Source organism: Phormidium tenue FACHB-1052 (assembly GCF_014696675.1).
GTDB lineage: Bacteria > Cyanobacteriota > Cyanobacteriia > Phormidesmidales > Phormidesmidaceae > Nodosilinea > Nodosilinea tenuis_A.
This window is the reverse complement of record NZ_JACJQN010000031.1, coordinates 1-40,518: the sequence shown is the minus strand read 5'-3', so window position 1 is coordinate 40,518 and position 40,518 is coordinate 1. Positions and strand designations below refer to the sequence as shown.

The 40,518-nt window shown below is 51.4% G+C and carries 45 protein-coding genes and 1 pseudogene; 27 read left to right on the top strand and 19 right to left on the bottom strand.

Going from position 1 to position 40,518, the window contains the following annotated elements; all coding sequences use genetic code 11:
* The 5 genes from H6G07_RS25585 to H6G07_RS25565 all read left to right on the top strand — a co-directional run.
* The coding region (locus H6G07_RS25585; protein WP_199312451.1) for a trehalose-phosphatase at positions 1-389 on the top strand (389 nt) is incomplete at its 5' end.
* Between the two features lie 27 nt (positions 390-416).
* Positions 417-1,304, top strand: coding sequence for a hypothetical protein (locus tag H6G07_RS25580; RefSeq protein ID WP_139297218.1), 888 nt, complete (start codon positions 417-419; stop codon positions 1,302-1,304).
* Positions 1,305-1,444: 140 nt separating this feature from the next.
* On the top strand, positions 1,445-2,368 hold the full coding sequence (locus H6G07_RS25575; RefSeq protein WP_139297217.1) for a HEPN domain-containing protein: 924 nt from the start codon (positions 1,445-1,447) through the stop codon (positions 2,366-2,368).
* A gap of 754 nt (positions 2,369-3,122) precedes the next feature.
* On the top strand, positions 3,123-3,662 hold the full coding sequence (locus H6G07_RS25570; RefSeq protein ID WP_073611150.1) for a tyrosine-type recombinase/integrase: 540 nt from the start codon (positions 3,123-3,125) through the stop codon (positions 3,660-3,662).
* Between the two features lie 1,037 nt (positions 3,663-4,699).
* Positions 4,700-5,638 (top strand): LexA family protein, encoded by a 939-nt coding sequence (locus H6G07_RS25565; protein WP_073611149.1) that lies wholly within the window; start codon positions 4,700-4,702, stop codon positions 5,636-5,638.
* Between the two features lie 28 nt (positions 5,639-5,666).
* Here the strand turns inward: H6G07_RS25565 and H6G07_RS26140 are convergent, their stop codons facing one another.
* Positions 5,667-5,924 carry a 3'-5' exonuclease gene (locus H6G07_RS26140; protein ID WP_073611148.1) on the bottom strand — a complete coding sequence of 86 codons (258 nt, stop codon included), beginning with the start codon at positions 5,922-5,924 and terminating at the stop codon, positions 5,667-5,669.
* A gap of 292 nt (positions 5,925-6,216) precedes the next feature.
* On the opposite strand from H6G07_RS26140, the gene H6G07_RS25555 reads away from it, so the two are divergent.
* Positions 6,217-6,627, top strand: coding sequence for a hypothetical protein (locus tag H6G07_RS25555; protein ID WP_073611147.1), 411 nt, complete (start codon positions 6,217-6,219; stop codon positions 6,625-6,627).
* Positions 6,628-6,638: 11 nt separating this feature from the next.
* Here the strand turns inward: H6G07_RS25555 and H6G07_RS25550 are convergent, their stop codons facing one another.
* Together H6G07_RS25550 and H6G07_RS27230 are read right to left on the bottom strand one after the other, a co-directional pair.
* Positions 6,639-7,217 (bottom strand): hypothetical protein, encoded by a 579-nt coding sequence (locus H6G07_RS25550; protein ID WP_073611146.1) that lies wholly within the window; start codon positions 7,215-7,217, stop codon positions 6,639-6,641.
* Positions 7,214-7,609, bottom strand: coding sequence for a transposase (locus H6G07_RS27230; RefSeq protein ID WP_073611145.1), 396 nt, complete (start codon positions 7,607-7,609; stop codon positions 7,214-7,216). Before H6G07_RS27230 ends, H6G07_RS25550 begins: the two co-directional genes overlap by 4 nt.
* Before the next feature lie 67 nt (positions 7,610-7,676).
* Between H6G07_RS27230 and H6G07_RS25540 the strand changes: the two genes are divergently transcribed.
* Complete coding sequence (locus H6G07_RS25540; RefSeq protein WP_171973114.1) at positions 7,677-7,832, top strand: hypothetical protein; 156 nt, start codon at positions 7,677-7,679, stop codon at positions 7,830-7,832.
* A 574-nt stretch (positions 7,833-8,406) separates the two neighbouring features.
* Here the strand turns inward: H6G07_RS25540 and H6G07_RS25535 are convergent.
* The gene (locus H6G07_RS25535) at positions 8,407-8,745 is read right to left on the bottom strand and encodes a 3'-5' exonuclease (RefSeq protein ID WP_084173689.1); all 339 of its coding nucleotides are present in this window, start codon (positions 8,743-8,745) and stop codon (positions 8,407-8,409) included.
* Positions 8,746-9,033: 288 nt separating this feature from the next.
* Positions 9,034-9,750, bottom strand: a pseudogene (locus tag H6G07_RS25530) (formylglycine-generating enzyme family protein).
* Between the two features lie 769 nt (positions 9,751-10,519).
* On the opposite strand from H6G07_RS25530, the gene H6G07_RS25525 reads away from it, so the two are divergent.
* Together H6G07_RS25525 and H6G07_RS25520 are read left to right on the top strand one after the other, a co-directional pair.
* Positions 10,520-10,756: a helix-turn-helix domain-containing protein gene (locus H6G07_RS25525; protein WP_073611179.1), complete on the top strand. Its 237-nt coding sequence runs from the start codon at positions 10,520-10,522 to the stop codon at positions 10,754-10,756.
* A gap of 12 nt (positions 10,757-10,768) precedes the next feature.
* The gene (locus tag H6G07_RS25520) at positions 10,769-11,053 is read left to right on the top strand and encodes a hypothetical protein (RefSeq protein WP_073611178.1); all 285 of its coding nucleotides are present in this window, start codon (positions 10,769-10,771) and stop codon (positions 11,051-11,053) included.
* 1,223 nt (positions 11,054-12,276) lie between these two features.
* On the opposite strand, the gene H6G07_RS27225 is transcribed toward H6G07_RS25520, so the two are convergent.
* Both H6G07_RS27225 and H6G07_RS25510 read right to left on the bottom strand, forming a co-directional pair.
* The gene (locus H6G07_RS27225) at positions 12,277-12,681 is read right to left on the bottom strand and encodes a PadR family transcriptional regulator (RefSeq protein ID WP_084173703.1); all 405 of its coding nucleotides are present in this window, start codon (positions 12,679-12,681) and stop codon (positions 12,277-12,279) included.
* A 414-nt stretch (positions 12,682-13,095) separates the two neighbouring features.
* The gene (locus tag H6G07_RS25510) at positions 13,096-13,542 is read right to left on the bottom strand and encodes a tyrosine-type recombinase/integrase (protein WP_073611177.1); all 447 of its coding nucleotides are present in this window, start codon (positions 13,540-13,542) and stop codon (positions 13,096-13,098) included.
* A 175-nt stretch (positions 13,543-13,717) separates the two neighbouring features.
* On the opposite strand from H6G07_RS25510, the gene H6G07_RS27220 reads away from it, so the two are divergent.
* The gene (locus tag H6G07_RS27220; RefSeq protein ID WP_073611176.1) at positions 13,718-13,951 is read left to right on the top strand and encodes a DUF4160 domain-containing protein; all 234 of its coding nucleotides are present in this window, start codon (positions 13,718-13,720) and stop codon (positions 13,949-13,951) included.
* Positions 13,944-14,420, top strand: a complete 477-nt coding sequence (locus H6G07_RS25500; RefSeq protein WP_084173701.1) for a DUF2442 domain-containing protein — start codon at positions 13,944-13,946, stop codon at positions 14,418-14,420. Before H6G07_RS27220 ends, H6G07_RS25500 begins: the two co-directional genes overlap by 8 nt.
* Positions 14,421-14,468: 48 nt before the next feature.
* Here H6G07_RS25500 and H6G07_RS25495 read toward each other — a convergent pair whose 3' ends face one another.
* Together H6G07_RS25495 and H6G07_RS25490 are read right to left on the bottom strand one after the other, a co-directional pair.
* Positions 14,469-15,494, bottom strand: coding sequence for a pentapeptide repeat-containing protein (locus tag H6G07_RS25495; protein ID WP_073611175.1), 1,026 nt, complete (start codon positions 15,492-15,494; stop codon positions 14,469-14,471).
* A gap of 150 nt (positions 15,495-15,644) precedes the next feature.
* Positions 15,645-16,205, bottom strand: a complete 561-nt coding sequence (locus H6G07_RS25490) for a tyrosine-type recombinase/integrase (protein WP_073611174.1) — start codon at positions 16,203-16,205, stop codon at positions 15,645-15,647.
* Between the two features lie 335 nt (positions 16,206-16,540).
* Between H6G07_RS25490 and H6G07_RS25485 the strand changes: the two genes are divergently transcribed.
* The 3 genes from H6G07_RS25485 (at position 16,541) to H6G07_RS25475 (ending at position 19,259) form a co-directional block, all read left to right on the top strand.
* Positions 16,541-17,140 (top strand): ParA family protein, encoded by a 600-nt coding sequence (locus tag H6G07_RS25485; protein ID WP_073611173.1) that lies wholly within the window; start codon positions 16,541-16,543, stop codon positions 17,138-17,140.
* Positions 17,137-17,451 (top strand): plasmid partition protein ParG, encoded by a 315-nt coding sequence (locus tag H6G07_RS25480; RefSeq protein ID WP_084173699.1) that lies wholly within the window; start codon positions 17,137-17,139, stop codon positions 17,449-17,451. Before H6G07_RS25485 ends, H6G07_RS25480 begins: the two co-directional genes overlap by 4 nt.
* Positions 17,452-18,188: 737 nt before the next feature.
* Positions 18,189-19,259: a PDDEXK nuclease domain-containing protein gene (locus H6G07_RS25475; protein WP_073611172.1), complete on the top strand. Its 1,071-nt coding sequence runs from the start codon at positions 18,189-18,191 to the stop codon at positions 19,257-19,259.
* Positions 19,260-19,374: 115 nt separating this feature from the next.
* On the opposite strand, the gene H6G07_RS25470 is transcribed toward H6G07_RS25475, so the two are convergent.
* The 4 genes from H6G07_RS25470 to H6G07_RS25455 form a co-directional block, all read right to left on the bottom strand.
* Positions 19,375-21,021 (bottom strand): hypothetical protein, encoded by a 1,647-nt coding sequence (locus tag H6G07_RS25470; protein WP_073611171.1) that lies wholly within the window; start codon positions 21,019-21,021, stop codon positions 19,375-19,377.
* Positions 21,022-21,394: 373 nt separating this feature from the next.
* A complete protein-coding gene (locus H6G07_RS25465; protein WP_073611170.1) occupies positions 21,395-21,694 on the bottom strand; it encodes a hypothetical protein in 300 nt (99 codons plus the stop codon).
* On the bottom strand, positions 21,691-22,128 hold the full coding sequence (locus H6G07_RS25460; RefSeq protein WP_073611169.1) for a hypothetical protein: 438 nt from the start codon (positions 22,126-22,128) through the stop codon (positions 21,691-21,693). Before H6G07_RS25460 ends, H6G07_RS25465 begins: the two co-directional genes overlap by 4 nt.
* Positions 22,125-22,298, bottom strand: coding sequence for a ribbon-helix-helix protein, CopG family (locus tag H6G07_RS25455; protein ID WP_073611168.1), 174 nt, complete (start codon positions 22,296-22,298; stop codon positions 22,125-22,127). The genes H6G07_RS25460 and H6G07_RS25455 overlap by 4 nt, the downstream gene beginning before the upstream one ends.
* Positions 22,299-22,530: 232 nt before the next feature.
* Here H6G07_RS25455 and H6G07_RS25450 point away from each other — a divergent pair, with 232 nt between their 5' ends.
* The 6 genes from H6G07_RS25450 to H6G07_RS25425 all read left to right on the top strand — a co-directional run bounded on the left by H6G07_RS25450 (position 22,531) and on the right by H6G07_RS25425 (position 27,174).
* Positions 22,531-23,112: a hypothetical protein gene (locus H6G07_RS25450; RefSeq protein ID WP_073611167.1), complete on the top strand. Its 582-nt coding sequence runs from the start codon at positions 22,531-22,533 to the stop codon at positions 23,110-23,112.
* Positions 23,113-23,175: 63 nt separating this feature from the next.
* Positions 23,176-23,838, top strand: coding sequence for a hypothetical protein (locus tag H6G07_RS25445; RefSeq protein WP_073611166.1), 663 nt, complete (start codon positions 23,176-23,178; stop codon positions 23,836-23,838).
* On the top strand, positions 23,822-25,090 hold the full coding sequence (locus tag H6G07_RS25440; protein WP_073611165.1) for a hypothetical protein: 1,269 nt from the start codon (positions 23,822-23,824) through the stop codon (positions 25,088-25,090). The genes H6G07_RS25445 and H6G07_RS25440 overlap by 17 nt, the downstream gene beginning before the upstream one ends.
* The gene (locus H6G07_RS25435; RefSeq protein WP_073611164.1) at positions 25,090-25,638 is read left to right on the top strand and encodes a hypothetical protein; all 549 of its coding nucleotides are present in this window, start codon (positions 25,090-25,092) and stop codon (positions 25,636-25,638) included. The genes H6G07_RS25440 and H6G07_RS25435 overlap by 1 nt, the downstream gene beginning before the upstream one ends.
* 2 nt (positions 25,639-25,640) lie before the next feature.
* Positions 25,641-26,063, top strand: a complete 423-nt coding sequence (locus H6G07_RS25430; protein ID WP_073611163.1) for a hypothetical protein — start codon at positions 25,641-25,643, stop codon at positions 26,061-26,063.
* On the top strand, positions 26,047-27,174 hold the full coding sequence (locus H6G07_RS25425) for a peptidoglycan DD-metalloendopeptidase family protein (protein ID WP_139297220.1): 1,128 nt from the start codon (positions 26,047-26,049) through the stop codon (positions 27,172-27,174). The genes H6G07_RS25430 and H6G07_RS25425 overlap by 17 nt, the downstream gene beginning before the upstream one ends.
* Before the next feature lie 194 nt (positions 27,175-27,368).
* Here H6G07_RS25425 and H6G07_RS25420 read toward each other — a convergent pair whose 3' ends face one another.
* Both H6G07_RS25420 and H6G07_RS25415 read right to left on the bottom strand, forming a co-directional pair.
* Complete coding sequence (locus H6G07_RS25420) at positions 27,369-27,536, bottom strand: hypothetical protein (RefSeq protein WP_190740810.1); 168 nt, start codon at positions 27,534-27,536, stop codon at positions 27,369-27,371.
* A 206-nt stretch (positions 27,537-27,742) separates the two neighbouring features.
* Complete coding sequence (locus tag H6G07_RS25415; protein ID WP_073611161.1) at positions 27,743-27,967, bottom strand: hypothetical protein; 225 nt, start codon at positions 27,965-27,967, stop codon at positions 27,743-27,745.
* Between H6G07_RS25415 and H6G07_RS25410 the strand changes: the two genes are divergently transcribed.
* Positions 27,966-28,175 carry a helix-turn-helix domain-containing protein gene (locus H6G07_RS25410; RefSeq protein WP_171973115.1) on the top strand — a complete coding sequence of 70 codons (210 nt, stop codon included), beginning with the start codon at positions 27,966-27,968 and terminating at the stop codon, positions 28,173-28,175. The genes H6G07_RS25415 and H6G07_RS25410 overlap by 2 nt on opposite strands.
* 307 nt (positions 28,176-28,482) lie before the next feature.
* On the opposite strand, the gene H6G07_RS25405 is transcribed toward H6G07_RS25410, so the two are convergent.
* From H6G07_RS25405 to mobF, 4 genes are all read right to left on the bottom strand, one after another.
* The gene (locus H6G07_RS25405) at positions 28,483-29,244 is read right to left on the bottom strand and encodes a hypothetical protein (protein ID WP_073611159.1); all 762 of its coding nucleotides are present in this window, start codon (positions 29,242-29,244) and stop codon (positions 28,483-28,485) included.
* A 23-nt stretch (positions 29,245-29,267) separates the two neighbouring features.
* Positions 29,268-30,053: an alpha/beta hydrolase family protein gene (locus H6G07_RS25400; RefSeq protein WP_073611181.1), complete on the bottom strand. Its 786-nt coding sequence runs from the start codon at positions 30,051-30,053 to the stop codon at positions 29,268-29,270.
* 10 nt (positions 30,054-30,063) lie between these two features.
* Positions 30,064-30,801 carry a WbqC family protein gene (locus tag H6G07_RS25395; protein ID WP_073611158.1) on the bottom strand — a complete coding sequence of 246 codons (738 nt, stop codon included), beginning with the start codon at positions 30,799-30,801 and terminating at the stop codon, positions 30,064-30,066.
* Between the two features lie 642 nt (positions 30,802-31,443).
* Positions 31,444-34,905 (bottom strand): MobF family relaxase, encoded by a 3,462-nt coding sequence (mobF, locus tag H6G07_RS25390; protein WP_073611157.1) that lies wholly within the window; start codon positions 34,903-34,905, stop codon positions 31,444-31,446.
* A gap of 376 nt (positions 34,906-35,281) precedes the next feature.
* On the opposite strand from mobF, the gene H6G07_RS25385 reads away from it, so the two are divergent.
* The 6 genes from H6G07_RS25385 to H6G07_RS25360 form a co-directional block, all read left to right on the top strand.
* Positions 35,282-36,400, top strand: a complete 1,119-nt coding sequence (locus H6G07_RS25385) for a ParM/StbA family protein (protein ID WP_073611156.1) — start codon at positions 35,282-35,284, stop codon at positions 36,398-36,400.
* Entirely contained in the window at positions 36,397-36,813 is a 417-nt protein-coding gene (locus H6G07_RS25380; RefSeq protein WP_073611155.1) for a hypothetical protein, read from the top strand. The genes H6G07_RS25385 and H6G07_RS25380 overlap by 4 nt, the downstream gene beginning before the upstream one ends.
* Before the next feature lie 100 nt (positions 36,814-36,913).
* Positions 36,914-37,657, top strand: coding sequence for a response regulator transcription factor (locus H6G07_RS25375; RefSeq protein ID WP_073611154.1), 744 nt, complete (start codon positions 36,914-36,916; stop codon positions 37,655-37,657).
* Positions 37,644-38,663, top strand: a complete 1,020-nt coding sequence (locus H6G07_RS25370) for a sensor histidine kinase (protein ID WP_073611153.1) — start codon at positions 37,644-37,646, stop codon at positions 38,661-38,663. Before H6G07_RS25375 ends, H6G07_RS25370 begins: the two co-directional genes overlap by 14 nt.
* A gap of 109 nt (positions 38,664-38,772) precedes the next feature.
* The gene (locus H6G07_RS25365; protein WP_073611152.1) at positions 38,773-39,384 is read left to right on the top strand and encodes a Uma2 family endonuclease; all 612 of its coding nucleotides are present in this window, start codon (positions 38,773-38,775) and stop codon (positions 39,382-39,384) included.
* A gap of 618 nt (positions 39,385-40,002) precedes the next feature.
* Positions 40,003-40,518, top strand: a 516-nt coding sequence (locus H6G07_RS25360) for a trehalose-phosphatase (RefSeq protein WP_199312445.1), incomplete at its 3' end; no start/stop codon positions are given.

Genomic DNA, 40,518 nt, shown 5'->3' with positions numbered 1-40,518 from the left:
GCTTAGCTATTCATTGGCGAGGAAAAGATACTGAAACTATCAACTTTATACAAAGCCAAGTAAGACGAGTATGGGAGAACCTAGAAAGCATAGAGAATCTCGAACTCCATGATTTTGATGGAGGACTTGAGTTGCGTGTAACTGGTAAAGACAAAGGGACAGCAGTAGAATCAATCATCTCTAATTTAGATTCAAGGGAGACGCCTATGATTGCTTATCTTGGAGATGATAATACTGATGAAGATGCTTTTAAGTTCTTGAAAGATAAAGGATTAAGTGTTTTGGTTCGCGAGCATCTACGTCCAACGAATGCTGATTTATGGATAAAACCACCTGAGGAGCTGCTTCAATTTTTGGGAAAATGGAAGATGGCTTGTTTAGACAAATAACTCTAATTATCAAGGACTTGTTATTGTATGAGAGATTTTCTGCTCAATGTAGCAGCTGAATTAACAGCAACACTATTTTTTACCCTAATAATCGCTGCATTAAGCTATATTATCTATGTGTATCTTTATTTAAGAAACAGAAAATATGCTTTACGCTTTTTTGGTATTGATAATGTAAAGCCAACAATTTGTATATATGTTTCGACATTAAATATAAAGCCAGGAGGAACGACGGGAATTGAGCCTGTTAAGGAAGGCTACAGAGGGGCTGCAATTACGAAGCTAGAATATGACGGTGCACTAACAATTCAACGTGAGTTGAGAGCCAAACCATTAGCACTACTTCCAAGAAGTTTGCAAGAATGGCTAGGTCAAGAAAGTATTGAACTAAGAACACTTGATGTGCCAGTCAAACTAAGTCCCCCTAAGCTTAGCAATAGAGATTCAGTGTTCGATGATAACCTAATAGTACTAGGAACTGGTGTCTACAATAGTTTGGCACATTATTATCTAGGAGAATATTTCGAAAAGCATTCTGATTCCTATCCTTGGTATTTTTATCACGCAAAAGACAAACTGGAAAACCGTATCATAGGTATTCGTCGTAAAGATTTTGAGGATTCACCTGTAGTTCCAGGTCGTAGTAGCCGTGTAGAACCTGCTTTTATTCAGCGGATTTACGATATAGATTGTAAAACTACTGTATTTATTTGTTCAGGTCTTGGTTCTAGTGCTACGTATGGTAGTGCTCGTTATTTATCTGAACACTGGAGAGATTTGCAAAGGAAATTTGGGAACGAAGAGTTTGGAGTAATGCTCTTATTTTACAATCAAGAACCTGATGGAGAGTTTGTAGGGCAGCCTGAAGTTAGATATGAGGGCTTTCTTAGACGTATTCCGTCTAATTTTGTCTAAGGGGGTGTAATTTAATACGGTTTTAATTGCTGCATAAACAACCCTGGTGCAGCGGATTTGCCCAAACCTCTTGTGGTGGTGCAAAGATCTCAGCAACCGCTAACCAGGAACGTTAGATTTACATTTATCTATTGAATTCTATGAGTAGACGTAAGCCAAGACGTTACCCGTTGCCAAATAGTGAAGGATCAGTAACGGCAACAGAACTACGGCGCTCCAACCACAATATTCAACTGGAAGTAATGCGTACTTGGTTCTATTCAAACTATGAAGATCCGGTGGAAAGTACACCTTACGAATCTGCCGAAGGAGGTTACATCTACATATGGGGAGGACCATACGATCCTGAAGAAGAGATTCAAGATGAGTTTGGTGGACTTATTCCAGACGAGGTCATTGAGGAACTGGTTAGAGAACTACGTGATATTTCCTGGGAATGGACTCGACATCCTGAATACGATGATATCGATGACTATTTTTTCGAGTCGATTGCACAAACGACAGAGCATTATGAATCGTTTAATGAAGCAATCAATAACGTTGAGCATCTACTGACTCCAGACACTATTGATCTCAAAAAGAAGTACCTATTGAGATTACTATATGTCAATGTGATTACCATACTTGAAACTTACCTTTCAGACTTTTTCATTTCTGCTGTCGGTAATGATAAGTCTTTGCTCCGTAGATTCGTTGAGACGACCCCAGAGTTTAAATCTGAAAAGATTTCAGTGAGTGAGGTTTTCAAGGCAGTTGAAGAAATTGAAAAGAAAGCACGCTCTTATCTAACGGATGTTGTTTGGCATCACTTGAGTAAAGTGAAACCTATTTTTAAGGATACGTTAGATATAGAATTTCCAACTAACATGGGAATCCTCTTTAAAGCTGTTCTTGTTCGTCATGATTTGGTGCATCGGAATGGCAAGAAAAAGGATGGAGGCGAACACGACATCTCTGTAGAGACTATCACTGAGCTTATCAAGGAAGCAAAAGAGTTTGTTTCCCATATTGACAAGCAATGGACTGAGAGATTGAAATCTAACAATTGTGGTGCAGCGGATTGACCGAAGCAGCTTGGATGAGATGCCAAGGTTTTGGCAACCGCTGGTTGCAGCCGTTAGACCGCCTGCAACCAGCCTGTTTCTTGAAAATCGACTTTGAATAAGCAGAATGACACTGTTGGGAGGTAGCTGAGGTGACTATCGATCAAGCCGAGTGCTCAATGGCTTCAAACTGCTGAAGGCTTGTTGGTTGAGTAGTTGCCTGCTCGCGCCGCTAGCCAGCCAATACAAGTGAACTAAATGGGTCAAAATCGCAGCTTTGCTACTTTGGGGCCTACAAAAAAGCCCTTGGATCAGTACCGAGGGCTGAAGCGTGGTAGGAGTGTAATTTTTTGAGCGTAGCCCTATCAGGCATCGCTAGTCTATTTTTTGTGTCTTGGCCTGATGACGTCATCCCCCGCCATTAATCGCCCCAGCAGCCCCCTACACCATGACCCCGGCGTGCTCGGGCGGCAGCCTTAGCGTAACTTTCTGTACGATTACTCACTCAACTCCTTAACAGAGAGTGACCGACAGAGGCATCTCATCCTACGCGTGGAGACTAGTATTATCTAATCGACCCTTTGGATCCAAAATTCTAGCGGTTCTTTATTCTCAACAACAGGAGTCCATTCCCAACAAGCCCCACTGTTTTTGTCTCTTTCCGCCCTAAATCGCTGAAACCCTTACTGTTCCGATAAACTAAACTTGCTGAAATATCAAAAAGAGCAAGTCAGGGTTTGTAAGGGTAGTTTGAATCCAATTTTGAGGTGACTCCATGCCGAAGCAAAATCGCCACGACCAGGCGGACATTTGGTCGGCGGATCAGTTCGAGCAGGTGATGGGGGAGTTGAGCCCGACAATGCGATCGCTCTTTTCGATCTGCTACTACACCGGCTGCCGGGTGAGCGAGGCGCGGCAGCTGCGGGCGGAGGATGTGGTGGGGGAGACGCTGGTGCTGCGCAAGGCGACGACGAAGACGAAGCGCACGCGAGCGGTGCCGATTCATCCCAAGCTGAAGGCGGTGCTGGAGGAAGCTGGTTTGCCGAACCGGGGCTATTTGTTTCCAGGACGGAGTGGCGAACAACCGATTACGCGGCAGGCCTGTGATTTGGCGTTGCGGAAGGCGTGCGATCTCCTAGGATTGCGCGGCTACAGCACCCACAGCAATCGGCGCACCTGGGCAACTCGGTTGGATAAGGCGGGGGTGCGGCTGAAAGCGATCCAAGACCTGGGCGGGTGGTCGTCGATGGCGGCGCTTCAGCGATACCTCGATGTGTCGGAGGAGGAGAAGGTGGATGCGATCTCGCAGTTGTAGATTTCAGGATCACTGCAAATCAGAGCTTTAGACGAACCATGGGCAAGGTGCCGATTTAGATTAGGAAAAGACTGTAAGGCTCTAAGCACATTGGTATTTGTACAAAAATCATGTACACTAGTACTAGTCTCGAAAGGCATTTAGCCAAATCCTTGGGACTCTAGTGAGGTCTATGTTCTGTGCCTGCTGTGGTAGGCGAAGGCACAGGATGTGAAAAAAGAGAGGAGTGTATTAGTTACACTCCTCTCTTTTTTTAATGGAATTTAGGTCCTCTCTTATCTATTTAATCCCCCTCTTGCAGAGTACAAGCCAAAGCTTGTACACAAAGGCAACTTTCGTCCTCTCAATTAGGGGAGCTAGCTTATCAAGCATCCTCAACATCAACCATGCCACGAAGGTCTTAACAATATGGGCCAAGATATCGTCCATTCTGCTGTCCTCTTGTCTCTAGTGAGTAAATCCAGCCCGCTCGGAACAAGTGGTAGGGAGGGCTGAACAAAACTAGTACAGATGCACTGAATAAACGATAACATAAACGAGCACGAATGAGTACATGTGAACTATAGACAGCCATGCTGGCAAGCAACGATCTAATTGATAATTGTACGTTTTTCAATAATTGAAAAACGTACAATTATCAATTAGATCGTCTGATACGTAGAGATAGGCTGAGCTTGGCATTTTGTTTTTGACTAGTGAGGCCGTTTGCTTGAGGGGACTGCATGGTATGTGTGTATTAGAAAAAATCTCATTTTTTCCTGCTATGTTGCTCAACGCTGGGCTGAAAAAGAAAAATAAGAAAGGGATTGTTTAGCTCCTTTAATCAATTCATAGAGAATAAAAGATAAATTCTTACAATGAGCGAATGCTTTATATAGTGCCTTTCAGGTTTGGGTATGGATTTTAAAGCACTATATGTAGACAGCTTCGAATGGAAATAGATGTTTAGCTCTATTATGAGATTGCTTTGAAGCACATGCGTACTCTTGCTATTTAATTGACTAATTTTGTATGTTTGATTAATTAGCAAAAATCAAATGTATGGAAAAATGATAGATATTAATGATAAAAAATCGGCGAAAAAAGGTGGTTCTAGACCTAATTCAGGCAATAAAAAGACTGTAGGAGGAAAATATGGAGAGAACTCTTTGGCCAGAAGGATTCCCGAGAGCTTTTGGGTTAAAGTAGAACCCATCTTCGAGGCCTATAAAAGTCATATAAGAGAGCTAAAAAAATATAAAAAATATGAAGATATTCAAGGAATAAAATGCTGGGATTACATGCTTTCGGAAATGGATGTTTTAATAAAAAAAGAAAAATATGAAGAAGAAAAATATGAAGAAGAATTTGGGGAGGCTGCATACTTAGAGTTAGTCCCACAAAGCTTCGGGGATGAATTAAAAAGACTGACAGAAGAATATAAAAGATTGAGAAACAAGAAAACCAGTAAAGAGATTAATGCATTTGGGGATTGGGTAAAACTTAAGCTATCTAATATTTCTGTAGTAAGGCAGTACAAAAAATATTTTATCCCCGTAGCGGCAACCCCGAATAAGACAGCTCTTGAATATTCACATCTGCCTGAAAATAGCTTTGACAGGATTGAATTGGAGCAGGTATTTGGAATAGATCCCAATAACTACTATTTTCTAGATGTTTCCGGAGATTCTATGATTGATGCTGGAATTTCTGATGGTGATTCACTAGTGGTAAAAATGTATGAAGGAAATTCTTTGGATATCAAAAATGGTGAAATTATTGTAGCTTCGGTAAACAATAGCTTGGTTGTAAAAATATTTCACAGAATTAATGAGAGACTAGTCGCTTTGTTCTCTGCTAACTCAAGCGAAAATTACGAAACGATTTACATACCAGGGGGAGAACAGGAAGAGCTCATTATTCAAGGAAGGGTTGTTAAAGTAATTCATACCCAAGAGGTAATGAGTCCAGATGATTATTTTTTTGAACAAAAATAATCCTTTCGGTGTCTGTTTCGATCCACTATTATACTTTCTTCAAAGTAGTCTTTAGGCACTCAGCAAACACCAACCTGCGATCGCAGCTCAACACAAGCACCTCGATCGCTCTGGTCATGGCTACATAGAGCAATCTGGCCTCATCAGGCACCTCGGTATAGCGGTTCGGCAGGTAGCCCACCACCGGGAACTCTAGCCCCTTGCTGGCGTGCATCGTCATCAGCTTGATGCTTTGGGTCGAGGGGTCAAAGTTACGGGTGCTGCTGCGCTGGTTGAGCCAGTCCACGGGCAACCCGGCCTGCTGAAGCTGTTGGAATGCCTTCTCTCTTAGTAGGTCTATTTGCCCCTGAACTGTTAGCTAGGCAGATCTTTGTGAAAAGGCTCGCCTAGCTAACACTTTTGGCCCAACTGGGCCCAGTTACGGTTTCTTGCAACAAACGTCACCCTGTTGCGGATTTAGTTCATATGCACTACTCTAGCCATTGGCAGTATATGTGTACTGTAACAGTTTGCGGTAGGGCGGCCCTTCTCGGGAAGGAATAGCATGCCATCCAGGAATTCCTCTGGAGGATTAAGGCATGTCAAATGATTACGTGGAAGGGCTGCTCCGGTTGTTGGAGCAAGAAAGGAGAAAGATTGTGAGTAGCCAGAAAAACTATAAAAGCCTTGTGCAAGACTTTTACAGAAAGACAGAGCCTTTCGAGGAACATAGACCCGAAACTGAAGAAAGCTTTGCTGAAGAGTTAAGGCTCATTGCTGAAATGATTGCTCACTGTATTGTCATAGGTGACTCTGACGTACTTTACACATATGCAATTGAACCAATTAAAGCAGACCCGACAAGACTTTCGAGCTTTAATAATATTAGTTGGTATCTAGAAGCTTTTAAAGACAAGTACAGAAACTCGCAGTCTGATAGTGAGAAAGTGTACTTATGGTCTGTTATCAATGAGCTAAAAATAATTGCTGTAGGAAGTGCAGCAGCATAGTTTTCTCTATCCTAATTAGGCCCTTTGTAATAACGCTTTGCTGCTTTTCTAGACCATTCGTCTGCTTCCTCAAGAATATTCTCTGCGTCGTTAATGTTTTTGTAAAGCTGCTCAATAGCCTTTTCTAGAGCTATTAGATTGTCTCGATAATCCTTCTTCAGCGACATAACAACGCCTGCTGCTTGCCGCTTGCGTTGAGTAAAACTTCTATCCATTGCATTCAATTCAATGACTTTTTGAGATGCAGAAGAAACATTAGTATCGAATTTAGATTGCTGGACTTTCAAGTATTCAAGTCCTTGCTTAATAGTCTTCCTGGCGATCTTGAGCTTTCCTCTTGTATCCTCTACTTCATCTGTCCTCCTAAATTTCCGTATCAGATCTGAAAAGAGCTTAAGAATTCCGCTTTGAACCACCCATACCATTAGGCCGACTAGGAATAATGAGCCTAAAAGCAATCCGAACTTTCCTAGAGTTAGCTCGCCCTCGTTAAAAACAGCGACAAGCATGTCCATGATTTTATCGCCAATAAGAGGGACAACTATCAATATAGCTCCCCCAATTGTAGAAGCTTGTTTGACTCGATTCATTGATTAGGACTCCTGTTATTTTCTAAGTAAAAGATTGCAAGCTTTTGCAGTAAATCAAGATCTTCTTCAATAGCCTGGTTAATATGATTCTTTATTTTAGAAGCAGAAGTATTTGTAACAGATATTTCTCTGGCTAATCGACGAATAGATATGTTCTTGTCTATGGTCATTACGAGAAACACTGCTTTGAACCACTTGTCTAGCTTTATGTGAGAGCCGTGAAATACCGTATTGACTGTAACGCTGAAAGAAGTATAGCAGTAGTTGCAGTGATAGCGGTTTTCATGGCGTATTGGTGTTGACCGTTGAGCCTGGCAATAAGGGCAAGTCGGAATCCCATTCCATCTGATGTGCTCAAGGTATGCCAAACACGCTTCATGAGTAAATAACATGCGACTGCAACTCAGCCGCCTTTCTCAAATTTCAATAAGAAAATAACATTCACAATGCGATAAGGGTATGGGTCCTGGTGATTGGCCAGCAAATTGGCAAGTAGAGGCACCACAGCAGCAGGCCGCCAATGACACCTGGAGGGTTCTGGCGTGGGTAGTGGTGCTGGGCTTGCTGATCTACATTGGTATCCGGCAGCAGCGCCAGGGGGTTAAGCTGTTTTAGTGATATCTCATAGGCCCGTTATACCTCTGTCTGAGGTTCTCAAACCTGGCTTTGGCGTCCTCATCCAGCATGCCCACAGCTCTTGCCTGTCCTGCTGTGTGAGTTTCGTTAGCCGATTAAACCTAAGAGGGCATTGCAGCTCGACAGCTTTGATGAAGAGCCTTAATCGCTTTAATCTAGATGATCAACCGCGAAAAGGATAAAGCAATCAATATTAGGGATCTAACTCCTAGAATGTTTCTGAGAAGGTCAGAAAATAGCTCTTGTGTACTAATATGGCGGATACTTTATGTGAAATCCTCCATGCTGAGAAGGAAAACGATAATAATTATCTCACTGACTGTGTTTACGCAACTTGTTCAAAGTGTGGCGATGAAACGATAGCTGGGGAGATTCTGAGGCAAGCATTAAGCGATGTTTAGTGCTAATGCGTGAGGAATGCCCTGAAGAAGAAGAGAACTTTAGCGTTGCTGATTCGATGGGTAACGAGGTAGTTCAACTTCTTGAAAGCTTGTCCGAAATTCTGGCAAATTATCTACGGGTTCAGCAATGCCAGAACTTTTACGATGAAGAGTTAGGAAGTAGAAATTACTATTCCCACCTTCCCCAATGCTCCGTCTATGCGCTCAGCAAAAGCCGACCGGCGATCGCAGCTCAACACCAGCACCTCGATCGCCCTGGTCATGGCCACATAGAGCAACCGGGCCTCATCAGCCACATCGTTATAGCGGTTCGGCAGGTAGCCCACCCCAGGGATGAACACCACCGGGAACTCTAGCCCCTTGCTCGCGTGCATCGTCATCAGCTTGATGCTTTGGGTTGAGGGGTCAAAGTTACGGCTGCTGCTGCTTCGGTTGAGCCAGTCTACGGGCAACCCGACCTGCTGGAGCTGCTGGAATGCCTTCTCTCCCATCCAGTTGTCGCGGTAGATGGCCCTAAAGTAGCGAAGCTGCGATTTGGGGCAATTTAGCCCATTTGTATTGTTTGGATAGCTGCACCACAGGCAACCCTTCGACGAAAGAATGCGAGTTTCAGCCTCTTAAAACAACGAAAACAGGCCATGTACTACTCAGTTTTGAAGAAAATTAGTTCAGGACTAGTCCAAGTGGTGTACTACCTGAATTCCCTGCTGCTTGAGGGATTGATCGGTAAGTTGCCCCAAATCGCAGCTTCGCTAGTCTAAGGCCAATAAGGGCAAGGGCTAGCCAGTGGGCCGCTGAAGAGCCCTGGGGGCCGAACACACCACCCGAAAACCGACGTAGTGGAGACGGTTTTCGGGCTCGATGAAGTCGTAGTCGCGGAAAGCCGAGCGGCAAAGCCACGGAAAGAAGTCCCAAGAGCCGCCGCGCAGAACCCGGTGACCTGGAGATCCGCCTTCTATCCAGGCGCTGCCGTCAGGGGGGGCACCGTCGTAGCTGTCATGCCAATGATCTTGACACCATTCCTAGACATTGCCGTGCATGTCATACAGGCCCCAAGCGTTAGGCGGAAATTTCCCGACTGGCGTGGTCTGCTTATAGTGTTCGTTGTGATTCACCTGGGCTTTGGAGATGGTATCGCCAAAGGAATAGGGTGTCATCGTTCCAGCCCGGCAGGCGTACTCCCATTCAGCCTCACTGGGAAGGCGATATTCATACCCGGTGTGTTTCGATAGCCGAGCACAGAATTCAACCGCCTCATACCAGGTCACGCTCTCGACGGGGAGGTTATCGCCTTTGAAGCTAGAAGGTGTGGGCTTAAAGTCTCTCTCCACATCGTCAAGTAACGACACGACGAGCCATTGTGCTTGGGTGACCGGGCACTGGCTCATGTAGAACGCAGGCACGTGAACTTTATGCTGGGGGCCTTCATCGCTGCTTCGATCCTTCTCAGTCGGAGTAGAGCCCATCCAAAAGCGGCCCGCTGGAATATAAATCATGTCGAGGGTAACGCTACCCCCTAAGATCAATGACAGCCTATCCGCAGGTGATAAGGAATCAGACATTCGCTAAACTTTAGTTGCTACTACATTAGTACAGAGAGCGGCTCTAAGGCCTTAAACTGGCGAAGCTGCTATTTCGGCCCAATTACCGCTCAGCCCCTTGTATGACAAGGGATCTAGGTAGTACATCCCTGGACTCATAATGGACTGACTTTCATTGAAAACTGAGTAGTACATGGCCTGTTTTCGTTGTTTTAAGAGGCTGAAACTCGCATTCTTTCGTTGAAGGGTTGCCAGATGGGCAGCTACCCAGTCAATACAAGTGAACTAAATGGGCCGAAATAGCAGCTTCGCTACTTTGGGGCCTACTTGAGCAGATACAGTGAGCGATCGCACCTCTAGCCCTGCTAACCTAGTCTCAGCGGGGGACAAAAGGTTCAACAGCCCTGGTTTCGAGCCTGATTCGACCACTAATCTCTTGCATAGATCCCTCTATTACGAAAGAGAATGGGATCCCTTTATAGACGCAGATCCCTACCACTACCGTAATCACCACCGTTAGAAAATAAGGGAATTTCATCTTTAGCCTCCAAGGGCTTAATTTCGGAGGGAGAGTTCCCACGGCATAATTCCGCTCATGAAGAGCTCAAACCTCCAAATGCTTACATTTATCTATGGAGGCCAATTAGGCTACCCTATATCCTTACCACCTCCCCCCGCCCGATCGGCGTCGTTACACTAAAGCCGTAGACCATACTCCTACCCGATGGATTTTTACGACGCATTCAATAAAACCTTGAAACGCTTCGATCTCAAGGCAGGCGATTTGGCGCGTAAAACAGACTTATCTATACAACGGGTAAGTCAATTCAAAAACGGCTTTAACGTAAGGATAGACACCCTGCAAAAGCTGTTGGAGGTAATGCCTCAAGAAGCCAGGAGGTATATGCTCCTACTGGTAGCCGAAGGAGAGGTCGATTCTCCCCCCAGCACTGGAGGGTAGTTGGGCCTTGCTATGAGATATGAATTCCCACGTCGTAACGTTGTTATAACGCTGGCAGCAACAGACCCGGATGAGTCGGCGGCAATTGAGTACGAGGGTGAGGAAGACGCTGTGTTCTTTTACCAGACGATGACCTCCCGGGCCTACGGCATGTTTGGGCATCCTATCGAGGATGAGGCTACCCCTATGGATCTTCACTTTGTTATGGAGACGTTGTTCAAGGGGCAATACACCCTAGTCGAGGGTCAAGACGTACTCGACAGCTATGAGCCTCTAGATGAGGGGTTAAAGACGTAGGGCTACCGCTGTCCTTAATCCTGTGGCCTACCTGGCATCCCCAGCAGCGCTCAAATGAGCCCTCCCATGGGCAACCCTATCGCCAGCACAGCCACTGCTACGTTTTCCCAATCGCCGTAGCTCTCGCTGGCCGTTGTAAAAGCGTCGATCGCATCCATACCAGCACCCATGCAACCTGTAAAAGAGTACCTAAGACAAAACCCCACTCGGTGCAGCGCTACCGGGGGAGGGGGAATCTTTGTTCATACCGTCATGAGATAGCGATAGCACGGTTATATTGCTTGCATCTCTAAGGACTCATCTGCGGAAATTAGAGACGCTAAATTTAAGAACGATCCGCTATGATGGGTCACCATAACAGCAAAAAAGGGGTCAACAATAACATTAACCAGTACTTGGTAACCCCTATCAATTTTTCGGTTCATTCATATAGTAAGGAAAGACACATATGAGCGCAAGTTGTCCTCATTGCTCCCGACCATTGCAAAGCCTGAATGTTACAGGTATGCAAGCTAAAACGTCATCTGGTGAATCGTGGGACGCAGCAGCTTTTGCCTGCCCACATTGTCAGAAAATTCTTGGGGCCAGCTTTGATGGAGTGCGTCACACAACCTATCTCCTTGCAGAAATAAAAAAATTACTTGGCAAGTAAGTGAACTTAAGCTGTCAAGCTTAGAAAGCTACTCCACATACCGCGCCGTCATCAAGGCTGGGCTATAGACTAACAAACGCGCAATCTTGGCCAGGCTGTAGGCCTGCCTGCTGAGGTTGGTTGCAGAGTTGTGTCTAAAGCTGTGGGTGCTTGGTAATGTGGGTTACGAGGAATTGTCCCAGCACAATCGGTCAATACATTGTCCAGACTACGGCGCACTAGAGTGGCGATAACAGATAGCTGCATCGCCACCCAACGCGAGGGTAGATTGTAATAAACCTGGCGAATTGCCTTTAGTAGGGAAACTACTTATCCTCCTGGCAAGACAATTGACTTTACCCAACGCAGGCAAATATCGACTAGGTCTACAAAGTCCCAGAACAGAATCTCCCGCTTGCTATAACCATACTCAGCGAGCATCTTCTTGCGATCCTGGACTATTCGCCATCGAAGATGCTCGACTTCATCCATTCCCATGACTTGGCATAAGGGATAGGCAATTCGCTTGATTAAGAAAGAAGCAGCTAAAGCTTCACAGAAAATAGCCTCTTCTTCTTCCTCTGTCAGGGGCCTATGGTTGCCAGTCTTGGAGTCGGGCGATGAAATCGTTAGCGAAGTCAACAACTGAATTCCCGGCGTCAGTAAGACTGTAGTATTGGCGGTTCCCGCCTCCGGCAGGAGCATTACCTTCGACAGAGGTAATGTATCCTTTTCCACGCAATCGCTTGAGCATTGAGTAGAGAGTACCGACGGAGATTTTGATGTTTCCGCCACTGCATTCTTCGATAGCTCGTTGGATGTCGAGGCCGTAGACACCTGGGTGCTGTCCATTTCGGATTGCCCAGAGGATAAGCAACTCTGACTGAGGGGGAAGTTCGTAAAAGACGTCTGAACTGGCTCCATTAGTGTCTCCTTTTGGCTTGTAGGATGGGGCTGCTCGCGCAGGGTTAACCACTGGTATTAGGAGGTTTTCCATAGCAGTTCGTCACTCAGAAAGGATTGGTGTGTTGTTCGGTCTACTTTGCAAGAATCCCCAGACCCTACCGTTCGAAGGATCTGGGGAATGTTGAGCACTTGATTGCATGGGTCATAAATTGATTCCTTTTTACTAGGTAGTGGACAAGAAAGCGCTTTTAGAGCGCTTGTACCTATATTACTTGCAATACTAATAAATTGCAATACTGAAATCCTGTCCATAATCACCCCAAACGGATCAAGTAGTAGAAGCCTTGCCATGAAATGGTTTCAAGACTTCACCAGAGATGTGACCAGTCACCGAAGGCTGATCTCTTTTCTCGTTTGCTGGCCTACCAGAGATTGACGAAGATCGATAAAAGCCGAAGTTATTGACCTGTTTGAGGCGAGCTGCAAGAAGTGTTGGGCCTGTTTCTCAATATCCCAGTGCCGCGATCGCCCTCTTCTTCTGCTCAGGGCTCACCTCCAGATACCGCTGCAAGCTGGCCAAGCTCCGGTGACCGCTAATCTCTTGAATCACTCGCAGGGGCACCCCCACATTACTCAAGTTGGTCAGGGCCGTTCGCCTGAAGCTGTGGGTGCTAATCCCCCGTCCCTCCAACCCTGCATAGGCCAGCGCCTGGTCTAGCAGCCAGTCAGCCGACGACCTGGCCAGCTTGCCCTTGGTCGCCTTCGCCGGTAACACCAGCCCCGACCCTTTAATGTCACTGGGCCGCAGGGCGATCGCCTCACTTACTCGCAGCCCGCAGTAGAGCATGATGACGAACAAGGCCTTATCCCTGGGGAAGTCCATTGCCGCAAACAGCGGGGCACTCTCGTCATGGGCAAAGCGGCTGGCCCAGATGAAAAAGTCTCTCTCCATCAGCAAGCTTAGACACCGTCGGGGTAGGGGGGACTAATGAATATTCGGTGGGTGAATTGTCACACAGGTCTGTTTTTGACTAGGTTAGAGCTGTGTGGACCTTGTACATATAGATAGGGGTTAGTAGCTTGACAAACCCAAGCGCTTGGGTTAATCTGTAATCACTGGTGGACAGATGCCTACAATTTGGAGAGAGGACGGCTTTGAGATTAGGGTTAACCCTAACGATCATGAGCCTGCTCATGTGCACGTCTTTAAGTCAGGGGGAGAGCTGAAAGTCCAGATACAAGGGGATGTATCACCTCTCATAAATTGGGGCATGAAAGACAAAGATGCAGCCAAAGCTTGTATTCTTGTGAACAAGTGTAGAAAGCAGTTATTGAAAGCCTGGGAAGATATACATGGCTAGTGCAATTTCCATAAAACGTGAAGATATCGTTGCAAATTCAGTGGAGCATTCCGTGTGTACTCCAGAGCAACTTGCCCGAGCCCGAGCTAATGGTCAGGCTTTCTCAAATACTCATCCTCGTGCTGTGTTAGTCCATTTTGATCCGATAAAAGAAAAGGTTGTTATTGCCTTCAATGACAAAACTGAGTTTGCATTTCCGCCAGACTTAGCCCAGGGTTTAGAAAATGCTAGTCCTGAACAGTTATCTAAAGTAGAAATAACACCATCTGGCCTTGGTCTGCATTGGGAGTCTTTAGACGCCGATTTGAGTATTCCTGACTTAATGAATGGCATCTATGGAACAAAAAAATGGATGCAAGCTTTAGCACAGAAGGGAGGGCAGTCTAAATCTTCTAAAAAAGCCACCGCTGCAAGAGAAAACGGGAAAAAAGGAGGACGCCCCTCTAAAGCGATTGCTGCTCCTAAATAATTTCTCTTGTAATACTTGCAGAGGAGCTAAAGGCCTAGGTGAGTATAACTAGCAGTCTCTATCAGAATCTAAGCTTATATTTTCTGGCAAAACAGTCCTACACAGTTTTGTGTTGGTGAATTGTTCTACGGTCATGCCTTTAGCTCCAACAAAGCTAGTTTCCTGAAGATTAGCTTTGTCTAAGAACGCTCCTTCAAGATCTGCACCATCTAGGTGAGCATTTTGAAGATTTGTGTCTTCTAAACACGCTCCTTTTAGGATAGCTCCTCCTAATCGTGCTCCACAAAGAATAGCTCCTTTTAGATCTGCTCCTTTCAAGTTTGCTCCCCATAAGCGAGATTCACTGAGATTAGTGCCTCTTAGATGTGCACCCTCAAGACGTGTTCCATCTAAACGCACTCTTTTTAGGTAGGCCTTATCTAGGTGTATTCCGCTGAGATTTGATTCACTTAAATCCAGGGGGGGGACATTATAACTTGGCTGATCATCATGCTTATTGCAACGGCCAATGACGGAGAGTGCACTCTGGATATCTTGTTCTAGCTTGATATGTTCACTTCTAGCATCTGAAGGCATTTCTCGGGGTGAGAAACTATCAATAAATGATTGCCTTGACTCTTTTGATAGTCTTGTTTTATTACGTATAAAAGCTGTAAGCACCTCCATGACAACCGGCGCGTCTTCTTTTAGGTCTTTAGCAATACGTTCTAGTGAATAGATACCGCCTAGCCTGATTTCAATTTTTTCATTGGATAACATCTCCACGGATTTGCTAAACCGATCCGTTGCGTTTTTGTCTTCAGCGATTTGAAAGTTACGCCAAGTCAGATAAGCTGTCGCTATAAATCCTAACCCGCTAATTGTCTGAATTACCTTGAGTACATTCTCTCGATTAGCATTCAATAACTCAGCTCGTTCCTTCGGATCTGTTACTCCTGGAGGGACAGTCCATTGCGGTAGCCTCCATAGAACTAATGTTAGAAAGAGTGCTCCTGCAATACCAGAAAGCAAAAACAACCTCTTACTTTTGATGCTTAGCATTTTCGAAATATGTATCCTTAAGCTTTTATACATTTAACCTTACTGATCTTAAAGTAGCGAAACCTAAAAAAGCTAAGACTTTCGTGGCTCTTATTCAGTAGTTCCGGTACCTATACCCGCTACAGCTATGGCTCTAATCCACAGAGAGGATGGAGATACCCAAGCAAACAGAAATAGAGCCACCTACTCCACATACCGGGCCGTCATTGATGCCGAGCTGTGGTCTAGCAGTCTTGCGATCTTGGCCAGGCTGTAGCCCTGTCGGTGCAGGTTGGTGGCAAAGCTACGCCTGAAGCTATGGGTACTGACCCCATCCAGGTCGATCATCGCGCAAGCATCACGCAACACCAGGTCGGCGGCTTGTCGGGTAATGTGGCCACCGCCCTTTGCATTATGTCGGGCTGAGAATAGGTAACCACTCTGGGGCGCATCGTAGGCTGCTAGGAAAGGCCGTAGACCTTCAACCACCATCGCCCGCCGGGGCTTCTTAGTCTTGGTATTCTCGCGGCGGAAGCTGATCCGGTCGGTGCCGATGTCGGCAACATCCAAGGCCAAAACCTCAGAGATTCTGGATCCGGTGAAGTAGGCGATCGCAAAAATAGTCTGCCACTTGCCATCAGGCAGTACATCAAACAACCGGGCTAGATCTTCCTCGGTGAGGTGTCGAGCCTGACCACGCCGATCGACTTTGCGGGCCTCAGGTAATTCGACCGATTGCAGCGTAAATGAGTTGGCAGTGAACATGGCCCTAGCGCTCTCAGTACTCCCCCACCTTACATGCTCTTTTTCTAAAAGAGCATGTAGAGATCAACGTGTCTAGGGGCTTTCTGGGTATTGGGTCATGCGGTGGTTTCACGTCTCACCTGAGACACCGGAAAATCCTTGGTTTTGCGTTGATCAGTCTCAGGACTAGAACAATGAGACGGGAACACTGAGTCATTGTCAGTCTTACATGCATTAACGCAAGATGTTTAGCCGTTTAGATGTCTGAACATTTAAGCATCTAAACTTTCAAGCGTTTAAGCATCCAGACTCCTAAACATTTGGTATGCTCACGACATCATTTAGGAGTTGAGGCAGTGATCATAACCGTCGTCAGCTTTAAGGGTGGAGTGGGCAAGACCACCACCGCCATTCATCTGGGAGGATACCTGCAAAGTCTGGGGGCAACGCTGGTAGTCGATGGCGACAGCAACCGCTCTGCTCTCCAGTGGGCTGGTAGCGATCGCCTCCCCTTTACCGTGGCTGATGAGCAGCGATCACCCAAGCTGCTCATGTCTGGTAAGTTTGAGCATGTTGTTATAGACACAGCCGCTCGGCCATCGTCTGATGAGCTAGCCAGCCTTGCCCAGGGGTGCGACCTACTAATCATTCCATGCAGCCCCGATGCCCTGAGTATGGGGGCTATGCTCCAGATGGTAGATCCACTGCAAGGGCTTAAGGCAGAATATCGGGTATTGCTCACCATCATTCCCCCCAAGCCCAATGCAGCCGGAGCAGAAGCTAGGGCATCTTTGAACGACGCGGGGCTTCCTCTATTCACTGGCGGCATTCGCAGGCTGAACGCTTTTCAGAGGGCTGCACTTGATGGATGCCTAGTGAAGGACGTGAAAGGCGATAGCTACGCGGGTATCGCCTGGAGCTGCTACACCGCGATCGGGAAGGAGATATTACCGTGAGTGATCAGAACCGATTCGCCAACCTGCTTAAAGCAGCCCAGCAGCAGCCCGAAATAGAAACACCTGTCCCCTTTGAACCATTGCCAGATGTCCAAACATCTGAGCATCCAGACACTCAAGCATCTAAACAGCCCGACATCTCGACATCTAAGGCAAAGAGCAGCAGCAGCGACTATAAGCGCACCACCGTTTATCTAACTCAAGAGTTACACCGTCGACTAAAGCGGGCCAGCCTTGACGAGGGAATGGAGATGAGTGACATTGCCGAGTCTGCGATCGCGGCATGGCTCGAAGAGCATTCAGACGTTTAGATGTCTAAATGTTTAGACGCTTGGACATTCAATTCAGAATGAACGGCTTGGCTTTTGTTCGCTGCTTGACTGCTTTGGCGTAATTAGATTCTGGAGTGGCCTGAGAGTGGCGATACCGGAACACTCACCCCTAAACCCTTCAAACATCTGAACGCCTAAACGCTCAGATGTTTGAACTTTCAAGCATTTAGACATCTAAGCGCAAGGGCGGCAGCGACTAGAAGAGGACTACCGTTTGTCTAACACAAGAATTACATCCCAATTGAAAAGGGCCTGACTTGGCGAGGGCATGGAGGTATATGGTGGCCGAAGCTGCGATCACGTCTAAACATCTAGATGCTTAAGCATCTGGATGAATGGTTTTATTTTTTGATCGCTCACTATTTGGTACAGAAAAATAAAACGGTATATCAGGGTTTCAGCCCCTTTCTGCCAGAGGGGTTCAATTGGTACGGAAATTAGAAGTGCTTAGCGTAGGTTTCTGTTCCATTACTACTCCAACCCACAGACAGGGCTTTTCACCACGCAATCTCAAGTATATTTGGGCCTTCGCCGAAGCCTGGCCTGATGAACGATTTGTGCACCAGGCTGGTGCACAAATTCGGGTATTGCACCGATTCGTGTGAAAATGGGCCACATCTCTTGAAGCCCTTGTAGAACAGTGGTTACAAGATTCAGAATTTCTGCGCTGGTCACGTCTCTTTATGGCCGCTGATCCACCAAATGACTGTTGCGCTATGCCCCAACCCCCTGCCCTTTTTCCCGAAGACGAAAATTACTTTGCCCTGATTAATGGCCTAAAGCAACGCATCCGTAGAGCGCAACTCAAGGCTGCCCTGGCTGTCAACCAGGAGCTGATCATGCTTTATTGGCACATAGGCCAAGAGATTGTGGAACGCCAGCTATCGCAGGGTTGGGGCAGCAAGGTCATTGACCGCATCTCCAAAGACCTCCGCCGCGAGTTTCCAGAGATGAAGGGATTCTCTCCTCGAAACCTGCAATATATGAGGGCTTTGGCCGAGGCCTACCCCGATGAGCAAATAGTGCTACAGGTCATAGCACAAATTCCTTGGGGGCATAACCAGTCGCTGCTCAACAAACTCAACAGCCCAGAACAGCGTCTGTGGTATGCCCGCAAAACCGTTGAATTTGGCTGGAGCCGCAACATCCTAGATCTACAGATCGACACCAATCTGTTTACCCGCCAGGGTGGTGCTATTACCAACTTTGAGCGCACCCTGCCACCTGAACAGTCAGACCTGAGCCGCGACCTGCTAAAAAATCCCTACAATTTCGAGTTTTTAGCCCTTGCTGATGAGGTGCAGGAGCGTGACCTGGAGCGGGCTCTGGTAGAGCGCATCCGTGACTTTTTGCTAGAGCTAGGGGTAGGTTTTGCCTTTGTAGGCAGCCAATACCGGCTTGAGGTAGACGGCTACGAGTACTTTATTGACCTACTGTTCTACCACCTGAAGCTACATCGTTACGTGGTCATAGACCTCAAGGTGACGGAGTTTAAGCCGGAGTATGCAGGCAAGATGAATTTCTACATCAGCGCTGTCAACCACCTGCTACGCGACGAGAGGGACGAAGCCACCATTGGCATGATCTTGTGTAAGTCCAAGAAGCGCACCACCGTTGAATTTGCCTTGGACGCAGTGCAGAACCCCATTGGTGTAGCCACCTACAAACTGCGTGAAGAACTGCCGCCAGCCTTACAGGGATGTCTACCCACTGCTGAGCAATTGGAGATGGAACTAGATGCAGCCATTAGGGAAATTGGAGCTGAGCAGGACAACTCGCCTCTGTGACCGCGATAGCCTAACAACGAGTAATCACCTTCTTTCATACTAATTCGGGTCACCCTGAAAAGACTTATGGGTAAGGGTTTGAGGTACCTAGACCCTCTAATTTGCATCACCCTGTTTATCTATCAACTACACGCAGATGATAGAGCAGGAATAAACGCTCATCCTCCGTCAGCTCAGACCAGCGTTTGCCCCCAAATTGGTCAGCAATGAACTGCCCAATCACCGGCGCAGACCACCCCAGGCTCCTAATCTGGTGCTGAATTTGCTCATGCAGGGCTGGGTCGTAGGCCGCAGGCTCTGCCTCCTGTGGAAAAGTTGGCCCATCCCCCCGCACCCCCCTTTCCGGAGAAAAAGAGTTTTGATCCGACCCCAAATCACCGGCGCAAAGCGCCTTACCCTTCATATATCCCCCCAAGGGGTGTAATTCCTTAATTTCTCGGGGTTCTGGCGATTCTGGCCTTGCTTCAGAATTCACCTCTTCAGAGGCTAGAAGGCTTGCTAGCTGGGCTATTACACTCTCTTGGTGGGCAGGGTGCCAGAGGCTGAGGTGCTTGTAGAGGGTCTGCTGGCTGACCTTGGCCGATTGGGCGATCGCCTTGGCTCGGGCCGTAATCTGCTCGGGCAGCTCTCCTGCCTCCTCTAGCTCGGCATAGGCGGTACAGATGCGGTGCTGGGCATCTTCGGCCTGCTGCTGGTTGAAGGGCACCAGGTTGTTTTTGGGCTGGCTAGTGTCGCGGGTGGGGGTGGTGCCCAGGGGCCAGTAGTAGCCTTCTACGGCTCTGGTCCAGGCGGTGACTTTGCGCTCGATGTCGTGCTGGTGACGGCAGTACTGTTCGTAGCCGGGGCAGGTGAGGGCGATGCGCAGGGTGTAGTCAATCAGAGCTTGGCCTTCGTGACCCTCAAAGACGCGGCCGTAGCAGGCGATGGTTTTGAGCAGGTGATTAGTCTGGCCGTAGGCGGTCCAGCCTTCGGTAATCTCAAGGTCGAGGTCGTATCGCCAGCTCTCGACGGGGTGGCTGCGGCGCTTGGGTCGCTTGCGGTGGTTGTCGCGGCCAATTTTCATCGCATGGCGCAGGGCATCCATGTCTTGGTGGCCAGCTGCGCCATCCCAAAGCCAGAAGAAGCGGGCTAGGCTGCTGCCGATGGGGTTGAGGGCATCGTCGAGCAGGCAGGAGCCGCTGCCCGGCTGGAGGGGCAACCGGTGGCCCATGTATTCGATGAAGGTTTGAACACCGTAGGCTTTGACATTGGGGAAGATTTCGAGCTGCCCCGCCTGAAGCCGAAACCCCTGGCTCTGGAGACACTCTTTGAGGGTGACGGCCAGGTTGAAGGTGTTAACCAGCTCCGCAAAGGGGAGGTAGAGGTGCAGGCCACCGCTCCAGCTAGAGCGAATCAGCAGGGTGCGGGTGATGCCTATGGTCTCTAGGGCGGCACGGATCTGGGCGACGCCTTCGGCGGTACAGTAGTCGCCACCGGCATCGAGGTCGAGTAGGGCGTAGCGGGTGTCGTGGGTAAAGCGAACGCCGATCAGCTGGTTGGCGTCTTGCCACTGGTTCCACAGCACCCGAGGCCGCAACGGATAGGTGTTAACGGTTGTCCAAGCGGCTTTGGCGGTGGCGTCATCCGGCAGGTCGGCGCGGATAAAGCTCCAAGGGTAGTGGCCAAAGATTTCACACAGCCGCTGGCCGGTGGGGTCAGCGGGGAGGGGTTCGGAACGAGGAGTCTTACGCAACTCCTCGCCCCATCCTATAGATGCGGTCATGGGGGGCCTCTCTCTCCTAAAAAAGAGCAATGGGTATTGCCCCGAGAGAGATCCGGTGTTACCATAGCCACACAATCAATTTGCGCGCGGCTCGGGAACTGGTCCTCTCGGGCTTTCGCTTTTTAAAGAGCCGGTGGCATTCGCTGCCGGTTCTTTTTGCGTATTAAGGGTCTGGTCAGGACGCTTAACACTGATTCACGCGATCGCTAGGTGGTCAGCCCAGCGGGGCGTCAATCATTGCCGGATCATAGTACAGGTGTCTACACCGGGCAAGCAGACTCTAGGTATTTGATTTCACTGGGGTTTTGGGGTTGGTATCGGCCTCCTAACGTGCAACAAAAGACTGTGGTTACCGCTCAATCAGCGGTAGCTGCTAGGGCTCTAGACCAGCGTCGTGGAGCTGCTGTTCTAGTTGGGCTACTTGTTTGTGCAGGACATCGTGTTCTGCGTAGGCTTTACCCGGATCAGAAGTTTGTGGCGTGTAACTACTGACCTGTAAGGCTTTGAAGGCATTCAAGCGCAAAAAGTTTGATCCGTTCTGTTGAGCAGTCCCAACCGCCTCAGCCGCGCTGGTGATGCTCATCCGGTAAGAGCCTTCGGGCATCTGAAACCCAGCAATCGCCAACGGGCCGATCGCAACTGTAGCGCCCTTGGCTTTGTCTCCCTTGGTCATCCTGCCACCCGCTGCCACAGCCGGGCGATTTCGGCCAGCAGGGTCTGAATGTTTTGTGTGAAGGCCCGGTGCTCTGTGGTGTTGGCCTCACGGGCTGCCCGCATCTCTGCCCGGTCTGCTCTGGCTTCCTCCAACAGAGTATTGAAGCGCTGGGTGTGCTCCTCATGCAGTTGGTCAAAGCGTACCCGGTCAATACCCTGGTTATGGGCGTTGTCCTCAATCCGCACAGCCAGATCGGCTCTAGTAGAGCTGGTGGCCTCTTCGGTGTCTACCTGCACCTCCTCAATACGGCTGCCCCATGCCTCAATGGCGCGGGCATTGCTGTCGGAGATCTGCCGCGTGCTCTCTACTAGCTGCCGTGTCTCTACTAGCTGCCGAGCATTTTCGGCCAGGATGGCTTCTATTTGGGCTAGGCGATCACTGCTCTGGGTCATTTCAACTTTCCTTCTGCCTTGGCATTAGCCACAAGCTCTTTCAGCAAAATCTCTATAAAGTTGCTCACGCTACGACTTTCCAGCTCTGCAAGCTTCTCGACATCTGCTTTCAGTTCTTGGTCTACATAGACCCCTAGCTTGGCCTTATTAGTCGGCATTGTGGCAGTCATAGCGGTTTTAACCCCTCCATTTTGAACGGTTGCATCAAATTTACCTCAAGTATCCTGTATAGGGTAAAAGTATTCTACTATAGAATACTTTATGCTACCATCTGACCAAGCTCGAAACGGCTGCACCAAACTCAAAACGGCATAGGTACAGGGCTAGACCTAATTGGCTCACTGTTTGCTGTGCCATGCCGCGCCAAACCCGTACCGGTAACGGACTAAAGGACTTTTAGCTATGACCGAATCCATAAGCCTTCATTCGTTCTGCAAAGAGAACGGCAACCTGCCTAAAACCTCCGTGCGCCGCTGGTTGAATGACAACGGCTACAGCACCAGCAACGGACTTAGCCCCGCTGCTGTAGAAGCTGCGATCGCGCAGTTCTGCCCCCCTGCGGCCCATCCCGAACCCACTGTTGGGGGCCTAACAATCCACGCTGGCAACCACTGCACCAGCATCGACTTGCCCAATTACCAAGGCATGACCGTAGACCTAGCCCAGTTTCGGGACTCTGAAGCGCTGGTGATTGACGACCCCTTAGCCGTAGCCGAGCAGTTTTTGCAGACTGCCGATCTGATTCAAGGGGCACTTGCCGATGACATCGCCGCCCGTGAGCAACGCCTACAAGCCACCAAACAAGCCCAAAGCAAGATCGCCGCTAAGGCCCAAGATCTAGCCCTAGAGCAGCGCCTCTACCGCTTGCAGACTAGCCAGATTGATGCTGCTCAAACAGACGAAACCAAATCCCTAGCCGATGCTCTAGCGCAGCTACAAAGCCTGGGAAAGCCCGCCGAGCCCGATACCGCTGCTGCTGGTTAGGGGGTTTAGCCCTGATAACCGCCGTTTTCATCCTGTTAACGCCGTAACTCTGGTTATAACGCCATGGAAGCTAAATTCACTCCCCCTGCCGTCCCCCTCGAATACCGTCGCGAGGTCGTTGGCGGTGCATCGCCTATCCAAAACATCTACCTAACTCCCGTTCCCTGGTGGCAAAACCGTCGTTACTGGGCTGCCGGTGGCATTGCAGTGGCGGCCCTCTCCGGCATTGCCTTCGCCTTCGCTCAGTCGGGCCGTACTGGCGACGAGGGCACCTATCAAAGTGAACTACCCGCCCCTAACTACGAGAACGTGCTGGCAGCAGCTCAAGACCGGCTCTCGGGCAACTACGAAGACAGCCGTTTGGTGTTGGCCGACGTCGGTCGGTCGGTGCTCAACAATGAGGCCTATCGCTATCGCCAGCAGGCAGAACAAGACGTTCTAAAGCCCACTGACCCCTGCTACCAGCAGCAGCTCATTTGCCCCCTCAACCGTTACCAGCGCGATGCCCAGGTGATGTTGGATGCCGCCAAGGGCGATCGCGATTGGCGACAGGCTAATGCGGCGCTCTTCCGAGTCGAGGCCGTGGAGGTGGCTCGGTCGATGGCGGCGCTGCCCCAAGATCCGCCAACCAACCTGGCGGTGGTGGCGATTGAGAACCTGGTGCAGTACCACGACCGCCAACACTCTTTGTCTGAAGAGGTGCAGGCCCATGAAGTTAGAGACTAACCATCTGCTCTATGGCTCCATTGGGGCCGCTGCTCTAGGGTTGTTCTGTGGGCTACAACGGCCTGCCAGCAACCTTACTCCCGCTGACCTGGAGGCCTTTGCCAATGGGGCTCAGATTCGCTACGAGAAAACCTATCCCTATCTGCCTGCGGCGATTGCCTTTGGAGCTGTGGCCGTCGGCTGTGGGGTGGCTTGGGCCTTGGGAGGAGAGCAGCCCAAGGTGGCGATCGCAGGCCCCCAGATCGCGCCAGAACCCCAGAGCTGGAATGGGCAGGTGCCTTTCGCTGGAGCGACTGAGTCATTCAGGGTGGGCAACCCTGCCGCTATCCTCGCGGCTCGTATGCGGCCTACCTTAATCTCGGCTAACCCTCGGGTTGGCAAGGGGTTGACGGTGGCTCACGCCTACCGGCAGGCCCAGGTGAAACAGGGCGCGGTGGTGTGGGTGATTCAGCCCAAGTACCACCCCAAGGAGCACGCCTATTGGGAGCAGGCTGACAACGTGCTCGGGTTCATGGCTGACTCGTTGGAATCCAAGGAGGATATCGACGACATCTGCGACCAGATGCAGAAATTCATCTTTGCCTGGCGGCAGCTGCCCCAGCGGCCCAAGGTGCTGATCATCGACGAGCTGGCGATGATGAAGACGGCTTTCAAGACCTGGTACGAGGGGTTCTTAAAATCGCAGCTGACGATGGAGCTGTCGTCGGGGGAGACGGACGACCGGGCGCTGTGGGCGATTACTCAGTCGTCGCTGGTGGGCGATATCGGGGTCAGCGGCGGCATGAGAGCCACGTTTGACTTGCTTACGATTCAAACTCCCAGCAGCCAGAGCCATCTGGAGAGCCTGCGGAAGTCGGACACCAGCATTCCGCCAATCGAGGATGAGGTGGTTTTTGAGCGTTCGTTCTCGCCCAAGCAGGCTGCTTTTTACCACTCAGAAATCAAGGAATGGCTGCCGATGGTGGCCTATGAAGTGCCGAAACCGAGTTACGCCCCTGCAACGGCAGGGGCAACGGACGGAAACGAAGACGGAGTAAGGCTTTCACCTCTGGGTGAAACGAAAGTTTCCAAGTTTCCAGACCCCTCTTTAGCCCCGGATCTGCCCCTGATCATCGCGGTAACCAACGCGTTAGCCCAGGGCATGCCCCGCTCCCAAGTCATCAAAGAGGTGTTGGGTTGCACCGGCAAGAAGTACCAGGAGGGCTCCGATTTGTTCGACCGCATCAAATCCATCATTGAGGAAAATTCCTAATGGCTAGCTCTAAGAACAATCAACTTGCTAACGGCAACAACGGCCCTGAGATCATCGACGGGCAAATCATCGACATCACGCCTCAGCTCAGTTCGCCGGGGCGGGGCAGCGGCGTCCAGCTCGCGCCGCGCAATGCCATGCGCTCTAACGTGCAGGATGGCGGCTGGTTCGATGCCACCAGCGGCAAGCGCAAGCCGATCTTTGTTATCACGCCTAGCACGGATCCCTGGAGCGTGTTTCCAGTTCTTCGCGCTGCTCTGAGCTGTTTTAAGAACCATCCCCTGCAAACCATGGGTGGAGCTTTCATTTCGGTGTGGGGCGGGCTGTTTGTGCTCTCAGCGGGGCTGAATGTCCTACAGGGTTCGGCGGTCAAAGCCGGGGGCGACATCTGGAACCCGGTGGTGGCGGGGACCAATTTCGGGGCGATGTTGGTGGTGCCGACTCAGAGCATCGCGGGCAGTGCTCACAAGGTCTTGACCGGGGAAGAGCGAGTGGGACAGCCCATCGAAACACGTCCCTATACCCGCGCTGTGAAGGTCGGGGAGTAGCGATGCTGTTCTGGCGGATCAGAACCCGGTACCTGCTGGCCCTGGCGGCGTTGTTCGTCGGGGCTGCGTTTTTAGACCTCAAGCAGCCGGGCCGGGGGCAGTTCTACAACCCGGTCTATGGAGTGAGGTCGTGGGTCAACACTCATCAGCCTGCGGCGTGGCAGCTAGTGAACAGGGTGCAGGGTAACGATGCTCGTCTACAAGCCTGCGTGGCGGTGGCCCCTGACCCGGTTGCCCTCGATGCGACGAAAGCTGAGCTGCGCAAGGCGTTGGTGGGGGAGTCGGAATCTGTGGCCCTGGAGTGGTTGGGGCAACCTGCCTGCGCTCTGGGTAACGGGATCTATCGCTGGGCCTTGGACAACGGCCTGGCCCTTGATGTGACGGTGACGGAGGGGGAGGTGACTCACAGTGAACTCAACCGTTAAGGACTATAAGCCCCACTGGTCGGAGCTGCCGCCGACCTGGCGTTACGTCATCGGCACGGCGATGCAGGCGGGCGAGCTGGTGCTCAAGCTGGGCTGCGTGGGGGCGATCGTCACCTCAGCCTGGGTGATGGTCGATCAGGAGACGAATGAAACCTGGGGGGCGCGGTTCCGGAAAGTCAGCGCCGTGGCTGAGGCGGTGGCTGGTTTTTACGACGATGACTTCAAAGCCCTGATCAGCAAGGGCGATGTGATCGCGGGCTATACGGTCAACTCGGGCTTTGGAATGCGGATGCACCCGATCCACCAGGAGATGCGGATGCACTCGGGTATTGACCTGCCGACGCCTGAGGGGGTGCAGGTTCATGCGATCGGCTATGCGGGGGATCGGGTGTCGGTGCGCTGCTGGAGCGACCCCAAGGGCTATGGCACGGTGGCGGATATGACCAGTTCGGCGTTCCCTGAGATCACCTTTAGGGCGGCTCACCTGTCTCACTGCAAAGGGGGTGAGCATCGGGCCGGGGCGGTGGTGGCCAAGACGGGCAACACGGGCGGCAGCACGGGCGCTCACCTGCACTGGGAGCAGCTGCAAGGGGGCGTGGCCCAGGCTCCGCAGAAGGGTTACTTGGTCTGGGCGCTGAATGGCCGCAAGCCCCATGAGCGGGTGGGGGATACGATTGCGCTCTACCGGGCAATTGTTGCCAAGGAGTCGGGCGGTGACCACACCGCCGTCAACCCTGACACCGGGGCGCTGGGCCTGGGGCAGGTGATGCCGCAGAATCTCAACTGTTCCTGGGACGGCAAACCGAAGAGCAACTGCGGCTGGGATCACGATGTGTTGGGCCGCGATGTGTCGCCCCAAGAGTTTTTGCAGAACCCTGAGATTCAGCAGCAGATCGTGGGGGCCAAGCTGGAGAGTGCGCTTCAGCGGCAGATTCAGGCGGGCCACGATATGAACACGGCGGTGAAGCGGGTGGCGGCGGAGTGGTATTCAGGCAATCCTGAGCTGGCTCACGATACGCGCCCCCAGGCGGGCTATGAGTCGATTAAGAGCTATGCCGACAGCGCGGCGGAGAAGTTTCACCGGCTAAGGCAGCAGAACTTGGAGAAGTAAACCCTTGGCAGTGGGGGCGATAGCAGGGGTAAGCTGTCTAGCGTAAATAGAATTTCACCTCTGCCCCTGGCGATTGCTGGGGGCATTTTGTTGGTTATTGCCGCCGCCACCACCCCTTACAACCCATCAAAGGGGCCTTGGCCGGTAGGGCAGGGGCAGAGAGTCTATTGCGATCAGTCTGCCCCCGAAAATCGCTAAAACGCCTGGTGGGTAAAGTTTAGGGGCATTTCACCCCGCCAGGGATGGCGTAGTGTCTGAACGGTTCGGAAGCGTAGCCCTCCTAGGGCGTAGCTACCCTCGCGGCTAGGGCGGCTGCGCCGTTTGACGCTCGGTGTCGCCCCATGACGTCTAATGACGTCCAAGGAGGCAGAGGCAGAGAGCCCTGGCGGTTAAGTGGCGGTAACTGGCGGTAAGTGGCGTCACACCGACCCAAAACAAAGCCCCCACTGGCATCGGTGCCTGTAGGGGCTATACCAAGTTGTGTCTCTACCGCCGTCGGTAGCGCTCTCGTCCACTAGGATGCCCCGATCTCAGGGTGCGATCGCGGGGAGGGATGCGATCGGGTGCCCTATCCCCTGCCGCTGCGCACCTGGCCCTGGCCAATCTGATCGAGGGTGCGATCGGTGCCCAAAGGCTGCTGCCATCCGACCGGTGTGGTGGAGCCAGCTAGGCCGGAGGCTTTTGTTTCGCCCTGGGGTAGAGACTGTTGCGTAGAGTGTATGGCGTACTGTGAATGGCGCTCTAACCAGATGAAGGCCAACTCACAGACAGCGATGTTAATGAACAGCTCCATGAAATTTTCCACTGCTTTCCGCGAAGCCATGTTCCGCTATGAGCTACGGGGCTCTGACTTGGCCAAACGAAGCGGCGTCACTAATGCGCAGATTAGCAGGTTCAAGTCCGGGCAAAATATCAATGTCGACACCATGGAGAAATTGCTGGATGTCATGCCCCAGGAGGCCCGTGAGTACATGTTGACGCTCGTGGCCCAGGGAGAGTAGCAGTTTTCGATTGGTTGCGCCGGGAGACAACTACTCCATCCACAAGCCTTCAGCAGGTTAAGGCCATTGAGCACTCAGCTTGATCGGTAGTCACCTCAGCTACCTCCCAGAAGTGTTATTCTGCCCATTTTAAAGTCGATATTTCAGCAAATAGATTGATTTTAGGCGGTTTAACGTCGTTACTTGTGGGCCTCCCGGCTTTTCCGGAAATCATTAGACGCCCCTGAGTACGTGAAAGTCCCTCGCCCTATCTCCGACACCTCGACTGAACTACTCTGCCAAGCCACCTGATTGAATAAAGTCGAGCTTAGATGTTCTTTCTAAGATTACGGATGAGACTAATTTGCTTACCATCCATTCTTAATCCATCCTTAATCGGAATCGCTGAGTTCCAAGTCGTTTCATAATATGAGCGAAAAACTCGGCATAGCTCTTGATTACGAATTGCGCACAATGGCGAGTAAGGTGATGAGGCAAAGAATAATACTTCTTCATCATCTACAATAACGAATTGCAATCGTGGAATGGAACTGTTCTCCTTAAAATATCTACATGAGTATCCCGACTTATTTTCTTTCAACCTTCTTTCAAGTTTATCTATTCGCCGTGAATCATTAAACATAAATATTTCACGGTAAGCAATTCTATCTGATGCTTCAGCAATGCATTTATCCATATACGCATGTGCTACCTGTCGACTGCTTGCTGAAAAGCCTTCACTTATTTTAGCTTTCCATGAGAGATCACATATCGAATTTTTCGCCTCGAGCATTCGTTTCGCCAGGTAAGTTTCAAGTTCTACAGAATCACTAAAAACACGAAAGTCTGTCACATTCACTTCTTCACTGATGCGCTGAAGTAACGAAAGCGTATTTCCGTGAAAATCTTGTTGTAGGAAGTAGGCGACGATTAGATGGAGTGCTATTGTACTTAACAAGAACAGCGTAATAAATGGATAATTAGTATTTTGCTCTCCAAACTTAAAGAAGTCGACGATGGTGAGACTAATTGAAATTAGTGCAATTATTGCAAGTATGCCCAGATCCAATGAGCGCAGAAGCTTATTCATAGGAAACTCAATCTAGCTGCCATTCAATTATTAGGCATCACAAAGCCATTATGAAACCAGCTAATAAATAAACTTGCCATTTTTTCCCATGCTCCCTCTTCAGAATAATTATGTCCTACATTTGGGAAAACCTCTAAATGCTTTTCCCCCTGTAAAGTTGCAAGTAAAAACTTGCTTTGATGGAAGGGAACAATCTCATCATTATTTCCATGTGAAATGAGTGTTTTCGAATGAATTTTCTGTGTGCATGAATATACGTTATGTCGTAAAGCATCCTGAAGAACTTCGATGTCATAACCTAACTCGGAAGAGAAGCCATCTTTTATCCACTTGTCTAGTTCACCTACACTACACTCGTTGGCATAAGCGTCAGCTAAGAAGCTTGCAGGAGACTTAAGTCCAACCAGCTTAGCTTGATTGACAATATCGGGCTGTAGGAGTGCCACAGTCGCTCCAAAACTTGCTGCAAAAATCCCTATTCGCTCTGTATCAACCCATCCTTGAGAACGAGCTAAAGTAAATGCTGCTTTGAAGTTGTCTATGCCACGAGAAACAGTAAGCTTTGATCTTTCACCCTCACTGTAACCAAGCCCCTCAAAATCAAACAAAAAAGAAGCAATACCATAACTGCAAAGACGTGGAGGCATGTTTGCCCAACTCAAGCTTTTTGTTCCTTTCGGCCCATCACCAGTAAGCATAATAACTAAAGGTAAATTCCAACTAGGTGAGGATGGTAAGACAAATCGACCTCGAAGAAGAACGTTTGAAGTAGCACTCGTAAACTCAACGTGTTGAACTGTAGGTTCCATGAAAATATCCTCATTCTTCAAAGGGTTGGGGAGTAAAAATTGAGCTAGTGATTAGCTCATAAGTTTGATCACTTCCAACGTTTAATAGACTGTCAATTATAGAAAGTCCAGGCTGAAAAGGGACAAGTCTTCTTCGTGTCTGTTGATATATGGGATGACTAGCCATATAGTCTTGAACAAAAACACGAATGCCAGACGATCTAACCTGTTGCCAGTTATGAATATCTATACTACTGCCGCCTCCAATAACAATCTCAGAAGCATTTACCTGTTGACATAAAGCCACTATTCTTGCAGTAGCATCTTCAGGTTTTGCAAAAGAACTTGAATAGAAGATTTGAGGCTTAGGGATTTTCAGATGACCAAGTAAGCTCAAAATGATATCAATGTTCACCTTTACCAGACTACTTTTGGCACAAATAGAACTCAACAAGATTTGTGTGATCGGTTCGATTTCTGCTTCAAATTTGAGTGCCTTCGCATAGGAATGAGCAATAGTTGCGACAAGTGCAGAACGGAAGGAGTCATCTCGAACTATGACATCGCAGCATTTCACTCGAAAATTCTCTCCTACAGGAAGCCCCAGCCATTGAATCTCACCATGCATATTAACAATTCTCGTTCTGTCATAATAATGGCGTTTTCTAAAATTAACATCATCCAAAATGATAAATGCATCAGAAAATGCCAACTTACTGAAGTATCCTAACCACGGCAAGAAATATGGTTGATGAACAACTACTCTCATACACTCTATGAAGATTCAACATTTTTCGAACAAAAGTCTACGTAAAAACATTGCTGCTAATTTACTCTACAGTTCCCTCTGAATAAACTAGTTGTAAGATTCTGATAAACAACTTTATGACATCCTCCCCAACACTAATTTGAGTAAGTTAATGACAATGTTGAGCCATGACCACCGCTTAGCCAGCGTCGTCGGGCTAAGCGGTGGTCAGCTCCAACGAAGAGTTGGCGTGCTTGGTAATTGGTAAGTAGCCTTAGTGTTCCCAGCTAGTAACATTTATACCAGCAATAGTCCGGACATTTTTTTGGGCAAGCGCTGAAACCCTTGATGGTAGCCCTAAAAAGGTAAGGATGGTTGTAATCCTTTTTCTAAAAGGGTTTCGATCAATGAAGCTAGCTTCTGAATGCCAAAGTATCCTGGTTATTCACAGGATTTCAACCCACAATCCACGGGAGAATAAGTATTCCAGCCCTCAATGAGTATATATACTTAGCGCCTTCGAGAAGGCTGTAAAACTTGATATTCCTTGCTGAATATAGGATTCAGCCATCCTTACCTATGGGGTACTACCTTCCGGTCACCCTCTTAGAACCGCTTTTTAGGAAAAAAGGGGACGGCCAAGACAGGGGAGCAAGCTTCGCCCTAGCGTTCCATTTCGACCTGGCGGGAGCGCTGGGGAGCCTGCGTCGCCTGATGCAGCAGCCGATGGGCCTTTTGGAGCTGGCCAACATCTTCTACCGTGAGGCCCTGGGCCAGCTGCGGTTGCCAGGCCCCCTGGGGCCGCTGAAGGCGGAGTAGCTCGCCGCGACCATCCTGGGCGACCAGGGAGATCGTATCGGTTGCTTGGCAAAACGACAGCATGTAGTGTCGGCCCTTGAGCACCCAGGTTTCAGGCCCGGTTTGCTCCATTTGGCCAGCCCTCCTGGCTAGGGTCAGGATACCTCTCACCTCCGGCACCAGGCGTTCAGCCCACATCATCTGCTCGGCGCTGATCCGCTCCCGCTGCTCCCGCTGCTCCCGCTGCTGGCGTCGTCGTTCAAGGTCGCGAGCGAGTTCATGAGCAAGGCGAGCGATCGCTCCTGCCCATCGAGATTGCTGCTCACCCGCTGACTTAACTCGTTCAGCTGTGTCACTAAGGCCGATAAGAGTACCTGCAATTGCTTGGAACTGTCGCTGCTGCTGCCAGTCTCTAGCCCCTTCAGCAATGCGTTCAAGGTCTGCTGGAGGTGGCTGTGGTCGGTGGTCATCTGCCTCAGCACCTGATCCGATTGGGCCTGGTGGCGCACTAAGGTCTCGATCTGAGAGCGCAGTTGGGCGTTGTCCTGCTGGAGCCCCGCAATCTGCTGCTGGAGCGGTAGCAAGGCCTGCTGCAACGCGCTCACCAGCGCGTCGGCCAAGATCCCTGGCGGCATCTCGATCGCCCACTGCTGAGGGGGCGGCGGCGGGGGTACTTTCCGAGGTCTGGGCATGGGTATTCACCAAATTAAAGAGCGGGACATAGTCGCTGACGTTCTCCTTGGCGGAGGATCGCTGCGCTTGGCGCAGCAGCTCATCTGAATCGGCGGTATAGAGCGAGAGCTGGTATTTGGCCCGTGATACGGCCACATAAAACGACTCCTGGCTGGTGGTGGCATCCATCAGCGCCATCACCCGGTCGGCGGTTTTGCCCTGGGCACTGTAGGTGGTGCTTACCAGGCTGTAATCGACATACTGCAAGCCGTTTAGATCCACCGAGTCATGGCGGCCATCGGGGTAGCGGATCTCGGCCTGGCCCTGGGCATCGATGGCGGTCAGGGTAAAGGCCTGCCCGTTGCGGAGGTTTTGTGTCCGGTCGTTGCGCGTCCAGCGCAGGCGATCGCCCACGGCAACGGGGATCGCCTGGCGGGTATAGACCGTCTTGTTGGGGCAAGCCGTTGGGTCAATCTCCAGCGTTTGACCAGCTTCACCGGCCAAGGTAAGTCGGTTGCGGCGGGCATCGACCTGGATCACCTGGTAGGGCTGCTGCTTCGCCAGGCCCTGGCGTTTGTAGGGCTGGTTCACGATGACGATGTCGTCGCTGGCGTAGTGGGCGGCATAGCCTGCCTGGGCCTGGGTCATGTCTTTTCGCCGCAAGGAGGCCAGGGTAAAGCCGTCGGCATTCAACTGGCCCTGGGCCTGAAGCCCTGTGCGAATTAGGGCGGTGAGGGCCAGGCGCTCTTGGTTGGTTCCGGCGAGCAGCAGGGTTTTGTCGCGCTCTGTCTCGCCCTGGGCTAGATAGTCGGTGGCCACCTGCTGGAGGCGTGCTATCGGGGATTTGATCGTTTGAATCGAGCCCGCCCCGACCAGGGTTTGAAAGGCGGCTTCCGTCTGGTCGGTGGCTAGCAGGTTAACCGCTTGCTTCAGGGCCGCTGTCTTCTGGCGTCGAGACTCATCAAGGAAGGCGGTTTGAATGCCCCCGGCCTGCAAGCTCTTGAACGGATTGCCCGCCTCCACTGCCGAGAGCTGGCGGGTATCGCCCACCAGAATGACGCGGGCCTGGCGCTCCACGGCCAGGCTCAGTAGCCCATGGGCATCTTTGGCGGAGAGCAGTCCGGCCTCGTCAATGACCCAGATTTCTCGCTGTCCAGGTGCTTGATCAGGTGCTGGAGCGTGCAGCAGGCTGGCCACGGTATCGGTCGGCAGCCCGGCTTCTTTGCCCAGCACGTTGGCCGCTTCGGCACTCGGGGCAAATCCTCGCACTGAAAAACCCTGAGCTTCTGCGCTCTGCTTGAAGGCCTGCAACACAAAGGTCTTGCCGCTGCCCGGCAAGCCCTGCCAGGCCAACATCTGATCGCTACTGGTCAGGGCCAGGGTGAGCGCCCGCTGCTGACCGGTGCTCAGGGTTGGCCACTGCGGCAACTGCTCCTGAAGTTCGGCCTCGCTCAGAATCGGTGCCCACTGATGCTGCCCCTGGTGCATGAGTTGAATGGTGTCTCGCTCTCGGTGCAGCGCTGCGGTGGTGGTGTACTTATCCTTGGTGGCCTCGACGGACAGCAGCTCGCCCTGGGCCGCAATCGCCTGAGACAGAGTGGCCAAGGGCATTTCACCCAGGGCATGTTCTAGGGCAAAGCGTTCTACCTTCCCCCGGCGAAAGACTGACTCTCGCTCTGAGGCGTGGGCGGTGCCCGCGCGGGCCATCTGGTCGGCCTGCTGGTGGGCGGCAGTGGATAGATCTCGCTCCTGGTGCGGCACCTCGGGCAGAGTAAGGTTCTGATCGCTAACCTGCTGCTGCCAGGCCGTCAGCAGCACCTCGCGGGGAACCGCTTGTTTTCGTTTGCGGGTGCGCAGGGTTGCCTGCTTTTTCTGGCTGGCATGGAGCGGGGTGCCCTGGGTTTCATCCAGGCTCTTCTGCCATTGCTGGAGGTAATTTTCAATCTGGCGGGTGCGGGTGGAGAAGGTGCCGAGCAGGGGCTGGCTGTAGTTGCTCAGCTCAAATTGCCCTTTGCCTTGGGGGTCGATGTCGTAGCCGCTCTGCCGCAGTTGGTAGGCCAGCTCGTTTTGATAGATCTCTCCCAGCAGGATCTGGTTGGCCAAAATCTCTTCGTTGCTGAGGCTGCGCCAGGTTCCATCGGGTAGCTGGGTAGTATTCATCACCACGCAGTGGCTGTGGAGCTGCGGGTCGAGTTCGCGGCTGCTGTCGTGCTGAAACACTGCCGCGACGATGTTGCCGGTCACTACCCGCTGCCGTCCTTCCGGGGTGCTGACGCGAGCCTGGGCAAAGCGCTCCTGTAAAACCTCTAGGGCGGTATCGACGGCCTGGTTATGAGCAGCAATCACTCGCGGATCGCCTTGCACCAACCCAGCGATGGAGACGCTCTTGGGGGCTGAGAAGGTGTAGTCGGTGGCGGCCCGGTGCCGGGTGGGATCAATGGCGCGGGCATGGAGGCATTCACCGTTGGGGGCGGTGCCATGGAGCAGGGCTTTGAAGTCCTCGGGCTTAACCTCGCCTTGGAGTCCGAGGGTGCTTGCGCCCTGGCCATACCAGCGAGCAGTTGAGCGAGCCGCGTCGGTACATGCGGTGTAGTAGTCGTCTTTTTCGTAGTAGGTTTCGGCCTGGGCAGCGGAGACCGAGCACATCGATAGCATGGGGCTGAACGTCCCTCAACCATTGGTTAGGTGGGGTTTAGGAGGTTTTATCTCGGTAGCGGTGGCATCGTGTCAGACCGTTGGAGAGCGTCCTCCTCCTGGGTGTAACCATCACCGTAAGAAAGGAATCTCGCAGAACCCGTGCACGGGCTGCACGGAGTCGGTGAAAGTTGGTCTCTATAGTCGGGACAGATCGCACGCCAATCACCGACGTCTGACGCCTCTACCCCAGACTGGTCATCTGGGGCTCACGTCTAACGCTGATTGCCCATTTCGCTGAAGAAACCATCTAACGACGTCTGACGCCTCTACCCCAGACTGGTCACATGGGGTTCGCGTCTAACGCTGATCGCCCATTTCGCTGGAGGAACCCTCGATGGCTACCCATCAACTCTTTATCGACCTTGGGATGTCGGGCACCAAGGCCTGTTTAACCGATGGCAATCGCTGCTACGGCTATGCCTGTCCACCTAAGGTGGCGGATTTGCCACCCTCGGAGCTGGAGGTGCTGCGTCACCAGGGCCAGGAGTACGGCGGTGGTCTAGGGGCTGGAGCCTATCTCCAGTGGAACAATCAGGCCTATGCCCTGGCTGATGATGCCGAGGGGCGTCCCAACAAATCTACGGCCACCCTGCGCAAGAGCACCCTGGCCCATCTCCGCAGCCTGGGTGCGGTGGGGGAAATGGCCCACACCCATCACCTAGAAACCCTGCATCTGGATATCGGCATCGCGCTGCCTTTTGAGGAGTACTTATCTGAGGCCGAGGAGTTAACCCAGCGGCTGCAAGAAACGGGTCGCTTTCTCTATCGCGGACAGGCCTACGATCTCCAGATCGATAGCGTTAAGGTGCTGCCGGAGGCGGCGGGGCTGGTGCTCTGGCGCAAGCAGCAGCACCTGGCGCAGCAGCAGCAGGCCAGCCGCCAAAACTATGTCGTGCTGATGATTGGCCATCGAGATTTGAGCTTTCTGGTGTTTCGCCAGGGCAAGCCCCCAACAGGGAAGCCCAGTGATTCTGAAAAGTTGGGCTATGTCGCTTTCCTTGAAGCGGTGGCTCAAACGCTCTGTGAACCGGAGAATCCCTACCTGGTGCAGGCGTTGTTAACCCAGCAGGAGGCGGTGCAGTTTCCCGATCAGCCGGGCAAGGTGTTTCCGCTGGCCCAGCGCAGGCAGGAGGCGGAGGCGTTTTACTGGGAGCAGGTGCGTCACCACCTGAGCGAGCATTTTGCCGCCCTCGATTTGACGGAGTATGAGGTGCTAATTGGTGGTGGTACAGCGGCCACCTTACTGCGGCCTCATCTGACGGACTACCTGGCGACGTTGCCCGGTGCGACGCCCAACTGGCTGCCCGATCTTGCTCAAGAAATGGCGTACCGGCTTCAGGAGGTCACCTCTGCAATCGACCAGGTGCGCTTTGCTGACTGCTATGGCGGGGTGAAGTGGTTGGCCACCAGGGCTTATGCCCACACCAAGGCGCTCCAGGAGGTGGGGGCATGAGCCGTCGGCAGCGGGTGATCTTGCGCCTGGATGTGGAAGTGGATTCGGATGCGGGGCGGCTCTTCACCTATCTGAAAACGAACCCGGCGATATCGCTGCGGGAAGCTGTGCTCAGGGCGCTGAAGGTGTTTTACCTACCCTGGGCGTTGGAACCAGAGCTGAGCCAGCCGGAGCTTCAGGCTCTGGCTCAAACCCTGTTGGAGGATATGCAGCTGCGCAGTCTACAGATCCAGAACCGGTTTTTGGCGATCTCTGGGGCCTCGCCGGTGCTCGTTATGGCTCAGGCTCCTGGGTCTCAGCCACTGTCTGCGGTGCCGAGGGCGGCGGAGTCGCTGTCGCCGGTGCGGGCTGACCCTGACCCGTTTATTGATGTCGATATGGATCTGGCGGCGGCGGGCCTGGATGATTTTTAGCCTCGTTCTGAGAACCGACTCGGCCACACCTCCGTCTCTAGTCTAGGTAAGGCACCGCTGGTACCGGCGGTGCTGACCATTCCTTACTCTGACGATTGCTATGGCCGTTGTACTGATCATTGAAGATGACGCGGATGTGGCCGATACCATTCAGGCCTGCATTCAGGCGGCGGGCTACACCAGCTACTGGGCCGAGACGGGCGAGCGGGGGCTGGAGCTATGCCAGCAGATCCAGCCCGATGTCATCGTTCTGGATTTGATGCTGCCTGGTATGAATGGCCTTGAAGTCTGTACCCGTGTCCGGCGGCTGGCACTGAGGCCAGAACCCTACATTTTGATGCTGACGGCGCGGCGGGGGAAGACCGATGAACTTTCGGGCCTTGCTACCGGGGCCGATGACTACATAACTAAGCCCTTTGACACCGATCTGTTAATCGCTCGGCTGCAAGCGCTGCTGCGGCGCGAGTTATACCATGAAGACCACGCGGTCGGGGCCGGTGCGGCGCTAATTCAGCATCAATATCTGCGGCTGCATCAGACCCACAGGCGTTGCAGCGTCCGGGCGTCGCTGACCGGCGATTGGGTTGACCTGGTGCTATCGGCGTTGGAGTTTGACCTGCTGGCGAAACTGGCCCAGCAGCCGGGTCAGGTTTATCCCAGGTCACAGCTATTGGACGATATCTGGGGTCTCGACCACCCTGGGGATGACCACAGTACGGTCGATTCTTGCATCTTTAGGCTGCGCAAAGAAATTCGCTCGAAACTACAGGTGCCGGAGGGGGTGAACCCGTTGGTCAAAACGGTAAGAAGGGTGGGATACAAGTTTGAAGATGCAATCGATTAGGCAGGCCTGGCGCTCTGCGCCGTTGCAGATGCAGCTGCTAACCTCCCACATTCTGACGTTGGGGCTCGGGGTGCTGATTGCACTGAGCCTTACAGCGATCTATCCCTCGCTTGCAGAGGGGGGATTAGAAGTCGGTCTGGCAGTGATCACGATGGCCGTCTTTCTGAGTCTGTCATCGGGGGAAATTGTTGTCAGGCCGCTCAAGGCGTTGCGGCAGGCGATGGCGGCGTTTATGGCGGGTGACTTGGAGGCACGAGCCCCCCTGAGCGATGTGCCGGAGCTGCGGCGGTTGGCAGTTGACTTTAACCGTTTGGCGATGAGTCTACAGACGGTGGAACAGCGGCGGCGACAGCGGCTGGCCGTGCTGATGCATGAGATCAACACGCCCCTGACGGTACTCAAGGGGGATTTGGAGTTGGCCCGCCAGGGGGCTCGGCCATTGACGCCTGACCTGTTGGGCAAGCAGCTGCGGCAAATCGAGCGGGTGAACCGCCTGGCGGAGGCGATTTCGGACTATTCAAAGCGGATGGATGACTATCTACCAACGCGCTGCCAGGTGTGTTCGCTGCCCGTCATCATCGGTGAGGTGGTGGAGCTGGTGTCGTCGCTGCCGGAGTCCCGAGGCCGAACGATACCGGTTCGATGTCCTGACGCTCTGCCTTCGGTGTGGGCTGATCCGGACCAGGTCTATGAGATTCTAGAAAACCTGCTGAGGAATGCAGTGCTGTACACGCCCCAGGGCAGCATCGCGGTCGAGGTTGAGGTGAAGCGTAATTTCGTCTGGACGGCGGTTGTCGATACTGGCCTGGGGATTACGGCGGCTGACCTCCAGGAGGTGTTTAAGCTGCACCAGCGTTCTGAGGCGGCGCAGCGGTGCAACCCAGGCGGCAAGGGGTTGGGGCTGACGATTGTGAAAGACCTAGTGGAGTTGCAGGGGGGTGCTGTTGCCGTGGAAAGCCAGCTGGGAGAGGGCAGCCGGTTTTCGTTTTCGTTGCCGGTGGCTTAGCGACCGGCCCTCGCACCATCCTTTCCAAAGGTTTTGCTGATTTCGCCGAGCGCTACACTGAAAGCACTCTATGTTGTTGCTTGCTACCTAGCTGGGGCTCTTCGTCACCATGACTCAAGCCATTGCGCCACCGCTCAGCTTTCTAGATTTTCTGGAGACAACGCCTGACGATGGCAATCGCTATGAATTGGTCAATGGGGAGCGAGTTCAGCTGATGGCGACCCGTGCCCATGACGACGTAGCCGATTTTATATACGACGCTTTTCGCGATCAGGTTGAGCGCGATCGCCTGAATTACAAGGTCTCGCGGTTTGCCTCGGTCAAAACCCGCCGCGATGATGGCCTGGTGCAGGGCCGCACTCCCGATGTCAGCGTGATTGACAAAGACGTTTGGGCAGCTGACCCCAAAGCCTATGCAGCCCTAGAGGAACCCATTCAGCTAGCGGTAGAGGTTAGCTCAACCAACTGGCGCGATGACTATCTCTATAAGCTGGCTGAGTACGAAGCCCTGGGGATCCTGGAATACTGGATTGTGGATTACCTGGCGGTAGGGGCTATCCGCTACATTGGCTCGCCCAAAACGCCGACGGTTTCGGTGTACACCCTGATCAATGGAGAATATCAGCTCCAGCAATTTCGCGGGGGCGATCTCATTTTTTCAATGACGTTCCCCGAGTTGGCCGTGACGGCGGCTGACATTTTCGAAGCGGCTGGCCTCTAATATCGTGATCGCCTCACTTCAGAGACCCACACCCAAGCAATTTCATTTTAATGACAGGCTCTAATCTTCAATAAGCCTGCTTGGTTTGGCATGGAATCGCGGAAAACCTTGCTATTCCAAATACTCTGTGCCAGTAGCACTGAAAAATGGACTGAATTTGGCCTGTGCTAGCTTGTGCTAGTTGTCTCAAAGCCTGATTTTGCCGTTCTATCTAGAAGTCGCATCCAAACCCCTCGAAGGGCTTGGATACTGTGTGTAGAAAGAGTTTCCACAGGATATGTAGTCGTGGAGGGGTTGCGGCGCGGGCAACTAGAAAGGGCCATTAGGCGGCTTGATCAGGTGCGTACTATAGTAAAAATGTGGCAAAGCTTTTTAGCTATCCACCCGGATCCGAATAATATATGGAAAGTTTCCAGAGATCTGGCGAATTGAGGCAGATATACCGAAACTTTCTGCCTATTCACACTGATAGGGGCAATATGTGGAAACTAACTCTCTAATAACATTGTTATGCGGCATATTTTACAGTCCTAGAACCTGTAGGTGGCGAAGGATTTGTTTACAGTGAGGATAGGGAGAGAGCTATGAAGTTATAATTAGAGCTTATAGATACGCAGTATGGCTATGCAACTTTTATCGTCGAATGTAAATTTAGATTCCTTTTTCGACAATCTTTCGCAAGCCCAAGAACGTATACTTTTGCTTGATTACGATGGAACTCTTGCTCCTTTCCATGTCGAACGAGATAAAGCATTTCCTTATCCTGGTGTTAAGGAGTTATTAGATGAGATTTGTCAAACTCAAACAACGCAGCTAATTATTATTAGTGGACGTGCAATCAAGGATCTGATCCCTCTCTTAAACTTAAACCCTTTGCCAGAAATCTTTGGTTCGCATGGTTGGGAGCATCTCACAAACAAAGGTAAATACACACTGGAGCTTTCCGATAGCCATCTAGAAAAAGTACTTGCTCAAGCTAGGCAGCATATCGAGGAGCTAGGTTTGACAGGGCTACTTGAACAGAAGCCTGTTAGCTTAGCTATTCATTGGCGAGGAAAAGATACTGAAACTATCAACTTTATACAAAGCCAAGTAAGACGAGTATGGGAGAACCTAGAAAGCATAGAGAATCTC

What these genes read in the sequence shown, in the direction of transcription:
- H6G07_RS25435 (WP_073611164.1), top strand. Translation starts at nt 25,090, where the DNA reads ATGGCTAGCTCTAAGAACAATCAACTTGCTAACGGCAACAACGGCCCT.
- H6G07_RS25470 (WP_073611171.1), bottom strand. Translation starts at nt 21,021, where the DNA reads ATGACCGCATCTATAGGATGGGGCGAGGAGTTGCGTAAGACTCCTCGT.
- H6G07_RS25465 (WP_073611170.1), bottom strand. Translation starts at nt 21,694, where the DNA reads ATGACCAAGGGAGACAAAGCCAAGGGCGCTACAGTTGCGATCGGCCCG.
- H6G07_RS25430 (WP_073611163.1), top strand. Translation starts at nt 25,641, where the DNA reads ATGCTGTTCTGGCGGATCAGAACCCGGTACCTGCTGGCCCTGGCGGCG.
- H6G07_RS25565 (WP_073611149.1), top strand. Translation starts at nt 4,700, where the DNA reads ATGTATGGAAAAATGATAGATATTAATGATAAAAAATCGGCGAAAAAA.
- H6G07_RS27230 (WP_073611145.1), bottom strand. Translation starts at nt 7,609, where the DNA reads ATGTTATTTACTCATGAAGCGTGTTTGGCATACCTTGAGCACATCAGA.
- mobF (WP_073611157.1), bottom strand. Translation starts at nt 34,905, where the DNA reads ATGCTATCGATGTGCTCGGTCTCCGCTGCCCAGGCCGAAACCTACTAC.
- H6G07_RS27225 (WP_084173703.1), bottom strand. Translation starts at nt 12,681, where the DNA reads ATGGAAAACCTCCTAATACCAGTGGTTAACCCTGCGCGAGCAGCCCCA.
- H6G07_RS25370 (WP_073611153.1), top strand. Translation starts at nt 37,644, where the DNA reads ATGCAATCGATTAGGCAGGCCTGGCGCTCTGCGCCGTTGCAGATGCAG.
- H6G07_RS25525 (WP_073611179.1), top strand. Translation starts at nt 10,520, where the DNA reads ATGGATTTTTACGACGCATTCAATAAAACCTTGAAACGCTTCGATCTC.
- H6G07_RS25365 (WP_073611152.1), top strand. Translation starts at nt 38,773, where the DNA reads ATGACTCAAGCCATTGCGCCACCGCTCAGCTTTCTAGATTTTCTGGAG.
- H6G07_RS25395 (WP_073611158.1), bottom strand. Translation starts at nt 30,801, where the DNA reads ATGAGAGTAGTTGTTCATCAACCATATTTCTTGCCGTGGTTAGGATAC.
- H6G07_RS27220 (WP_073611176.1), top strand. Translation starts at nt 13,718, where the DNA reads ATGCCTACAATTTGGAGAGAGGACGGCTTTGAGATTAGGGTTAACCCT.
- H6G07_RS25550 (WP_073611146.1), bottom strand. Translation starts at nt 7,217, where the DNA reads ATGAATCGAGTCAAACAAGCTTCTACAATTGGGGGAGCTATATTGATA.
- H6G07_RS25555 (WP_073611147.1), top strand. Translation starts at nt 6,217, where the DNA reads ATGTCAAATGATTACGTGGAAGGGCTGCTCCGGTTGTTGGAGCAAGAA.
- H6G07_RS25500 (WP_084173701.1), top strand. Translation starts at nt 13,944, where the DNA reads ATGGCTAGTGCAATTTCCATAAAACGTGAAGATATCGTTGCAAATTCA.
- H6G07_RS25380 (WP_073611155.1), top strand. Translation starts at nt 36,397, where the DNA reads ATGAGCCGTCGGCAGCGGGTGATCTTGCGCCTGGATGTGGAAGTGGAT.
- H6G07_RS25580 (WP_139297218.1), top strand. Translation starts at nt 417, where the DNA reads ATGAGAGATTTTCTGCTCAATGTAGCAGCTGAATTAACAGCAACACTA.
- H6G07_RS25440 (WP_073611165.1), top strand. Translation starts at nt 23,822, where the DNA reads ATGAAGTTAGAGACTAACCATCTGCTCTATGGCTCCATTGGGGCCGCT.
- H6G07_RS25510 (WP_073611177.1), bottom strand. Translation starts at nt 13,542, where the DNA reads ATGGAGAGAGACTTTTTCATCTGGGCCAGCCGCTTTGCCCATGACGAG.
- H6G07_RS25415 (WP_073611161.1), bottom strand. Translation starts at nt 27,967, where the DNA reads ATGGAGCTGTTCATTAACATCGCTGTCTGTGAGTTGGCCTTCATCTGG.
- H6G07_RS25495 (WP_073611175.1), bottom strand. Translation starts at nt 15,494, where the DNA reads ATGTATAAAAGCTTAAGGATACATATTTCGAAAATGCTAAGCATCAAA.
- H6G07_RS25445 (WP_073611166.1), top strand. Translation starts at nt 23,176, where the DNA reads ATGGAAGCTAAATTCACTCCCCCTGCCGTCCCCCTCGAATACCGTCGC.
- H6G07_RS25400 (WP_073611181.1), bottom strand. Translation starts at nt 30,053, where the DNA reads ATGGAACCTACAGTTCAACACGTTGAGTTTACGAGTGCTACTTCAAAC.
- H6G07_RS25490 (WP_073611174.1), bottom strand. Translation starts at nt 16,205, where the DNA reads ATGTTCACTGCCAACTCATTTACGCTGCAATCGGTCGAATTACCTGAG.
- H6G07_RS25575 (WP_139297217.1), top strand. Translation starts at nt 1,445, where the DNA reads ATGAGTAGACGTAAGCCAAGACGTTACCCGTTGCCAAATAGTGAAGGA.
- H6G07_RS25450 (WP_073611167.1), top strand. Translation starts at nt 22,531, where the DNA reads ATGACCGAATCCATAAGCCTTCATTCGTTCTGCAAAGAGAACGGCAAC.
- H6G07_RS25475 (WP_073611172.1), top strand. Translation starts at nt 18,189, where the DNA reads ATGCCCCAACCCCCTGCCCTTTTTCCCGAAGACGAAAATTACTTTGCC.
- H6G07_RS25520 (WP_073611178.1), top strand. Translation starts at nt 10,769, where the DNA reads ATGAGATATGAATTCCCACGTCGTAACGTTGTTATAACGCTGGCAGCA.
- H6G07_RS25570 (WP_073611150.1), top strand. Translation starts at nt 3,123, where the DNA reads ATGCCGAAGCAAAATCGCCACGACCAGGCGGACATTTGGTCGGCGGAT.
- H6G07_RS25410 (WP_171973115.1), top strand. Translation starts at nt 27,966, where the DNA reads ATGAAATTTTCCACTGCTTTCCGCGAAGCCATGTTCCGCTATGAGCTA.
- H6G07_RS25405 (WP_073611159.1), bottom strand. Translation starts at nt 29,244, where the DNA reads ATGAATAAGCTTCTGCGCTCATTGGATCTGGGCATACTTGCAATAATT.
- H6G07_RS25535 (WP_084173689.1), bottom strand. Translation starts at nt 8,745, where the DNA reads ATGGGAGAGAAGGCATTCCAGCAGCTCCAGCAGGTCGGGTTGCCCGTA.
- H6G07_RS25460 (WP_073611169.1), bottom strand. Translation starts at nt 22,128, where the DNA reads ATGACCCAGAGCAGTGATCGCCTAGCCCAAATAGAAGCCATCCTGGCC.
- H6G07_RS25375 (WP_073611154.1), top strand. Translation starts at nt 36,914, where the DNA reads ATGGCCGTTGTACTGATCATTGAAGATGACGCGGATGTGGCCGATACC.
- H6G07_RS25385 (WP_073611156.1), top strand. Translation starts at nt 35,282, where the DNA reads ATGGCTACCCATCAACTCTTTATCGACCTTGGGATGTCGGGCACCAAG.
- H6G07_RS25540 (WP_171973114.1), top strand. Translation starts at nt 7,677, where the DNA reads ATGGGTCCTGGTGATTGGCCAGCAAATTGGCAAGTAGAGGCACCACAG.
- H6G07_RS25455 (WP_073611168.1), bottom strand. Translation starts at nt 22,298, where the DNA reads ATGACTGCCACAATGCCGACTAATAAGGCCAAGCTAGGGGTCTATGTA.